Below are 53,788 nucleotides of genomic sequence, written 5' to 3' on the forward strand. Positions count from 1 at the left end.
TTATCTCAACGTCATGGCCGGGCCGATGCGCAAGTGGCGCTTCCAGAACCACCCGGACCACGACTGGATCTACCAGCGCGACAGCAAGTAATTGGGGTGAAGGCGGTCATTGCCTTCACGAATGCGTTTCCTGGAACAATTCCAAATCCGTTCATCAATTGGCGCCGTAGTGGGAGCACAACGCGCCAATGATGGAGACGCACCCATGCCGAAGATCAGCCTCGCCCTTGTCGGGCTTGCCCTGAGTCTGCTGCCGTCCGCCGGACAGGCAGCGGACAAGTTCACCTTCGAAGACTATTTCACCGGCCGCACGGAAGCGGTCGGTTCGTTCAGCGCCATCAATGGCGTCAAGCGGACGTTTACGGTCGATCTGACCGGAAGCTGGGATGGGAAGACCTTGACGCTGCGCGAGGACTTCGTCTTCGATGACGGCACCAAGGATCGCAAGACCTGGCGCTTCACCAAGACCAGCCCCAACACCTATAGCGGCACCCGCGAGGACGTGATCGGCGAGACGAAGGTGACGATCAACGGCGCCGTCGCCCGCTTCAATTACCTCGTCTATCTGACGCCGCAGACGCAGAGCAACAAGGTGCGCTTCTGGGACAAGATGGTACTGCGCGAGGATGGGACGGTGCTGAACACGGCGCTCGTCACCAAATTCGGCATACCGGTCGCCAAGACCACCGTCGAGTTCCGCAAGCCCGGTTCTTCGCACAAGACGGCGAGCCGCTAAGGCTCAAGCCTTTCGTGCCGCGAGCCAGCGGTCGATACCACTGGCTGCGGCAATGCCGGTCGCGAAACAGGCGGTGAGCAGATAGCCGCCTGTCGGCGCCTCCCAGTCGAGCATTTCGCCCGACACAAAGGTGCCAGACCGGTTTTTCAGCATGAAGCCATCGTCGATCGCGTCGAGGGTTACACCGCCTGCCGTGGAGATCGCCTCGGCGATCGGGCGCTGGCGTTTGACAGGGAGCGGCAGAGCCTTGATGAGGCTTGCGAGGCCACTCGCGTCACGCTGGTTGGCTGCGGGATCGACTTCCCGCAGCAGAGCGATCTTCACTCCGTCGAGATTGGCGGCCTTCTTCAATCGTGTCGAAAAGCTCGCCTTGCGATCCTGACGCGCGAGGTCTGCGGCAAGCCTTTCGACCGTTCGTCCCGGTGCGAGGTCGAGGATCAGCGCGGCCTGACCGTCCCGCTCAAGCGCGTCCCTCAGCGCTGCCGAATGGGCATAGATCAGGCTGCCTTCGATGCCGCCCCGGCTGATGACAAATTCGCCCTGGGTGGTGCCGGCTGCCGAAGTGGCCTTGACCGACTTGACCGGCTGGCCGGAGAAACGCGTGTCGAAGCTTTCGGAAAAGTCGCAATCGAAACCGCAATTGGCCGGGCGAAGTGGGGCAATGTCGATGCCTTCGGCTTCGAGCAGCGGCACCCAGGCGGCATCCGAGCCGAGCTTTGGCCAGCTGGCGCCACCAAGTGCCAGAAGCGTCGCGTCCGCCGTCGCGCGCTTTGGACCGTCTGGCGTGTCGAAGAGCAGGGTGTCAGCGTCAAATCCTGTCCATCGGTGACGGGTGAGGATGGTCACGCCCATGCCTTCCAGCCGTTTCAGCCAGGCGCGCAAGAGCGGCGATGCCTTCATCGCCTTGGGAAAGACGCGGCCTGAGGAGCCGATAAAGGTATCCGTACCGAGCCCCGCTGCCCATGCGCGGATCGCCTCCGGTGTCATGAGGTCGAGCACCGGGCGCAGCCGGTCGTTTGCCGCGCCATAGCGGGTGACGAAACGGGCATAGTCTTCGGCATGGGTGATGTTGAGGCCAGACTTTCCGGCGAGCAGGAATTTGCGACCAACCGTCGGCATGGTGTCATAGACGGTGACGGCATGGCCCTTTGCGGCCAAATGTTCCGCCGCCATCAGGCCCGCCGGGCCGCCGCCGATGATCGCCACACTTTTCGTCATTGCGGATCAGTCCAGGGTGAAGGTCGAGAGACGGGAGACCAGGCCTTCGATCGTCGCGCTGTCGGCATTGGCAAAGGCGAAGCGCAGGTAGTCCTGGCAGTCGTCGCCAAAATAGGCACCGGGGATGCAGAGCACTCCAGCTTGCTTCGCCAGCCGTTCTGCGACGTGAGCGGAGTCCTGGCCTGCAAAGGGATGGCGGATGAAGGCGAAATAGGCGCCGAGCGAGTCCATCTTCCAGGCGGGAAGCTCGGCCATCACACCCTTCAGCGTATCGGCGCGCTTGAGGATCTCGATGCGGTTGTCTTCGCGCCAGGCCTTCAGCGCTGGGATCGCCTTCGCCACGGCTGCCTGGGGTGCACGTGGGGCGCAGATCTGCAGGTTGTCCATGACCTTGGCGATTTCCGAGACGGCGCGAGGCCCGGCTGTGATCGCACCGAGGCGATGACCGGGAATGCAGAAGGATTTGGAAAAGGAGTAGAGCAGGATGAGGTTCTCGTCCCAGCCGAGGATCGACAGGAGATCATGCGGACGGTCACCGCCGGGCAGAAAGTCGCGATAGGTCTCGTCGAGGATCAGGAAGGCACCGGCCTTGCGGCAGGCCTCGAATGCCTTGTGAAGCAGATTGGCGGGATAGATCGCACCCGTCGGATTGTTGGGCGAGACCAGGGCCACTGCCTTGACGCCGTTGGCAAGCGCCGTCTCGATGCCCTCGATATCAGGAACGAAGCCGGTCGCCGGATCGAGCGGGATCAGCTCGCGGCGAATGCCCATCATCGCCAGCGTGGTTTCCTGGTTGAAGTAGAATGGATCGGTTAGGGCCACCGCATCGCCGCTTGCGGCAATCGCAGAAATGACAGCCATGAAGGCCTGGTTGCAGCCAGCGGTGATGTGAATGTTCTCTGCGGTAACAGGCGCGCCATAGACTGAGGCCACTTCTGCCGCATAGGCCGCACGCAGCGGGGCCTCACCCTCGATCGGGCCATAGCCGGAATTCGCCCGTGCCGAGGCGGCCTCAGCCAGCCAGGCGAAGAGATCGGGATGCGGCGGATAGCCGGGCACCGCCTGGCTGAGATCGATCATCGGGCCACTCGCGCCGTTATAGGCGCGTGCCCAGGCGAAGACCGAGGGAACGGGCGGGGCCGAGAGATCAGCAACGAGCGGATTGAAGGGGGCGGCGGGCATGGTCTGTCCTTTGTCGGTGCAATGCGTCGCGCGCGCACAGGTTCTGCGCGTTATTGACGCGTTGCGGCGGGAGCCCAGTGCTACACCAAGCCGTGACCCTTTTCCAAGCCTTCGGCGGGCTCGCGGGTCAGCGGTGATCCTCGATGATCATCGCGGCTGCCTTTTCGGCGATCATCAGGGTCGGGGAATTGGTGTTGCCGGAGGTGATGGTCGGCATGACCGAGGCATCGGCGATGCGCAGGCCCTTCAGGGCGCGGAGCCGCAGGCGCGGATCGACGACGCTGTCCGGATCCGCCCCCATGCGGCAGGTACCAACGGGGTGGAAGATCGTGGTGCCGATATCGCCGGCCGCCTTCTCCAGCTCGGCATCGCTTTCAAGGTCAGGCCCAGGCCGATATTCTTCCGGCTGATAGCGGGCAAAGGCGGGCTGAGAGGCGATGCGGCGCGTCAGCCGGATCGAGCGGACGGCGACGTCGCGGTCGCCTGATGTCGAAAGATAGTTCGGCGCGATCTTCGGCTGGGCGGCGAAGTCTGGCGTGGCGATATGCACCGAGCCCCGGCTTTCGGGTCTCAGATTACAGACACTTGCCGTCATCGCCGGGAAGGGGTGTACGGGATCGCCGAACTTGTCGAGCGAGACCGGCTGGACATGATATTCGAGATCGGCGGTTTCCTTGTCCGGGCCGGAGCGGGTGAAGATGCCGAGCTGGCTCGGGGCCATGGACATCGGGCCAGAGCGGCGCCAAGCATATTCCAGCCCGATCATCGCCTTGCCATAGAAGCTGGAGGCGCGCTCGTTGAGCGTCGGCACGCCCTTGACCTTGAAGACGAGGCGGAGCTGAAGGTGGTCCTGCAGGTTTTCGCCGACGGCTGGCACTTCGCGCACCGTTTCTATCCCGGCATTCTGCAGGACGTCACCGCGGCCAATGCCGGAGAGTTCGAGGATCTGCGGCGAGCCGATGGCACCGGCTGACAGCACGACCTCGCGGCGGGCGGCGAAGCGTTTCAACTCACCGTCGTGATGGACGTCGGCGCCGGTTACGCGGTCGCCCTCGATAGCCAGGCGCTTCACATGGGCGCGGGTCAGGATGGTCAGGTTCTTCCGGTGTTTCGCCGGCTTGAGGAAGGCCTTCGCCGTGTTCCAGCGGATGCCGGAGCGCTGGTTGACCTCGAAGAAGCCGGAGCCTTCGTTGTTGCCGCGATTGAAGTCGTCCGTTTCCGGGATGCCTGCCTGTTTGGCCGCCTCGCGAAAGGCTTCCAGCACCTCCCAGCGAAGCCTGGCCTTTTCCACCCGCCATTCGCCGCCTGAACCATGCTTGTCGTCGGCGCCCCGGTGGAAGTCCTCTGTCTTCTTGAAAAGGGGCAGCACGTCATCCCAGCCCCAGCCGTCGCAGCCCATCTGGCGCCACTGGTCGTAGTCGCGGGCCTGGCCGCGCATATAGATCATGCCGTTGATCGAGGAGCAGCCGCCAAGCACCTTGCCTCTGGGATAGCCGATGGCGCGACCGTTCAGGCCCGGCTCGGCCTCTGTCTTGAAACACCAGTCGGTGCGCGGATTGTTGATGCAGTAGAGATAGCCGACCGGGATATGGATCCAGTGATAATTGTCGCTGCCGCCGGCCTCCAGCAGCAGCACGCGGCGCGACGGATCGGCGGAGAGCCGGTTGGCCAGCAGGCAGCCGGCAGTGCCGGCGCCGATGACGATGTAATCGTAGGTCTCCATGCTCCTCCCCGAGCGCTGCCTGCGTCTCAACTGTTTCGCAGGCGACCCTCCAGCAGGTCAAGCACGGAGCGGGCGGCGTCCATGACATTGGTGCCGGGGCCGAAGACGGCGGAGACGCCATGCTCCAGCAGGAAGTCGTAGTCCTGACGCGGAATGACCCCGCCGACGACGACGATCACGTCATTCGCGCCCTTGGCCTTCAGTGCCTCGACGAGCTGCGGAGCGAGCGTCTTGTGGCCGGCGGCAAGCGAGGACATACCGACGACCTGGACCTTGTTGGCCACGGCGAGATCTGCCGCTTCATCCGGTGTCTGGAACAGGGGGCCTGCCACGACATCGAAGCCGATATCGCCGAAGGCCGACGCAATCACCTTGGCGCCGCGATCATGGCCATCCTGGCCGAGCTTGGCGATCAGGATGCGCGGCTTCGAGGCGGCCTTGCCGTAATCCTTCAGGCGGGTCGTGAGCGTCTCCATTTCCGGATCGCCCTCATAGGCCTTGCCGTAGATGTCATGCACGACCTCTGGGACCGCGACGTGATCGCCGAAGACCGCGCGCATGGCATCCGAAATCTCGCCGACTGTGGCACGCGCCCGTGCCGCCTCGACAGCGGCTTCGAGCAGGTTGCCCTCTCCCGTGCGAGCGATTTCGGTCAGGCGCGCGAGGGTGGTTTCTACCCGCTTCGGGTCGCGCTGGCGGCGCGTCTGTTCGATGCGCTTGACCTGCGACAGACGAACGGCGGTGTTGTCGATTTCGAGGATGTCGATGGGTTCTTCGTTTTCCAGCCGGAACTTGTTGACCCCGACGATCACCTCCTCGCCCCGGTCGACGGCGGCCTGGCGGCGGGTGGCGGCTTCTTCGATCAGGCGCTTTGGCAGACCGTCATCGACAGCCTTGGTCATGCCACCCAGGCTTTCGACCTCCTCGATCAACGCCCAGGCTTTTTCCGCCAGTTCGTTGGTCAGGCTCTCGACATAATAGGAGCCGGCGAGCGGATCGACCACCTTGGTGACACCCGTCTCGTTCTGCAGGATCAGCTGGGTGTTGCGGGCGATGCGGGCGGAGAATTCCGTCGGCAGGGCGATTGCCTCGTCGAAGGAATTGGTGTGCAGCGACTGCGTGCCGCCGAGCGCTGCCGACATGGCCTCAAACGCCGTGCGGATGATGTTGTTGTAGGGGTCCTGTTCGGCCAGCGAAACGCCGGATGTCTGGCAATGGGTGCGCAGCATCAGGGAGGACGCCTTCTTCGGCTCGAATTCCTGCATGATGCGAGTCCAGAGCAGGCGGGCGGCGCGCAGCTTGGCTGCCTCCATGAAGAAGTTCATGCCGATGGCGAAGAAGAACGACAGCCGGCCGGCAAACTCGTCAACATCCATGCCCTTGGCGATGGCGGCACGGACATATTCGCGCCCGTCGGCCAGCGTGAAAGCGAGCTCCTGCACCAGCGTCGCACCGGCCTCTTGCATGTGATAGCCGGAGATCGAGATCGAGTTGAATTTCGGCATCTCCTTCGCCGTGTATTCGATGATGTCGGCGATGATCCGCATCGAGGGCTCGGGCGGGTAGATATAGGTGTTGCGGACCATGAATTCCTTGAGAATGTCGTTCTGGATGGTCCCCGACAGTTTTTCGCGCGAGACACCCTGTTCCTCGCCGGTGACGATGAAATTGGCGAGGATCGGAATGACGGCACCATTCATGGTCATCGACACCGAGATGTCCTGCAGCGGAATGCCGTCGAACAGGATCTTCATGTCCTCGACGCTATCGATCGCCACACCCGCCTTGCCGACATCGCCCTCGACGCGCGGATGATCCGAGTCATAGCCGCGATGGGTGGCAAGGTCGAAGGCGACGGAGACGCCCTGCTGCCCGGCGGCCAGCGCCTTGCGGTAGAAGGCATTCGACTCCTCTGCCGTCGAGAAGCCGGCATATTGCCGGATCGTCCAGGGGCGCACGGCATACATGGTGGCGCGCGGCCCGCGCACAAAGGGGGCAAAGCCCGGCAGGCTGTCGAGGTGGCCGATGCCGGCGATGTCGTCTGCCGTATAGAGCGGCTTCACCGGAATGCCCTCCGGCGTGTTCCAGACGAGGCTGTCCGCCGGACGCTTCAATTCCTTCTCGGCAAGCGCCTGCCAGTCGGCGATGGTTTTCTTGGTCATCGATGCGATCCTTATCTGAAGGCTGCGCGGTTCGGCGGTTCGCCGAGGGAGGTCAGTTTGACGGAATTTCGGGGTCGGGCTATTCTTTGAGGCTCAACCGGAGCGCCTTGCCATGACCGTAAAAGCCTCTGTCTCGCTCTCGCCGCAGCAGGAAGAATTCGCCCGCAAGCTGGTCGAGGACGGCCATTTTCCAAGCCTTGCCGCTGTCGTCGAGCGAGGGCTGGATCTGGTGCGGGAAGAGACGGAGATGCGGGAAGAGGATCAGGCGGCGTGGCGGGCGCTAATTGAGCGTCGGCGCAAGGGGCCTTTCCTCTCTGAGGCGGAAAGCCATGAGCGGATCGAGGCGATGATTGCTGCAAAGAAGGCCGAGTATGGTCTTTGAGGTCGAACTTTCGGAAGAAAGCGAGACCGATCTCAAGCAGATCTTCGATCATCTTGTTCAGTCCTACACCCAGTTGGGTGAGCCTCTTGAAGATGCCTTTGATCAAGCATCCGAACGCATTCGCCGGATCCGCAGCGATATCTTTGGCCTCGGGAAAGCGCCCTACCAGGGGACATTGTCGAAGGAGATTGGCGACGGTCTGCGTCACGTCACCAAGAACTGCGCAGTCATCTATTTCGACGTCTACGAGGCGACGCGGACCGTTCAGGTAATTGCCGTCTTCTTCGGTGGACAGGATCATCAGCGGCATATGCTGAAGCGGCCGTCTTAGGCGGCTTTGCTTCGTCTGCTGGTTTGCCACGCGGATACCCCCCTCTGTCCTGCCGGACATCTCCCCCTCAAGGGGGGAGATCACGGTGGGGCTTGCCTTCTGCCGGATTGTTGACGTCGAGTCGTAAAGGTGGGCGAAACGCCATCGGCCAATCTTCCCCCTTGAGGGGGAGATGTCGGCGTAGCCGACAGAGGGTGGTATTCCCGCGACGGACGTCACCCCTCGAACTCCATGATCAACTCATCCACCGCCAGGCTCTGGCCCGGCTTGACGACGATCTTTTTCACCGTACCCCGGCGTTCGGCCTTCAGGATATTTTCCATCTTCATCGCCTCGACGGTGGCGAGCGCCTGGCCGGCCTCGACGGTCTCGCCTTCTTTCACCGCAACCCCGGTGATGACACCCGGCATCGGGCAAAGCAGCATCTTGGACGTATCCGGCGGCAGCTTTTCGGGCATGAGTTTGGCAAGCGCCGCGACACGCGGCGAGCGGACGCGGGCGGTCAAATCCATGCCGCGCCAGCGGAGCCGGATGGCGGGGCCCTTGAGGTCGACCTTGACCGCGAGCGTCTCGCCGCCGATGTCGGCATGGGCGAGTGTCTGACCCGGCTGCCACTCGGTGGCGATCACCAGCTCGTTGCCGGTCTCGAATGCGACGCGCGCGTTGCCGGTGCCTTCGGTAACGGCCAGGGCATGGTCGCTACCGGCGAGATTGACGACCCAGTCCTTGCCGAGTTTGCGGGTATGGTTGCCGATGGTGCCGGAGATCTGGATGGCGCGGGCCTGCAGGCGGTGATTGATCACAGCGGCGATCGCGGCGAGCTTTTCCGCCGAGGCCGCATCCGGCGTGACGCCGGTAAAGCCGTGCCTGAATTCCTCGGCGATATAGGCCGTGGTGATCTTGCCGGAGCGGAAACGATCCTGGTTCATGACTGCTGAAAGGAAGGGCAGGTTGTGGCCGATGCCTTCGACCTCGAAGCTGTCGAGCGCTTCCGACATCGCCTCGATGGCGGTCAGTCGATCAGGAGCCCAGGTGCAGAGCTTGGCGATCATCGGGTCGTAATACATCGAGATCTCGCCGCCTTCGAAGACGCCGGTGTCGTTGCGAACAACGGTGCCTTCGGCCGTCGTGCCCTCTGCCGGCGGGCGATAACGGGTGAGCCGGCCGATCGAGGGCAGGAAGTTGCGATAGGGGTCTTCGGCGTAGAGCCGGCTTTCAATCGCCCAGCCGTTGAGCTTCACGTCATCCTGGCCGAAGCTGAGCTTTTCGCCCGCCGCGACACGGATCATCTGCTCCACGAGATCAAGACCGGTCACCAGCTCGGTGACGGGATGTTCGACCTGCAGGCGGGTGTTCATCTCGAGGAAGTAGAACTTGTTCTCTTTGCCATCGACGATGAATTCCACGGTACCGGCGGAGTGGTAGCCGACGGCTTTTGCCAAGGCGACGGCCTGTTCGCCCATGGCCTTGCGGGTCGCGGCATCGAGGAAGGGCGAGGGGGCCTCTTCGATGACCTTCTGGTTTCGCCGCTGGATCGAACATTCGCGCTCGCCGAGATAGAGCGTGTTGCCGTGCTTGTCGCCGAGGACCTGGATTTCGATATGGCGTGGTTCAGTGACGAATTTTTCGATGAAGATGCGGTCGTCGCCGAACGAATTCTTCGCCTCGTTCTTCGACGACTGGAAGCCTTCGCGGGCCTCTTCTGCATTCCAGGCGATGCGCATGCCCTTGCCGCCGCCGCCGGCCGAGGCCTTGATCATCACGGGATAGCCGATCTGATCGGAGATCTTCACCGCCTCGTCGGCATCGGCAATCAGGCCCATATGGCCGGGCACGGTCGAGACGCCGGCTTCGGCCGCCAGCTTTTTCGAGGTGATCTTGTCACCCATGGCCTGGATGGCACCGACCGGCGGGCCTATGAAGGTCACGCCCGCCTTTTCCAATGCTTCGGCGAAGGCGGCGTTTTCAGAAAGGAAGCCATAGCCTGGATGGACGGCATCGGCGCCGGTCTGCCTTATGGCATCGAGGATCTTGTCGATGACGATATAGGACTGGTTCGACGGCGCCGGGCCAATATGCACCGCCTCATCGGCCATCTCGACATGCAGCGCATTGCGGTCGGCATCGGAATAGACGGCGACCGTCTTGATCCCGAGCTTCTTCGCGGTCTTGATGACCCGGCAGGCAATTTCGCCCCGGTTGGCGATGAGGATTTTCAGGATCACTTATTTTCTCTCCCTGCCGTTTATCATCCGGACACAGCTGCCAGGCGCTCAAGCGCCAGATCTGTTCGCTATTCCCGCGCCTTCTTCTTCAATCCCTTCGCCACGCTCTGTTCGCTCGTGACCTCGCCGAAGGCTTCGGGAAAGTTCTTCCGGGCCAGCGGCTCGTTTATCTTCAGCTTGGCGAAATAGGATTGCGGATCGAAGCCGCGTTCGGCGGCGATCACTTCGCGGCCGAAGAGGCGGCAGAGGCGTTCGCCGTCGAGATTGCCGCGTTCGAAGGGTTCGGTGCCGAAAAACTGCCATAGCGCCTGCATGAAGCCGAGGTCGGCGAGCGCCACCGTCTGGTCCATGGTGCGGTGGCGCGGCCAGTTGGTCACCGGCGTCACCTTCGGATTGGCGCGGCGGATCGTGTATTGCCACTGCGTTCCGGGCAGACCGAGCGGAAAACCCTGATGTTTCGGCATGAGCGGATCTTTTGCCATGGGTTCAGACCTCGAACACGTCTTCGAAGGATTCGGGGAAGTTCTTCCGCGCCACCTTCTCGTCGATGACAAGCATCGCCTCATAGGACAGAGGATCGAATTCCTTGGTGGCCGAGATCACTTCGCGGCCGAAAAGCAGGCTCAGGCGCGCAGCATCGAGATTGCCACGCTCGAAGGGCTCTGCGCCGAAATGATGCCAGAGCGCATGCAGGAAGGCCGCGTCGATCCGGTGTTCCTTGGTGCCGGGCCGTGCCTTGCGGGGCAGGGCCTTGATCGGGGTGACGCCGCGCGGATTGGCGCGGCGGATGGTGAATTGCACACCGGTCCCCGGCATGCCGCCGGGGAAACCGCGATGTTTGGTCATGTCGGGGAGGCTTGGCATGGTCTCTCCTTACGCCGCAGCGATCTTGTCCTGCGTCTTCGTTCCGAAGTCGGAGGCATCGTGGCGTTCATGCAGCTGTTCGGAAAGCGGGCCGGAGGTCTTGTTGACGATCGCGCCGCGCTGCACGGCGGGGCGGGCGGCGAGCTGCTTGGCCCAGCGCAGGACGTGGGTGTATTCATGGGTCGACAGGAAGGTGCCGGCATCCGGATAGGACTGGTCGAGTGCGAGCCTGCCGTACCAGGGCCAGATCGCCATGTCGGCAATGGTGTAGTCGCTGCCGGAGACGAATTCGTTTTCGGCGAGCTGACGGTCGAGAACGTCCATCTGACGCTTGGTTTCCATCGCGTAGCGGTCGATCGCATACTGGATCTTGACCGGCGCATAGGTGAAGAAGTGGCCGAAGCCGCCGCCGACGAAGGGGGCGGAGCCCATCTGCCAGAAGAGCCAGTTGAAGGCTTCGGCGCGGCTGCGCGGATCATTCGGCAGGAAGGCACCGAACTTTTCCGCAAGATAGGTCATGATCGAGGCACTCTCGAACAGCCGGATCGGCTTGCCGCCATCGACCGGCGCATGGTCGGCGAGGGCCGGGATCTTGGAATTGGGGTTGATACCGACAAAGCCCGAGCCGAACTGCTCACCCTTGCCGATATTGATCAGCCAGGCATCGTATTCGGCGCCCTTGTGACCGGCCGCCAGCAGCTCTTCGAGCAGGATCGTCACCTTCTGGCCGTTCGGCGTTGCCAGCGAATAGAGCTGCAGCGGATGTTTGCCGACCTTGAGCTCGACCTCTGTCTGCGCGCCTGCCGTCGGGCGGTTGATGCTGGCGAACTGGCCGCCATTGCCTTGCTCCCAGGTCCAGACCTTGGGCGGCTGATAGCCGGTAGGCAGGTTCTTCTCGGGCGGGAATTTTTCGTCGGTCATGAAATCGGGTCCTTTTGCGGTGGGCGCGCGAACGGCGCGATCGGGTTCTATATAGGCGATGATGGCGCTTCGCCTCAGCCCCTATTCTGTCGTTCGTCGTCCGTCCACCTTACTCTGCAGCTTCTGCGGGCGGTTTCGCACCCGGATATTTTTGGCCTTTCAGCATCCCGTCGATGCTGAGATCTTCATCGAGTTCAGGCCAATGAACGCCTGAGGGTGAAAGCTCGATGCGGTTTCGCGCTTCCGGGTTTGCTGCGAGCAGCGGCGGATACCACCAGAGCGGGGTCGACAGCTTCAGGCCATTCGCCAGCACCACGATCAGCTCGCCGTCGCTGCATTTGGCTTCAACCGGTTCGAACTCTTCCCAGTTCTCATCCGAAATAACGGTTACAGGCATCAATGAACTCCTTCCGATGTTCATTCACGACATCAATGATGGCGTTGACCTCGTGATCCGCCACCCGTCGATTATACGCCACACGCACGGGATCGAGCCACAGTTTCAGTTCCTTGCGATCCTTGCGATCCTTGCGGACATGGACGTGCGGCGGTTCGCCTCTGTCCAGGCTGAAAAACAGAAATTTCCAGCCCTTCCATTCAAAGATCGTCGGCATCTCGCCTTCCTCTTGCAGCGGACCTCTTACAGTGTGCCTCTCACAGCGGGATCGTATCGTGCTTCTTCCAATGCGTGCCGACCTGCTTGTTGCGGAGGCTCGCGAAAGCCTTGGCAATGCGGCGGCGCGAGGAATGCGGCATGATCACTTCGTCGATGAAGCCGCGTTCGGCGGCCTTGAAGGGGTTGGCGAAGTTTACTTCGTACTCCTTCGTCCGCGCCGCGATCTTCTCGGCATCGCCAAGTTCGGAGCGGTAGAGGATTTCGGTGGCACCCTTGGCGCCCATCACGGCGATTTCGGCGGTTGGCCAGGCATAGTTGATATCGGCGCCGATATGCTTGGAGGCCATGACGTCATAGGCGCCGCCATAGGCCTTGCGGGTGATGAGGGTCACCATCGGTACGGTCGCCTGGCTATAGGCGAAGAGGAGCTTGGCGCCATGCTTGATGACGCCGCCATATTCCTGGGCGGTGCCGGGCAGGAAGCCGGGCACATCGACCAGCGTCAGGATCGGGATGGAGAAGGCATCACAGAAGCGGACGAAACGGGCGGCCTTGCGCGATGAATCGATATCCAGGCAGCCTGCCAGCACCATTGGCTGGTTAGCGACGACGCCGACCGTCTGGCCCTCCATGCGGATAAAGCCGGTGATGATGTTCTTCGCAAAGGCTTCCTGGATCTCGAAGAAATCGCCCTCGTCGGCCAGCGCGTAGATCAGCTCCTTCATGTCATAGGGCTTGTTGGAACTGTCCGGGATCAGCGTGTCCAGCCGCATGTCGATGCGGGCGGGATCGTCGTGGAAGGGGCGGACCGGCGGCTTTTCGCGGTTGTTGAGCGGCAGGAAGTCGAAGAGCAGGCGGACCTGCTCCAGGGCTTCGATGTCGTTCTCATAGGCGCCATCGGCGACGGAGGATTTTTTCGTGTGCGTCGAGGCGCCGCCCAGTTCTTCTGCCGTGACGATCTCGTTGGTCACGGTCTTCACCACGTCGGGGCCAGTCACAAACATGTAGGAGCTATCGCGCACCATGAAGATGAAGTCGGTCATCGCAGGCGAATAGACGGCACCGCCGGCGCAGGGGCCCATAATCACGGAGATCTGCGGGATGACGCCCGAGGCATCGACATTGCGCTTGAAGACATCGGCATAGCCGGCCAGCGATGCCACGCCTTCCTGGATGCGGGCACCGCCGGAATCGTTGAGGCCGATCACGGGGGCGCCGACCTTCATCGCCATGTCCATGATCTTGCAGATCTTCTGGGCATGGGTTTCAGACAGCGAGCCGCCGAGCACGGTGAAATCCTGGGAGAAGACATAGACCTGACGGCCATTGATCGTGCCCCAGCCGGTGACGACGCCGTCGCCCGGCACCTTCTGCTCGGCCATGCCGAAATCCACGCAGCGGTGCGTGACATACATGTCGTATTCTTCGAACGAGCCTTCGTCGAGCAGGACCTCGATGCGCTCGCGGGCGGTCAGCTTGCCCTTGCCGTGCTGGGCGGCAATGCGCTTTTCGCCGCCGCCGAGGCGGGCCTCGTCGCGGCGGGCTTCGAGCTGGTCCAGGATCGTCGACATGCTTCCTCCGGAATGATCTTGATGGCTTCAGGCCTTGATGTGACACCTATTCCACTGTGCCGCAGAAGAAAACGGTTGAACAGGTGCATCTGTGGATTTATGAATTTGCAAAGTGAAAATTGCGAATTTGCGAAATGGCCATCGGGAAACTCTTCATCGGCCGCAAGGTCCGCGACATCCGCCAGGCGAACGGCGCCACCCAGGCGCAGTTTGCCGACATGGTCGGCATTTCCACCAGCTATCTCAACCAGATCGAAAACAATCAGCGCCCGGTCTCGGCCTCGGTGCTTTTGTCGCTGGCGGAAAAGTTCGGCATCGATATCACCGAGCTGTCCTCCGGCCAGAACGACCGGCTGATGTCGGCGCTGACGGAGGCGCTCTCCGATCCGCTGTTCGAGACCTATTCGCCGAGCCTGCAGGAGCTGAAGCTCGTTACCCAGAATGCTCCGGGTTTCGCCCATGCGCTGATTGCCGCCCACCAGGCCTACAGGCGCGGCAACGAACAGCTGGCGAGCCTCGACGACCGGCTGGGGGCTGCCCCCAGCCAGGAGGTGACGCCCTATGACGAGGTGCGCGACTTCTTCCATTTCGTCGACAATTACATCCACGATCTCGACCTCGCCGCCGAGCAGCTGGCGACGGAACTGAAGCTCGGGGAGGGCGAGAACTACGCGGCCCTGTCAGGCCATCTTGAAGCGCGGCACGGCGTGCGCGTGGTGCGCGGCGAGGCGGGCGACGAGGCGATCCGCCGCTTCGATCCGGTGGGGCGGATCCTGACCGTCAGCCGCTATGCCTCTGCCCCCACCCGCGATTTCCAGATCGCCATCCAGATCGCCCAGCTCGCGGCTGCCACGAAGATCGACCAGGTGCTGAAACAGGCGAATTTCCGCAGCGAAGAGGCGGTCGAGATCTGTCGCATGGGTCTCTACAACTACTTCGCCGGCGCGCTGATCCTGCCCTATCGCATCTTCCTCACGGCCGCGCGGGATCTGCGCCACGATATCGAGCTGCTCGCCGCCCGCTTCGAGGCCTCGCTCGAACAGGTCTGCCACCGCCTCTCGACGCTGCAGCGGCCGGGGCTCAAGGGCGTGCCGATCTTCTTTGCCCGCATCGACCGGGCCGGCAATATCACCAAGCGGCATAGCGCGGCCCGCCTGCAATTTGCCCGCTTCGGGGCGGCCTGTCCGCTGTGGAATGCCCATCAGGCCTTCGAGACGCCGGGCCGGATCATCCGCCAGACGGCGGAGACGCCCGATGGCGTGCGCTATCTCTGCATCGCGACGCAAGTCTCAAAAGGCTCCGCTGGCTTCCGCGCCGCCAATCCGCGTTATGCTTTGGCGCTCGGCTGCGAGATCTCCTATGCTGGCGCCTTCGTCTATGCCGACGACCTCGACCTCTCCAACCGCGGCGCCTTCGACCCGATCGGCATTTCCTGCCGCATCTGCGAGCGCGTCAAATGCACCAGCCGCGCGGTGCCGCCGCTGAAACGGAAGCTCGTGGTGGATCATCGGGTGCGGAACCCGATGCCGTATGAGATTGAGTGAGGGTGTTTGTCTTGTTGGGGCGTTTTGTGCCATTTGGATTGGCACTTCGTCGGCTCAATTTGGATCTATCCGGGCAGGCAGCTACCGGATGTATAGAACAGCAGCGGCTCAATAGCACATCTGCCAAGCTGCAATCGACCCAATAGCCGCCCTCCAAGGTGGCCGTACCCCCCCCCCGGAAGGAAGCAGTTACTCAGCCGATATGGGTAAGATTGCTGATTCCTTGCCGCAGTGCATCCACTGTTATCTCATCATCGACGAGTTTTGCCTCTGGAAGTTCTGCACGAGAGCATTCGAAGCCAATTCTCGATGTCACGTCGTCTTGACGTTTGCCAGGAGCAGTCGGGTCGAATTTGGTTGGAATCAGGCCTGAGAGGCGAAGTCCGCATCGACAGCCCTCAAGTAACATCCAGGCCAGCGAAAAATTGTTGAGCGCCATGTTTTCATCGCCCCCGACATCGAAATGGTAGCCCGGAAACCAACGTTGCTCGAAGCGTTCCTGTTCATCCCGGACGAAAATGAGTGGTTTAAACAAGGCGCGGTGCTCGTCTCGCGAAACGGCGTGCGCGACATTTCGAATTTTGCGCTCGATTCTGGGATCATTCAACTCCACAGGTCCGTTTCCCAACATATAGTATTGGTTGCCGGGCACGCAGTCGAACATTCCGAGGAACTGAATATCTACTCCGGCAGTGGAGCCCGACGCCTTGCCTCGCAAGATGGCCCGATATTCTTCATAGGTTGACTCAGGGTGCCATCTCAGGCCACATCGGGCGATCAATCCAGCAAGATGGCGTGCCGCATAAGCTCCTCTGCTGAAGCCGATTACATAGATCCGGTCACCCTCCATGTAATTGGCCTTGACGAATGTGTAAGCCGCGCGGACAGTCCTAAAAACACCTCGCCCGGTGGCACCGTCGAGTTTTTCCTCCAGCCGACGGCTGCCTACTCCGACGCCAGAGTAGTAGTTGGAGATACACTGCTGCTTGTCCAGCAACCCGAGAATCCGGTGAACATTCGTGTCTTGGAGATCGTTTCCGTTCCACGTGCCATCTAGGCATACGACGATATTCATGGCTGCCGCCCAAGGCGGCTACCGTCGTTCGATTTTGAATGGCCATCTACCTTTGCAACCAGCTCGATATACTCCTGACTGAATAACTGCGTGAATGTGTCCGTATGGTCGCCGTTTCGAGCAAGTTTAAGTTGATAGTCGTCTGGCAGATACGCAGGATCATTTGGTCCGGCGCCATGGTTCAGAGGCCAAATTTGATTATTTGCGATGAGAAGCGCGACAATATCTGGTTTCGAGCTATGAGGCTCGTAGCAAATTCTGATCCAATCGCCGCTCTTCAAAAGCTTTGGATTAGGCCGCTCGTCTAACACGTGGAATTTTACGCCAAGATGCTCGAAGTAGCTATTGTTATCCATGTCGAAATTCCGATCTGGGGCTTTTCATTATGGACTGCACCAGTAAGTGTAGCAGTCGTCCAAGAATTTCCAAGCCCTTATCTCCATAAGCGAGTTATGGGCGAGCGCCCCAAGGCGTAATTTTGGCAACACCACTGGGCCTATTCTCCATGCAACAGAAATATTTAGCTACGTGGCTGATTGATATCAGTCTGTCCCCACTCTCCAGTTCTAGACGTGAATGGGCGTCCAGGCTCAATGTCTGATCTAAAGCGTGTCGCATTTATTCAGCCTCATATCCTGCGGCTTTGAAGAAGTTTCGGCATTCAGTGACAGAGAAGAGGGCGATGATGTCGCCGAGGGCTTGGGCAATCGTGTCGAAGCTCCTGGCTGCTCGCTTTCGCAAGAGCGCCTTGAGCTTTGAGAACGCCATTTCGATGGGGTTCAGGTCCGGCGAATAGGGCGGCAGGAAGAGAAGCCAGGCCCCCTTCGCCTTGACCAGTTGTTCGGCTTTCTCGCTTTTGTGGAAGCCGACATTGTCGAGGATGACAACATCGCCGGGCGACAGTGTCGGCGCAAGCTGTGTCTCGATCCATGTTTCAAAGATGCGGCTGTTCATGGGTGCATCGACAATCCATGGCGCGGTCAGGCCATGGCAGCGCAGTCCGGCGATGAATGTCTGCGTCTTCCAGTGGCCGAAGGGAGCGTAAGCCGCAAAGCGACTGCCTTTGGCAGACCATCCGGTGCGCTTCGTCAGACGGGTATTCGTGGACGTCTCATCGATAAAGATGAGCCGTGACAACGCCTTGTTGAAGAACCGCTTTCGCCGGCTAATCCAAAGATCACGCGCCTTGGCGATCTCCGGTCTGAGCTGCTCGCTTGCCTTGAGGCTTTTTTTTATTGCTGAGCCCAAGCCGATGTAGAAACCGCCCGACGGTTGCGCGGTGGACTTCGATGCCGCGCTCGGCCAGTTCGAGACACAGTTCGTCCAGCGTCACTTCGCCATTGAGGGCTACGCGCTCGCTGATCCATTCCCCATGCGGCGAAAGTTTACTGCCAGGCGGGTGGCCCTGTCTGGCAGGCCGAAGAGAACCAGAGGAACGATGCAGGATCATCATGTTGTTGACGAACCGGGGCGAAACCCGGAAATGCCGGGCGGCTTCCCGATTGCTGTTGCCTTCATTCACAAACGCAACGACACGCTCACGCAACTCCATCGGATGCGGCTTGCCCATGGCGCTTCTCCTTCCACGGGCACAGTCAATCACAGATCAAGAAAAACCGGAATCCTGAATCCCGTTTGCCGCGACACGCTTTAGGCATCTCCGATCCTACCCAAACAACCGCTCATCCCTCGCCGCAAAGAACGCCTCGAAACTCTCCGGCGCCACATCCTCCAGCGTCGCCGGCGCCCAGCTCGGATTTCCTATCCTTGTCGATGATCGCCGCGCGGATGCCTTATCTATTTGTTTTTTCGCAGTCCGGACGCAAAACCGCTGACGCACTTTTTTGGACCCGCTCTGGTTCCAGCTGAATTCAGGGTGGGATTTATGCATCAGGGATGCGATCTGGGCTATATGTCTACAGGGACGATATATTCAGAGAGATGGGCCTCGAAATCGGCGGTCGTTATGGTGCGCTCGATCAGTTCGATGAATGAGGTGGCCATCAGCTCGGTGTCTGCCTCCGGATGGATCGTGAGTCCGTTCGCGCCCAGGAATGCAAAGCCGGCGTCAAAGCCAGTCCGCTTGTTTCCTTGCTCGAATGCGTGGGCTGAGGCGATGCCATGCATGTAGCATACCGCCAAGCTGACGGCGTCTGGCTCTTCATAGTCCCAGAGGTTTCGAGGGCGCATCATGGCGCCGGCCAGCTTTTCTGGAAAAAGCAGCGCATGATTTTCACCAAGCGCTGCTGTATGGATGAGGTTGATCTTTACAACGACTTCAATCGGCAGCCACAGCGGCTCACTTTGCAAGGATTGCATGAACCTTGGGGAAGCGCTCAATAGCCTGAGAAATCAGGGCGTCGTAGTTCACAGGAGCCTGCGACGGGCGCACGTCGAAGGTTTTCCGTGGGGGAGTCGTAGGGGTTTCTTTCAAAACACTCACAGCTTACCTCCTTTCGGTCCAGCCTGCGATCGAATTTGATTAGTCTAAATCCATAGCGCGAATTGACGGGTTCGTCAAATAAACGTCGCCACTTGTGACATGTTCTAGCATAGCGGTAAACGGACCGTGTCTCCCGGTATCTATGTCAGCTCCCAGGCATTCAGATTCATAAGGCGCTACAGCGAACCTTTGTGCGCCATGTTTGGCGCACGGCGCTGTAGACCTCTCCGACCCTACCCAAACAACCGCTCATCCCGCTCCACAAAAAACGCCTCGACACTCTCCGGCGCCACATCCTCCAGCGTCGTCGGTGACCATGTCGGGTTCCGGTCCTTGTCGATGATCGCCGCGCGGATGCCTTCGTAGAAATCGGGGACTTTCACCACCTGGAGGGTGCCGGCGAATTCGCGTTCGAGGCAGGTTTCGAGGTCCCGGGAGCGGCGGGCCTCGCGCAGCATCCTGAGCGTCACTTTCAGGCTGGTCGGCGATTTCGCGCGCATGGCGGTTAGCGTTCTTGCGGCCAGGTCGCCCTGTTCCTGTTCCAGTGCTGCGATGATCTCCTCCACCGTGTCGAAGGCGAAGCAGCGGTCGATCATGGCGCGGCCTTCGGAAAAGATGCCGGTCGGGCCGTCCACCGTATAGTCGCGGATGATCGAGGCGATGGTTGCCCCGAGGGCGGGGGCGGGCAGGGCGGCGATCCGCTGCAGAAGTTCGGCCACCCGGTCCTGCGGAACATACCAGTCGGCAAAGCCTGCGGTGATGGCGTCGGCGCCGTTCACCGCCTCGCCTGTTAGCCCCATCCAGGTGCCGAGTTCGCCGGCTGCGCGGGAGAGGAGCCAGGTCGCGCCGATATCGGGGAAGAAGCCGATGCCGGTTTCGGGCATGGCGAGCTTCGTCGTTTCGGTGACGATGCGGTGGCTGCCATGGCTGGAGACACCGACGCCGCCGCCCATGGTGATGCCATCCATCACGACGATGTAAGGTTTCTTGAAGCCGGCGATGCGGGCATTCAGGCGGTATTCGGCCTTGAGGAAGTGGGAGGCCTTGCCATCGCCGGCCTTGCCGCTTTCATAGAACATCCTGATATCGCCGCCGGCGCAAAGCCCACGTTCGCCTTCGCCAGTGACGAGGACGGCGGCGACTTGCGGGTCGGCCTCGAAGGCATCGAGCGCCTTGCCTAAGGCGAGGACCATGTCGTGGGAGAGGCTGTTGAGCACACGCGGACGGTTAAGGGCGATCAGGCCAAGCGCGCCCTTTTTCGCCGTCAGGATTTCCTCGCCCTGATAGTCCGCCTCCAGATACCGCATGCCGTCCTCCCCTTTTGTCTTTTGAGAGAGTTAGACATGCGTCGCGGGGAAAGGGCAAGGGCTGGGTTGGCGTATATGGATACCCCCCTCTGTCACTGCGTGACATCTCCCCCACAAGGGGGGAGAACGGAGCGCCGCGTTTGCCGATCCCTTTCCGGCGCCAACGGAATGTGAGCGGGCCGGCGGTTCAGCCAGTCTCCCCCCGTGTGGGGGAGATGTCAGCGAAGCTGACAGAGGGGGGTACCCCAACGCGATAGCCCTGGGCTGCCTAAGCAGGATCAGCCAACAAGATTGCGAGGCTTGCCGGCGAAAAACAGCTCGATATTCTCGATCAGCTGGTCGGCCAGGGCCTGGACTGCCTCGCGGCTGGCCCAGGCGACATGCGGGGTGAGGATGACGTTTTCGCGGGACGCGATCCGCATCATCGGGCTGTTGGCGGCGGGTGGTTCGCCATCGGTGACATCAAAGCCGGCGCCGGAGATCTGGCCGGCATCGAGCGCCTTTTCAAGGGCGAGTTCATCGACGAGACCGCCGCGACCGGTGTTGATCAGCAGCGGCTTGCGTTCCATCAGGGCGAATTCCCTGATGCCGATCACGCCGCGCGTTTCCGGCGTCAGCGGGCAGTGCAGGGTGATCACGTCGGAACGTTTCAACACCTCGTCAAAGGCGGTCTGGCCGGGTTTGAGCTCGGTTGCGCCGCGACGACTGGCGGCGAGCACCGTCATGCCGAAGGCTTCGGCGATCTTGCCCACCGACTGGCCCAGCGTGCCATGGCCGATGATCCCCAGCGTCGAGCCGCCGAGATCGGCGATGGGATAATCGAAATAGCAGAATTGCGCCGCCTGCTGCCAGCGACCCTCGATGACCGACTGGCGATAGGGCAGGATCGAGCGGCGCAGCGCCAGCATCAGCGCGAAGGTATGTTCGGGCACCGTGTGTTTGGCGTAGTTCCTGATATTGCAAACGGCGATGCCACGCGCCTTGGCCTCCGCGAGATCGACGATATCGGTGCCGGTGGCGGAGACGGCGATCAGCTTGAGCTTGGCGGCGCCGGCGAGTGCTTCGGCGCGGACAGGGGCCTTGTTGGTGATCACGACATCGGCGTCGCGGATGCGCTCAGCCACTTCGTTCGGGGCGCTGCGGGCATGGACCACCATCTCATGCGGCACGGAGGGCGCGCGGACCACGGTTTCCGGCGACAGCGTGTCCCGGTCGAGAAAGACGATGCGGATCATGGCGGACCTCCCTGCGTTGTATTTGACCTAGCCGAGCGGCTTTCGGTCAGCAAGGCAGGTCAATGGTAATCCGGTACGCCGGGCATGGTGATGAAGCCCGGAAGCGCGCGGAAACGGCGCAGCCAGCGCCGAAGGGCCGGGTATTCGTCGTGATCGATGCCGCAGTCGCGCGAAAGCGCAAAGCTCGGCAGGAGGGCGAGATCGGCCAGCGTCGGGGTGTTGCCAACGAACCACTCCGAGCCTTCGATCTGCCTGAGCGTCATATGGTCGTTCATGATGCGGAAGGCTTTGCGGGCGGCCTTGAGGTCGGCCTCACTTGCCCCCTCGGAGGTGAAGAGCGCCGCCTCGCGCGCGTCGACGGCGGGTTTCAGCTCGCGGGTGGCGAAGCCCAGCCATTGCTGGACGCTGCCGAAGTCTGCGGCATCGGCAGGCAGCCAGGGACTGTCAGGCGCGTGGGCGCGGACGAGATAAGCGAGGATGGCGGCGGTGCCGAACAGCTTTACGTCGCCGTCTTCGAGGATCGGCAGCGTGCCGGTCGGGTTGAGCGCCAGCATGTGCGGCTTTTCCTGCTCGCGGCCCGGCGCCTTGTCGACGGCAACCGTTTCGAAGGGGAGGCCGAGCATGGAAAGGAGGAGACGAACGCGAAAACCGTTTTCGTCGAGATGGTAATCGTAGAGTTTGATCATCACGCGGCCTCCATCGAGCGGGCTTCGATGCGGTTGCGGAGGTCTGTGGCCCAGAGCGCGAGGGAGCGGCGGTTGGCTGCGGCGGTGTGTCCGGTCACCGTGATGTGCAAGGCGGTCCGGCCGGCGTCGCGGGGTTGGGCTGCGATCAGGACGGTCACGTCGTTACCTTGGAAGGTAACCAAGCCAGTCCCACTCTCGACCGGACGATAGCCCTCGGGTGGGGCTGCCGTCACCGCGAGCAGAGCCGCTTCCGCCGTCATGTCGAGGAACAGGCTGCGAACTGGTTCGGCCGTCTCATGAAGCGTCGAGAGGTCCTCCGCATCCGACCCCTCCGGTGCCATCCAGATTATCCCGGCGCGTTCGATCGCGGCGAAGGTCGGGACCTTGATCGTCTGGGGCACCTCGAGATCCGGGTGTGCCGGGATGTAGCGACACTGGCCGCCGGTGTCGTAGCGCCAGCCGTGATAGAGGCAGGCGATGTGGTCGCCGCGCACGAAGCCGAAGCTCATGCGCATGCCGCGATGCGGACAGCGGTCCTCCCAGACATGGACCGCGCCCTTGTTGTCGCGCCAGACGACGCGCTCCTCGCCGTTAACGAGCGTGCCGGCGGAGGTGCCGGCTTCGATGTCGGCGGAAATGGCAACGGGGATCCAAGAGGAATTGGGGTTCATGATGCGGCCTTTTCGGGCAGGTCTTCGTCTGTTTGAAATCTCGATACGTCGAGCACGATGCTGTCATAGGGGCCGAGACTAACAGCCATTTCAAAGGCGTCGATCAGGGCTTCCGGGCCCGACAGCGTCAGGCGACAGCGGTCCCTGTCACAGGAGGCAATGTTCAGGCCGAGCGACAGGCGGGCGGCCCGATGTTCGGCAAACGCGACAAAACCCTGCGGCTCCAGCCTTCCGGAAAAGGTGAAGCCGACGGTCATCTGGTCGGCCTTCGCCGTCATCGGATGGGGATCACTGTTGCCTTGCAATTGTGCGCGCTCTAATTTTTGGGCAATCTAGCGGCGGGCGCGATCGGGTTTCAAGCGGTTTCTCCCGTGCTCCAGAGGAAAGACGGACTATGCAGAACGGTATCGACAAGGCTTCGCTTAACCAGTGGTATGTGCTCGATACCGAGGCTGTCATCCCGGTTGGAAGATCGCAAAACCGGTTGCTTGGGACGGATCTCACCGTCGTTAAACAGGCCGATGGGTCGATCGAGGTCTTTGCCGAGGGGCGGGCCGAGCCGCTGCCGCTGCGCCATCGCTTCGGCTTTCTTTGGGCGACGCTGGGTCAGCCCGAGCGCGAGATTTTTCCGCTGCCGGAGGCCGACGAGCCCGATCGGCGCTACGTACCCTGCGGTGTCGTCACCGTGAAGGCGTCAGGGCTTCGCATCGTCGAGAATTTTCTCGACATGGCGCATTTCCCCTTCGTGCATACCGATGTTCTGGGTGCGGAGCCGCATACCGAAGTGCAGAGCTACGATGTCGAGATACGGCGCGAAGAGGACGAGGTCTGGGCGACAAACTGCACCTTCTTCCAGCCGCAAGCGGCTCTGTCGGCGCAGGATGGCATCACCACGCAATACACGTACCGCGTGATGACGCCGTTCACGACGATCCTCTACAAGACCTGTCCGAATGCGGCCAATCGCTGGGATGTCATCGGGCTCTTCGTCCAGCCGCTCGATCCCGGTCGCTGCCGGGCGCATCCGATCATGTATCTGATCGACGATGTCTCGACGACGACGGAGCTCATCCATTTCCAGCAGATGATCTTCCTGCAAGATCGCATCATTCTGGAAAACCAGCGGCCGGTGCTTCTGCCGCTTGAGCCGCGCAAGGAAATCCCGACGCGGGCGGATGCCTCGTCCATCGCCTATCGGCGCTGGCTGAAGGAAAAGGGTGTGACCTACGGCGCGACGACGGTGGCGGCGTAAGGGCAACAAAAAACCCGGAGCCGTGAGGGTCCGGGTTTCGTGCGCCATAAGACCGTCAGGTCTTAGTTGCGGCTCATCCAGTCGTCGATCTCGCGATCGGCTTCTTCCTGGGTCTTGCCATAGGCAGCCTGGATCTTGCCGGAGAGTTCCTTGCGCTTGCCGGCGATGACGTCGAGATCGTCACCGGTCAGCTTGCCCCACTGGGTCTGGGCCTTGCCCTTGAACTGCTCCCAATTGCCTTCGATCTGGTTCCAATTCATCGGTTTTTCTCCCGTGTTGGTGAATGGTCGAGGCTTGATGTCCTCGGGGCAAACAACGCCTTGGGTAGCGGACTGGTTCCAACTCATTCTTGCGCAACGCTCGCTTCGACCTCCCGTCTGCTGCGTGGAAGAAACATGCCCCATTACGGAACCCTCCTTCGCCTGTGACGTTGTGAAAGCGAGTGCGACATCCGTTCCACAGACGAAGGAGACCAATCATGGCGCAAGTACCGAATGCCTCGAAGAACAAGGCCGAGACCGTTGCAAACGACACCACGAGCGGTCTGGGGGCCGGCAGCACTGTGGGCAGTGCCAGCTCTGTCGGCAACGCGACCACCGGTGACGTGCAGGCGGATCTTGAAGCGCTGCGGCGCGACCTCGCTTCGCTGACGCAAACCGTCGCCTCCTTCGGCAGCGGCAAAATCCGCCAGGCGGGCGAGACGTCGCAGCAGTATATGGACACGGCCCGCGAGCGCTTCATGGATGCCGAAGAAGACATCGAGGCCTATGTGCGGGCCAAGCCGCTTCAGTCGCTCGCCATGGCGGCGGGGGTCGGTTACGTGCTCGCGCTGCTCAGCCGGCGTTGATCATGCTGCCACTTTTCAGACAATTGGGCATCGTTGCCTTCGGTCGGGTCCGACCGACGGCCCGCAGGGTCGGGCGTTCGGTCGTCGCCGGCGCCATTGCGGGGGTGCTGGGCCTGACGGCCTATGTCGCCCTCTTGTTGGCGCTCGGGTTCTATCTGACCAGCGTGATTGGACCCATTCTCGCTGCTCTCGCCATCGCGGTCGGCACCGCCCTCGTCGCGGTGGTGGTGATCGCCGTGGTTCAATCGATGAACCGGGCTACGGAGCGGCGCGCGAAGGCCCGCCAACGGGCCGCAAGGTCGAGGTTGCCGGACCCAATGACGCTGCAGCTTCTTGCCGGCGTTCCAGCGCTGATGAAGGGCCGGTCTTTGCTCACGGCAGCCGCAATCGCCGCCGTGGTTTACGGTCTGGCCAAATCGCAAGGTGTGGGGAATGATCGAGACGACATCTGATGACAGCTGCACGGCCGGGTCTTGAAGATCCGGCCTTTTACCGAGTCAGGCACTATTTCTTCGATTTACTTTCGTCTTCCGCGTTTTGCAGTTGTTCAAGCAGATCGAGCAAGTGTGGTGGAGTGCCTTCCTGGATGATGCTATCATAATAGCGACGCAGCTTTGAAGCGATGAGCGCATTCGTGTTTTGCCGCTGTGCCTCCGAGGCCTTTTTCGACTTTGATTTTTCCGGAGGGCCTTCAGCCATATGCATCCAAATCCGTGAGTTTGCCAAGCAGGACGACAATTAACCTGATAAGCCCTTTGAGGCAAAAAAGTTCCCCAAGCGCTGGAACATTTTTTCTTGAGCCGCGTTTTCTGCCGAGTCCGCACTAAGTTCCATTCCGATTGGAGAACTGCATGTCCCTTACTGCCCGCGTCGCCGTCCATCTTCCTTACCTGCGGCGCTACGCACGCGCTGTCACCGGTTCACAGACCTCCGGAGATGCCTATGTCGCAGCGGTCCTGGAGGCGCTGATCGCCGATATCTCGATCTTCCCCGATACCGGAGATGACCGCGTCGCCCTCTACAAGCTGTTCGTGACGATTTACGATTCCACCAAGGTGGAGCTCCCACAGATCACCTCGCCGTTTGCCTGGGAGAAGCGTGCAGCGGCCAATCTGGCGGCCGTGCCGACACGTGCGCGTCATGCCTTCCTGCTCATCACGGTCGAAGGCTTCAGCACCAGCGAGGCGGCCAATGTCCTCGGTGTGGGCGAAGCGGAATTCAACTCGCTGTTCAACGAGGCGTCTATGGAGATCTCGCGTCAGGTGGCGACCGACATCATGATCATCGAAGACGAGCCACTTATTGCACTGGATATCGAGCAGATGGTTGAGGACCTCGGCCATCGTGTGACCGGCATCGCCCGGACCCATGCCGAGGCGGTTGATCTCTACAAACGTACGAACCCGAAGATGGTTTTGGCCGACATCCAGCTTGCCGATGGCAGCTCGGGCATTGATGCCGTCAACGATATCCTCAAGGTTGATACAATTCCGGTGATCTTCATCACGGCTTTCCCGGAGCGCCTGCTCACCGGTGAGCGTCCGGAACCCGCATTCCTGGTCACCAAGCCGTTCAATCCCGACATGGTCAAGGCGCTGATCAGTCAAGCGCTCTTCTTCAACGAGCGCGTGTCCGAGCAGGCTTGATATAGTCCATTGAGGGCATAGGTTGATGCGAGGGGTGGACCGGGCGGAGCCGGTCCTTGATGCCGAGAACGGCGGAGCAGGCAATTGGTACATCGGTTGACATGGTTTGAACCTCAACGCGGCGACGAACAGCTGCGGGAGTTTTTCATAACCGCGCTCATCGACATGGGCGCCAGCCTGATCCTACAGGATATCGATGGCACCTATGTCTGCATCACCTCGCTGCCGGCCCGGTGGAGCCTACCGGTGGGTGCTGTCCCCAGTGACGACACAATCTTCGGGCCGGAAATCGGACAGAAGCTGACCGAGCTAAAATCCGGCCTCGTCAAGGCCGGTGACCGTGCCGAATTGGAGATCGAGGCCGGCGATGACACGTTTTTTGAATTCCGCTGCCGGATGGTCGAGATGGCCGATCACGATCTGCATCTGATCACCGTCGTCATCGACCGCACCGAGGACCGGCGACGCGAGCGGCTGCTTAGGGCGCTGCTGCGCGAGGTCAGCCACCGCTCCAAGAACCTGCTGGCGATTATCCAGAGTATTGCCTCCCAGACCGCGCGTTATTCCGGTACGCTCGACATGTTCCTCGGGAAATTCCGGGGCAGGCTGCATGCGCTGTCGCAGTCCCAGGATCTGATAACGGATTCGAGCTGGCGGGGTGCCTATTTCCGGGATCTCTTGAAGCAGCAGGTCGATCGCTACGTGCAGGAGAATGTCGATCTGGTTCGGGTAACCGGAGATGATGTGCTTCTGACGCCGAACGCGTCTCTGCATATCGGTCTTGCGCTTCACGAACTGGTGGTCAACGCCGTGAGCCACGGCGATTTCCTGCAGCGTCGCCTGCCGATCGACGTCTCTTGCCGGAAGCTTGAAACGCCAGCCGGTCCGGTGGTCGAGATCATCTGGGCCGAGCCCTTCACGGCGCGCGAGAACGAGGAAACGAAGGCTGCACGTTTCGGCTCGACCGTGCTTGAGCGGGTGGTTCCCTCTTCGGTCAACGGGGAAGCACGCCACGAGTTGAGCAATGGGCAGGTCAGATACCAGTTGCGCTTCCCGCTCGAGATCTTTGACTGACCGTTTGCGCTGCCCGGCGCTTCCCAACGAGAGATGCGATCATGCGCCTGTTCAGTTGCAGCAACTGTTCGAATGTCGTGCATTTCGAGAATGACGGCTGCGTGACCTGTGGGGCGCGTCTCGCTTTCCGGTCGGGAACGCTCGACATGGTCGCATTGGATGCTTCCACAACACATGTTCTTGACCATGGTGTCACGTTGGCGGCGAACGTTCGCCCTTGCGCCAATGCTGCTCTGGGCGGGTGCAACTGGCTGGTCGAAGATGAGGACGACAGTGGATTCTGCCTCGCCTGCCGCCATAATGTGACGATCCCTGATCTCTCCGTGCCGGAAAACCTGCAGAACTGGCAGAGGATCGAACTCGCCAAGCGGGGTCTTTTCTATTCGCTTCTACGCTTCAGATTGCCGCTTGTGACGCGGACGGCAGATCAGGAGGGCGGGCTGGGCTTCGCGTTTCTTGCGGATGATCCGATGGATGGCAGCGAGGGGCCGGTGTTGACTGGTCATGCCGAAGGCCTGATTACCCTCAACATTGCCGAGGGGTCGGATGCCGAACGGGAAGCGCGTCGCGTCGCGCTGGGTGAACCTTTCCGCACCCTGCTTGGACATTTTCGCCACGAGGTCGCGCATTACTACTGGAACGTCCTTGTGCGGGATCGCGACGCCTTCGACCGCTGTCGCGCGGTCTTCGGAGACGAGCGGGCTGACTACTCCGACGCCCTGAAGCGCCATTATGCGGAGGGACCGCCGCAAGGCTGGGAGACCAAGTATATTTCAGCCTATGCCGCGAGCCACCCCTGGGAGGATTTCGCGGAAACCTTCGCGCACTACTTCCACATCGTTGATGCCCTGGATACGGCGGATGCCTTCGGGTTGCGCACCAATCCCGATGTCGACGCTGATCTGCCGGCGATCGAACTGAAGCGCACCTTTGATAGCTACAGCATGGGCAGTGCCGAGGCGCTCATTCGGGCCTGGGTGCCGCTGACCTTGGCGATCAACAGCATCAACCGCAGCATGGGACAGCCGGATCTCTATCCCTTCGTGTTGTCAGAGCCGGTGATTGCCAAGCTTCACTATATTCACGACCTGATCCGTTCCTGAGCGGAGCTGGGGGACTTCAAGCTCATCACGCCCTTGTTCCCGGAACCGTCCGGCAGTCTTCGCGTTAACCTTCAGGTAACACGGAGAACGATCATGAACAGTATGGCTGCACTGCTTGTTATTGTGGCCTGCCATCCACAAGACACGACCTGTCTGCAGGATCCGGTGGCTGTGATATCCTATGATACGGACGAGGCTTGCTACAGCGCACTTCCAACAGAACTTAAACGCGCCAGAGCCATTGCCGAGATCATCTATGGTGACTGTTTTCCCGTGAGTCCTGAACTCGTGGCCGGTCGTGACATCCGCCAGACGATCGACCCCGCCAAGCTGGCGGCGCTGGATGTCGCCCCGATACAGGCCGGCCCTGCCACTGCCCAGGCGCTGGTGCCGCCCGTGCCGGCCGAACGTTACGGAGCAAGCCGATGACTTTAGAAGCCGCCAAGGGTCAAACTTCGCCCCAGATTGATGTCCGAAACCGTCACCTGGCGCAGCAGGCGGGACTGGACCAGGACCTGGAATCGCAGGTGCCGCCCCGGTACGGGTCGTTTACGGTAACGGTATTGGGCGTGATCCTGGCCCTTCTGGTCGCCGTGGCCATCTGGGTCCTTAGCTGATTTTCCTTCTGATTTGTCAAAGAGAAAGGCCACGCCGTACTCCGGCGTGGCCTCTATCTCGCTTCTTGTCTTCCGCAGGTCGATTTTCCCTCACGCCTGGCGGAAAAGTCGCATGGCCAGCGAAACCAGGAAGAGAATGATGAAGATTCCAAAGAGGATCTTGGCGATTCCGGCAGATGCGCCGGCAATGCCGCCAAAGCCGAGAACGCCTGCAATCAGCGCGACAACGAGAAAGACGAGGGCATAGTAGAGCATGGTGATTTCTCCCTGTTTCGATGCCGGGAGAACGCCGTCTATAGGGCTTTGTTCCAATTGGATCACGGTTTCGCCAGCGTTATAAAAGCTGGATAAAAATATCGTCTCTCCAGGAACTTTATCCCTTCTTCGGCGTTGTCAGGCGACACTGATTCAAACCCGTTGGACCCAATGACAGAACATTCGAAGAAAGCGCCGGTTACGAACGGGCTGCCTGGAATGGCCGCCTTTCATCCCGGTGTGTCGGCGCAATTGCGCGAATACTACCAGTCTGTGCAGGAGGAAGGCATTCCGGAGCGCTTTCTGCAGCTTCTGGAGCAGCTGGACATGGCCGAACGTCAGGCCGGTGAAGCCAATCGCATCAAGGACAATGCTCGATGACCGGTGGTGAGACGTCGATCGATCATTCCTTTAAGCGTGACCTTCTGGCAGCGCTGCCGAACCTGCGTGCCTTTGCTGTCTCGCTCACTGGCCGGCACCATGTCGCTGACGATCTCGTGCAGGACACGATCATGAAGGCATGGGCGAAGCAGGATCATTTCGAGCCCGGCACCAATATGAAGGCCTGGCTCTTCACCATCCTGCGCAACGAGTTCTATTCGCAGATGCGCAAGCGCGGTCGTGAAGTGTCCGATACGGACGGGATCTTCACCTCCCAGCTCTCGACCCATCCGCAACAGTATGGCTCCCTCGACCTGCAGGACTTCAAGCGGGCGCTCGACCAGTTGCCGAGTGATCAGCGCGAAGCCATCATTCTCGTGGGCGCATCCGGCTTTGCTTATGAAGAAGCTGCCGAGATCTGCGGCTGTGCAGTCGGCACCATCAAAAGCCGGATCAACCGGGCGCGCAACAAGCTTCAAGAGATCCTGGGCGTGAGCGGAGAGGGTGACTATGGCCCCGATGCCCACAGTTCAGCGGTCATCAAGAAGGCCTTTGCCGTCTGAGGTCTGACGATCATGGGCCGCTTTCACCACCGCCGCAGCCAGTTCATGTGCCTGCGGCGGCTTTGTGACTACGGGGTGATCGGTGACAATGGTCACCATCTCCGTGAAGTGTCCGTAGGACGACAGAAAAACGGGTCTCGCCCCCGCTTCCTGGATCAGTCTGGCTCTTTCGACATTCGTCGGCTCATTCAGTTCCGCATCGATAATGACAACGTCGAAAGCGGTCGCTTCGACCGCTTCGGCGAGCCGGCCCAGCGTGGAGATGGTGACATCGCACACCAGGGCCTCGAGCAGGATGCGTTCGACCTCCATGGCGATCAGATACTGGTTCTCGGCAACGAGAACGCGGAGCGGCGCTGTGGTCATAGAATTTCCTTTTGTCAGGGGCGCGTTATCGGACGTCCCCCGACGAGCGTCATTTAAAAAAGACATGTGCAGCCGCCATTGTTCCAATTGGGAACAGTGTGGCGGACAAACGAGGTCATCCCGTGGCAATCGAACCGCGTCAGTCTCCCATCCGTGTCAGCTGCTTCGAATGTCCCTTGCGGCACATGAAGCGGTTCCGTCCCTTCACCGAAGGGGAACTGGAGTTCGTCTCCACCTTCAAGCGCGGAGAACTGATCGCCGATCCCGGCACGACCGTGCTCGTCGAGGGCGCCCGCAGTGCCCATCTCTACACAGTGCTGTCTGGCTGGGGGTTCCGCTACAAGATCCTGGAGGACGGTCGGCGACAGATCCTCAATTACATCGTTCCGGGTGACATGATCGGCCTGCAGGGGGCGGTCATGGCGGAGATGCAGCATTCGGTGGAGGCGCTGACGCCGATGACCCTCTGCGTCTTTGAGAGGAGCCGTTTATTTTCCCTGTTCGAACTGCATCCAGGGCTGAGTTTCGATCTGACCTGGCTTGCGGCGCGCGAGGAAAGCATTCTCGATGAGCATCTGCTCAGCATCGGTCGCCGATCCGCGCTGGAGCGAGCCTCCTATTTGCTCGCCTTCCTTTTCGATCGCGGCGTGAGCGCCGGCATTCTGGGGGATAACCTGCGGCATATCCCGGTCACGCAGATGCATTTTGCCGATACGCTCGGGCTTTCCATCGTGCATACGAACAAGACGCTGAAGAAGCTCGCAGACCGGGGGCTTATCCGCTGGCGCGAACGCGGTTGCGATATCCTCGATCCCCTTGGCCTGCAGGACATTGCGGGCTGGACGCCGACGGAGCCGAGGGTGAGGCCCTTCGTTTAAGGCACGGCAAGAAAAGGCCCGCATCGCTTCCCAGCGTGCGGGCCTTTGCCACGATAGCAGACGTCATCAGGCAACAATGATGACGCCGGTAAAGAGCGCAATGATCATCACGATCAGCACGATGAAAATCAGGATCTTGGCGACACCCGCCGAGGCGCCTGCCACGCCCCGGAAGCCGAGCAGACTGGCGACGGCGGCGATCAGAAGGAGGATGAGGATCCATTGCAGCATGTTGGTCTCCCTTGCGTTGTTCCACAGGGGAAACAGGGGGTGAGCGCAATTGTTCCACCGGATGCTGGCGAGGGTTGCAGCAGTGCGCTGCAATAAAATCGTTTTAAGCGTAAAGCCTGTGGGGCAAAACTGTCATTTGTTCCCGATGCTGGACTAGACAGGGGGCCTCACTTCTGTTCGTGTCCGCGATTGGAGTGTCATTCGACTTTGGGCGAAGGACAGAAGGTAGGACCCGTTAAAACGGAGTTTGGGAGATGGGATTGAAGATCGGATCGCCAAGGGAGATTTATGCCGGCGAGGCCCGCGTCGCGATGACGCCGGACAGCGCCACGCAGTTGCAAAAGCTCGGCTATGAATGCGTCATCGAAAGCGGCGCCGGCAAGGCTGCCGGTCTTTCGGACGATGCCTATCGCGCCGCCGGTGTCACGGTGGTCGAAACGGCCGCCGCGCTTTATGAAACGGCCGATATCATCGCCAAGGTGCGTCCGCCCGAGACGACCGAAGTCGATCGTCTCGGTCCCGGCAAGACGCTGATCTCCTTCTTCTATCCGGCCCAGAATACCGCTCTGCTGGAGCAGGCCAAGGCCAAGGGCGCGACGGTCGTTGCCATGGACATGGTGCCGCGCATCAGCCGCGCCCAGAAGATGGACGCGCTTTCTTCGATGGCCAATATCGCCGGCTACCGCGCGGTGATCGAGGCTGGCAACAATTTCGGCCGCTTCTTCACCGGTCAGGTGACCGCCGCCGGCAAGATCCCGCCGGCCAAGGTGCTGGTCATCGGCGCCGGCGTTGCCGGTCTTGCCGCGATCGGCACGAGTGTTTCGCTTGGCGCCATCACCTATGCCTTCGACGTTCGCCCTGAGGTCGCCGAACAGATCGAGAGCATGGGGGCTGAATTCGTCTTCCTCGAATTCGAGGCGACCCAGGATGGCGCCGCGACCGGCGGATATGCCGCTCCGTCCTCGCCGGAGTTCCGCGAGAAGCAGCTTGCCAAGTTCCGCGAACTGGCGCCCGAGATCGACATCGTCATCACCACGGCGCTGATCCCCGGTCGTGATGCACCGAAGCTCTGGCTTGCCGACATGGTGGCCGTGATGAAGCCGGGCTCCGTGGTCGTTGACCTCGCGGCAGAACGCGGCGGCAACTGCGACCTGACCGTTCCGGATCAGAAGATCGTCTCCGACAATGGCGTGACCATCGTCGGCTATACGGACTTCCCAAGCCGCATGGCCGCGCAGTCCTCGACGCTCTACTCGACCAATATCCGCCACATGATGACGGACCTGACGCCGGCAAAAGACGGCGTCGTCGTGCACAATATGGAAGACGATGTCATCCGTGGCGCGACCGTCACCAAGGACGGTGAGATCACCTTCCCGCCGCCGCCGCCGAAGATCCAGGCGATTGCGGCTGCAAAGCCCAAGGAGAAGGTGAAGGAGCTGACGCCCGAGGAAAAGCGGGCGCAGGAAATCGCCGCCTTCAAGACGCAGACCCGCAACCAGGTGGCCTTGCTTGCCGGGGGCGGTGCGCTAATCCTGCTTGCCGGCCTTTACGCACCCGCCAGCTTCATGAGCCATTTCATCGTCTTCGTGCTCGCCTGCTTCGTCGGCTTCCAGGTCATCTGGAATGTCAGCCATTCGCTGCACACGCCGCTGATGGCGATCACCAACGCCATCTCCTCGATCATCATTCTGGGTGCCCTGATGCAGATCGGATCAGGCAACTTCCTGGTGATCATCCTCGCTGCGCTGTCGGTCCTAATGGCCGGCATCAACATCTTCGGTGGCTTCATGGTCACCCGGCGCATGCTCGCCATGTTCCAGAAGTCTTGAGTTAGGGGAGGGGACACACACATGGAATACGGATTTACCACAGCGGCCTATGTCGTCGCAGCCGTTCTCTTCATCCTGTCGCTCGGCGGCCTCTCCGGCCAGGAAAGCGCCAAGCGCGCCGTCTGGTACGGCATTGTCGGCATGGGGCTTGCCGTCGTCGCAACGCTTTACGGCCCCGGTGCGGGCAACTGGTTCGTCTCGGTCGTGATGATCGCCATCGGCGGTGCCATCGGCTGGGTCGTTGCCCAGCGCGTTCAGATGACCGAAATGCCGCAGCTCGTCGCCGCCATGCATTCGCTGGTCGGTCTCGCCGCCGTCTTCATCGGCTTCAATGCCGAGATCGAGATGTGGCGGATTTCAAGTACTCTCGTGGCTGCCGGCCTCACCTCCTGTGATGCGGCGCTCAGTGCCGTTGCCTGCGCCACCCAGGCCGGGCAGACGACGCTGTTTGGCGATTTCGCCGGCTTTGCTCTCAAGATTGCCGAAAAGACTGGCGCTGAAATCGCTGTCCTGAAGATCGAAGTCTTCCTCGGCGTGTTCATCGGTGCGGTCACCTTCACGGGTTCGGTCGTCGCCTATGGCAAGCTCGCGGGCAAGGTCGATGGCAAGGCGAAGAAACTGCCCGGCGGTCATATGCTGAATGCCGGTGCCGCTCTCGGTTCGCTGATCCTGCTGGTGCTCTACTTCAACGGCGCGGGCAGCTGGACGCTGATCCTGATGACGCTGCTTGCACTCTTCATCGGCTATCACCTGATCATGGGCATCGGCGGCGCCGACATGCCGGTCGTCGTGTCGATGCTCAACAGCTATTCCGGCTGGGCGGCAGCGGCCATCGGCTTCTCGCTGTCGAACGATCTCCTGATCGTCGTCGGCGCGCTGGTCGGCTCGTCGGGTGCGATCCTCTCCTACATCATGTGCAAGGCGATGAACCGCAGCTTCGTCTCGGTCATCCTCGGCGGCTTCGGCGGCACGACCGGCCCGCAGATGGAAGTGACCGGCGAACAGATCGCCATCGACGGCGACGGCGTTGCCAATGCACTCAACGATGCCGACAGCGTCATCATCGTTCCCGGCTACGGCATGGCGGTTGCGCAGGCGCAGCAGTCTGTGTCGGAGCTGACCCGCAAGCTGCGTGCTGCCGGCAAGACGGTGCGCTTTGCGATCCATCCGGTCGCCGGTCGTCTGCCGGGGCACATGAACGTGCTGCTGGCCGAGGCCAAGGTTCCCTACGACATCGTGCTCGAAATGGACGAGATCAACGAGGACTTCCCGGAAACGGACGTTGTCATCGTCATCGGCTCGAACGACATCGTCAACCCGGCCGCCCAGGAGGACCCGAACTCGCCCATCGCCGGCATGCCGGTTCTGGAGGTCTGGAAGGCCAAGCAGGTCTTCGTCTCCAAGCGCGGCCAGGGCACGGGATATTCCGGCATCGAGAACCCGCTGTTCTACAAGGAGAATACGCGGATGTTCTACGGTGACGCGAAGAAGTCGATCGACAGCATCCTGCCGTTGATCAAGTAAGCTTCGGATCAGATCTGAGCTTTAAAGCCGGGTGGTGACGCCCGGCTTTTCTGCTTCTTGGGGTTGTCGACGAGAACTGGTCGTTAACCAAAAGCCGGGTAGATCATGATGAGTGTGACCGCAGGAGTTTTCGTGAGCACCAAGATTTTTCTCGTCAGCCTGTCGGCTGGTTTCATTGCAACGGCAGCCGTATCGGCCGATCTCGGCTCTGCGGATATTCCCCAGCCGCTACCGACAGAAGGGGGCGTTGCCGATATTATTCACGACTGGGGCGGCGGCTATGTCGGTGTTGTTGGCGGTGGTGCCGTCGGCGAGGTGAAAACGCAGACGGGTTCCGGTACGTTGTTCTCCGAGACGCCCTTGCGCGGTGGTCTGGCCGGAGTGACGGCCGGTTACAACATCCAGAATGGCAACATGGTCTACGGCGTCGAGGCGGATGTCTCGTGGGCGAAGGTCAAGGGCGACAAGGCCTGCGCTGGCTTCCCTTCCCAGACCTGCTACTATGAGCTGGGTTGGCAGGGTACGGCGCGGGCGCGCGTCGGTGTGGCCATGGACCGTACGCTTTTGTATGTGACCGGCGGTCTTGCCGTTGCCGGTGGCAAGGGTGGCGTGGACCCGATCCTCGGGGCGATCGACGGGCAAGACCAGCAGACCTATTTCGGCTACGTCGCCGGCGTGGGTGCCGAATATGCCATGACCGACGCGCTGAGCTTCAAGGCCGAGTACCTCTACACCGATTACCGCCAGCGCACCTCGCCGCGCGGTACGGTTAGCCCGACAGATAGCTACAAGTCCGACCCTTCGAGCCACCTGTTCCGGGTTGGTGTGAATTACAGGTTTTGATTTGCACATCCGCTGAAGACAGAAAAAACCCCGCCACGTTAGCGGGGTCTTTCACTTAGATGCCGATCAAACATCCGCCTTGAACGTCTGCTTCTGCGTACCCAGCCCCTCGATGCCGAGCTCGACCACATCGCCGGCCTTTAGGAACTGCGGCGGCTTCATGCCGAGGCCGACGCCCGGGGGCGTGCCGGTTGAGATGACGTCGCCGGGATGCAGGCTCATGAACTGGCTGAGATAGGAAACGAGATGCGCGACGCCATAGACCATGGTCTTCGACGAGCCGTCCTGCATCATCTTGCCATTGACCGAAAGCCACATCTTGAGGTTCTGCGGATCAGAAATCTCGTCCTTGGTGACGAGCCAGGGGCCGATCGGGCCGAAGGTGTCGCAGGATTTTCCCTTGGTCCACTGTCCCGCGCGCTCGGTCTGGAAGGCGCGTTCGGACACGTCGTGGGAGACGCAGTAGCCGGCGACATAGTCCATGGCGTCGGCTTCCGAGACGTATTTCGCGGTCTTGCCGATGACGACGCCGAGTTCGACTTCCCAGTCGGTCTTTTCCGAGGTGCGCGGGATCAGAACGTCGTCGTTCGGGCCGCAGATGGCCGAGGTCGCCTTCATGAAGATGACCGGCTCCGGCGGTACGGCAGCACCCGTTTCGGCGGCGTGGTCGGAATAGTTCAGGCCAATGCAGATGAACTTGCCGGTGCCGGCAACGCAGGCGCCGATGCGGTCGACGGCGATCTCCGGCAGCGAGGCCGGATCCAGGGCTGCAATCTTGGCCAGACCTTCCGGCGAAATGGCGGCACCGCCGATATCGGTCACATGGGCCGAGAGGTCACGGATCTTGCCGTCCTTGTCGAGGATCGCCGGCTTTTCCTGACCCAGCGGGCCAACGCGCATCAGTTTCATGGTCGTATTCCTTCCTGACTATTAGATCGTCCAGCCGCCGTCGATGGCATAGGCCTGGCCCGAGGTATAGGTGGCGCCGGCGAGATAGACGGCAAGATCGGCGATTTCTTCCGGCGTGCCCAAGCGGCCCATGGGCTGGCGGGCGATGAAGGCGGCGCGGGCGGCATCGTAGTCCCCTTGAGCCCGCATACGGTCCTGCAGCGAGGGGCTTTCGACCGTGCCCGGGCATATGGCATTGCAGCGGATGCCTTGCGTCACATAATCGGCGGCGACGGATTTGGTCAGGCCGATGACGGCCGCCTTGGTGACCGTATAGGCGAAGCGGTTCGGCACGCCTTTGATCGAGCTTGCGACCGAGGCCATGTTGATGATCGAGCCGTCGCCGCGTTCCAGCATGGCCGGCAGGACCGCGCGGATGGTGCGGATCATCGCACGGACATTGAGGTCGAGCGCGAAGTCGAGATCCTTGTCCGGCATGTCGAGGATCGTGCCGGCATGGACGAAGCCGGCGCAATTGAAGAGCACGTCGAAGGGGCCGGTCTCGGCGACCACGGCCTTCACCGCTTCGTCGTTCAGAACGTCGAGTTTGCGCGTCGTAATCCCGGCCTCACCGTTCAGGCTCGCTAGGGCATCCGTGTTGATATCGGTCGCAACGACCGTTGCTCCGGCGCGGGCAAAGGCCAGCGCACTGGCGCGACCGATGCCCTGGCCTGCGGCCGTCACCAGCACATGCTTCTTTTCAAGGTTCATGCTCTTGGCTCCTCCAGCCGATCCCTCGTCACTCGACCCTTGCATATTCTCACCGTCGATGCGAGCATCATTCATATGCAAAACATTTATTCATGAACGTCAAGGCCAGACCTCGGACTTCAAGGAGAGAAATGACGTGAATGACCTCGACCAGGACCGCTACCGGGCGCCGGCGCTCGACAAGGGGCTCGACATCATCGAGCTTCTGGCGGGTGTCGATGGCGGCTTGAGCCAGGCCGAGATCGCCAAGAAGCTCGACCGCAGTCCCAATGAATTCTACAGGATGCTCGACCGGCTGGTGAAGCGCGGCTATGTCGCGCGGCTCGATGGTGATCGATACGTGCTGACGCTGAAGCTTTTTGGCCTCGCGCAGCTGCATGCGCCGACCCGGCGGCTTGCCTCGCTTGCCATGCCGCTCATGCGGGAACTCGCGGAAATCACCCGGCAGGAAAACCATATCGTCGTCTATGACCGGGGCCATCCGGTGGTCATCGCGCAGCTGGAGGCGCCGGGTTATTGGGGCATTTCGATCCGGGTCGGCTCGCGCATGGGGCTGTTCGATACCGGCTCCGGCCATGTCTTGCTCGCCTTTCGAAGCCCGGAGGTGCGCGCCATGATGGTTGCCGAGCATGTGGCGAGCGGTGGGCCGGATGGGCGGATGACGGAGGCCTTCATCGCCAGGCTCGACCAGATCCGGGCGCGTGGCTATGAGATGATGCCGAGCGCGCAGACCGCCGGTGTCATCAATCTCTCGGCCCCGATCGTCAGTGCCGATGGCGAGGCCATCGGGGCGCTCACCATCCCCTACATCACCATCATCAATGCGCCCGAGGCGCCCGACATCGACAGAACGATCGAAGCGTTGACCGCAACGGCGCGGCGGATCTCGGAACTTGCCGGTGCCGGTCTGGGGACGGACGTTTCTGATACGAATTGAGTTTCAACGGCCTTGGGAGGGGCCTTGCATGATCATCGATACCCATCTGCATCTCATCTATCGCGACCGTCTCACCTATCCCTGGCTGAAGGATGTCCCGGCGCTCGATGCCGATTTCACCTGGGAGACCTATGCGCGGGAGGCGCGTCGTCTCGGGATCTCCTCGGTGCTGCATATGGAGGTGGATGTGGCGCCCGCGCATATCCCTGCGGAAACCGAGATGGTGCAGGCGTTATCCCGCGCCCCCGAGAGCTTGCTGCGAGGGGTAATCGCCTCCTGCCGGCCGGAAGATTTAGGCTTTGCCGCCTATCTCGACGCCCAGCGGGCCAATCCCTTCGTCAAGGGCTTCCGCCGCGTCCTGCATGTCGTGCCCGACGATGTGTCCGAGGGGGCGCTGTTCCGCGAGAATGTGAAGCGGCTCTCCGGTACAGGCCTCACCTTCGATCTCTGCATGCTGCCGCATCAGATCGACAAGGCCAAGGCGCTGGTCGATCTCGCGCCCGATGTTACCTTCATCCTCGACCATTGCGGGGTGCCAGATATCAAGGGGCATGGCTATGAAACGTGGAAGACCGGGATCACCGACATCGCCACACGCGACAATGTCCGCGTGAAAATCTCCGGCATCCCGGCCTATGGCGATCTGGAGAACTGGACGCTCGAAGACCTCAAACCCTATTTCGATCATACGATCGCATCCTTCGGCTTCGACCGTGCGATCTGGGGTTCGGACTGGCCGGTCTGCACGCTGGGCGGGGGGCTCTCGACCTGGGTCGCGACGACGCAGGCGCTGCTGCATGGCTGCACGAAAGACGAAAAGGATAAGCTTTTCTCGGGCAATGCCCGGGGGATCTGGCAGCTCGGCTAACGCGTCTTGCCGCGTTCGGCCATGAGGCGGCGGAGATAGCCGCGCATGGCGATGATGAGGGCCTCGATGTCCTCATTGGAGGCGGAGAGATCGTCCAGGGCGTAGCTCTGCAGGATGATGCCGTCGATGCCGATCAGCATCTGCCGGCCGACTGCCCGGCCGATCTGGCGAAGCTCTTCATCGCTGTCATCTTCGAAAACGAGATGGCCGTAGAAATCGATATAGGCGTTGTACTGTTTTGCCGCGAGCCATTCGGAACCCTTGGTGCGCAGGGCGTAGAGGGTCAATTCCGTCTGGGCGATCTGCTTGTTTCTTGTCCGCTGGATGTAGCGCCAGCTGGCCCGGATCAGCGCCTCGACCCGATCCTCGGGTTCTGGCGGTAGGGCGACATCGGCGCGATAGGCAGTGTCCATCTCAGCGATCAGATCTTCGAGCACGGCGAGCAGCAGGCTCTCCTTGCTGTCGAAGTAATAATGCAGCGTCGCGAGCTTCACGCCTGCGGATGCGGCAATCCGGCGTGTCGTCAGCGCCTCCATGCCACCTTCCTCAAGCGCCTCGCGCGCACCCTTTATGATGCGGACACGAGTTTCCAGTCCCTTGCGGGTGGCGCCCGGCGGGCGGCCACGAGGGCTGCCGCTTGTCGGCTGCCGGGGATTGGCGTCTGCTGCTTCCCTCATCGAGCGCCTCCGGCGTCGAAAGTAATGCGACCGTCGCAGATGGTGACGGCGGGTCGGACGGTGTCCATGATGTCATCGGGCGCGACGGTTTCGATGTCCCTAGTGAGGATCACGACGTCGGCAAGGTAGCCCGGCTTCAGCATGCCCTTGCGGTCTTCCATGAATTCCACCCAGGCACCGATCGCGGTATAGGCTTCGAGCGCTTCCATCAACGAGAAGCGCTGGTCCTTCAGGCCCTCCTTCCAGGGCTTGCGGGTCAGCGCATCCTGGATGCATTGGAAAGGCGAGACGGGCGAGACCGGCCAGTCGGAGGCGAACACGACGGGGGCTCCGGATTCCTTCATGGTCCGCCATGCATAGGCACAATCCCAGCGGTCCTCGCCGATCTTGGCTGTGGTCGGCTCTGCCGGGAAGCAGGTGCCGCCGGGGTAGTGGACGGGCTGCATGGAGGCGACGATGCCGAGTTCTGCAAAGCGCGGGATGTCGTCCGGATGGATGATTTCGATATGCTCGATGCGGTGCCGATTGCCGCGCTTGCCGTTCGCCTTGACCGCCGCCTCATAGCCGTCGAGCGTCTGGCGGATGGCGGCACTGCCGATCGCGTGGACTGCGACCTGCAGGTCGAGCGCATCGGCCTTGGTGGCGATCGCATTGAAGGCTTGCGGGGTGAACAGCGGCTCATAGGTGTAGCCCGGCCGGTCGCCGTAGCCGTCGAGCATATAGGCCGTCTGGCTGTCCAGCACGCCGTCCATGAAGACCTTGACGAAATCGCCGCGCAGCATGTCGGTGGCGAATTCCTTCTTCCATGCGGCTGCCTTGTCGAGATCCTCCAGCGCCATGAAGTTCTTCATGTGATAGGGAATGCGGATGCGGCAGGAGAGTTCGCCCGAAAGCTCCAGATCGCGCATCAGCCGCAGCTGGTAGTGATTGCCGTCGAAATTCTGGATCGAGGTGACGCCCCAGGAGGCGCAGTAGTCGAGGCCGGCCTTCAGGATGGCGCGGTCGAGGGCGAATTGCTCCGGCGTGACATTCTCGGGGTCCATGCCGGTGACCATGCCGAGCTCTTCGCGTCCACCGGTGGAGGCGAGCGCCGAGACCGGGCCGAAAGCATTGCCTTCGCGCAGCTCGCCATTGGCGAGGCCATCCGGCCCCATGACAATCTCATTGCCGACGCCGACATCCTTGCCCTGCAGAATGCCTGCCTTCTCCAGCGCTGCCGTGTTGGCCCAGGCGGTGTGATGGTCGGGCGCGAACATCATGAAGGGACGGTCAGGCAGGATGGCGTCCAGGTGATGGCGGGTGCAGGGCTCGGTGAGCGAGATGATCGAATAGTCGGCGGAAAAGCCCATCAGCAGCGGCTCATCCGGGTTCTTCTCCGCATAATCGAGAATGGCGGATTTCAGTGCCTCGAAGCCTTGAATGCCATGCAGGTTCAGCTGGCGCAGCGAGACCGAGCCCGGGAAAATGTGCATATGGGCTTCGTTGAAGCCGGGCATGACGGTGGCACCCTTGGCGTCGATCCGTTGAGTGTTCGGACCGGCCATAGCCTCGATTTCGGATCGTGTGCCAACGGCGAGAATGCGGTTGCCGGCAAGAGCAACCGCTTCGGCCCGGGGAGCCGCCGCGTCCATGGTGAGGACCGGGCCGTTGATGATGATGATGTCAGCAGTCGTTGCCATGACGGAGTCCTTTGATCTCATACGGTCCACGTGCTGAGCGCGCGGAAGAAGGCGAAATTGTCGTGTTTCAGCTCGTCGTCCAGCGGATTGGGCTGGGAGGAGAGCTTGACGATGACGGTCTCGGTCGATGGGTCGACATAGAGCCACTGGCCGTGGATGCCGATGGCGCAGAAGGCTCCATCCTGTTCACCGGACTGGTACCACTGGCTGCGGTAGCGACCCTTGGGGAAGAAATTGGACTTGCCGTCAACCCAGGCCTGGTGGTCGCCTGCCGTCAGCATGTCGGTCAGCCAGGCTTCGGGGATGAGGCGTTTTCCGTCGACGCTGCCACCGTTGCGCAGCATTTCGCCGACGCGGGCGAGGTCGCGGGCAGTCACCGAGATGCCGCCTGCCGCCCGCGCCGTGCCTTCGGCATCGACGGTGACGCTGGCATGGTTCTTCGCGCCGAGCGGCTTCCAGAGGCGGTCGGAAAGGACATCTGCGTAGCGCTCGCCGGTGGCGCGTTCGATCAGGATGCCGAGAAGGTCAGAATTCGGTGAAGCGTAAAAGTGGGCGCCGCCATGGGGATGGGCGTCCTTCTTCAAAGTTGTCAGAAAGGCGAGCAGCGTCTCGTTCGGTTGGCTCTTGTCTGCCGGGTTCCAGAGCGTGGCGCGGCGGTAGCGGGCGTAGGCGCCATCGGTGTTGAGATAGGCCTCGTCGAAGGCGAGGCTGACGCGCATGTCGAGCACGTCGCGGATGGTGCAGTCGCCATAGGCGGAGCCGGCGGCTTCCGGCAGGAGATCGGTCACCGGCGCATTCGGATCGATCAGGCCGTCGGCCTCAAGCGTGGCGATGACCAGGGCGGTCAGCGACTTGCTGATCGAGAAGACGATGTGGCGCTGGTCGATGCCGGCATGTGGGGCATAGCGTTCGGCGACGATTTTTCCCGCCTTCATCAGCACGAAGGCGTCGGTATGGGCATAGTCCAGATAGGCGCCGATATCGGACTGTCCGGCGAGACCGTCTGTCAGCGCCTGACCAAGAAGGTCGGATTGGACGGGCATTCCCTCCGGGTACTCAGCCGTAGCAGCAATCCTGGCGCTCGGCACGACTTCCTCGACATGGCCGAAGCTGAAGCGGCTGTACGGCGCCGTCCGCCAGTTTTCGAGCGTCACGGCGCTCCTTTCGAACCCATAGGCCTTGGCAAACTGCGTCGTCATCAGGATATGCTCCACCTGCGGGAGGGCCATTGGCCCTCCCGTTCCTGCTTTCTGGTTTGGATCGGCGTTACTTCTGAACTTCGGTCCAGATGCGTGTGTAGAGCTGCTGCACATCGGGTTCGCAGCTCAGCAGGAATTCGCCGGCACTTTCCAGCTCCGCCGGGATCACCAGTTCCGGAGCGCCCTGCATGGCGGGATCCATGAACTGCTCGGAACCCTTGATGCCATTGGCATATTTGGCGAAGTTCGAGATCATCGCGGCGTTTTCCGGCGCCATGATGAAGTTCATGAAAGCCTTGGCGTTATCGACGTTCTTGGCGTCCTTCAGGATGACGACGCTATCCATGAAGATGGGGAAGCCTTCCTTGGGATAACCGAACTTGATGTCGGGGTTCTGCAGGCGCGAGCGCATGATGGCGCCGTTCCAGTAGTAGACGCCCGAATAGTCGCCGTTCGGCAGCTTGTCGGTGACGCTGTAGTCCATGGCGAGCCACTTCGCCTTGGCCTCGACCAGCTTGTCGCGCACCTTCATCAACACTTCCTTGTCCGTCGTGCACCAGTCGCCACCGAAATACTTGATCGTGGCGAAGAGCACGTCGTTCATTTCGGGCGTGACGTTCAGCTTGCCGACCAGTTCTGCCGGCGGATCGAGGAAGATCGCCGACGTGTTGATGTCGCCGCCATAGACCTTGGTGTTGACGCCGATGCCGGTCACGCCCCACTGCCACGGAACGGAATAGCGGCGGCCCGGATCCCATTCGACATCGGCCCAGCGCGGGTCAACATGCTTGAAATTCTCCATCTGGTCAGGGCGGGCTTCAAGCAGCAGGCCCTCGTTGATCCAGATCGGCATGTAGTTGGCGGAGGGCACGACGATGTCGAAGCCGTGGCCGCCGGCCCGGACCTTGGCAAGTGCCGTGTCGTTGGAGTCATAGTCGGTGATCGTCACTTTGACGCCGAACTGTTCCTCGAACTTCTTGATCAGCTCGGGGCTGGTATAGTCGCCCCAGTTGTAGATGTTGAGCTCGCCCGCGGCGGAAGCCGCACCCGCGAAGCTCAGCGCCGTGATGGCAGCGATGGCCGTGGTTGTCATCCATTTCATGGTCATGTCCGTTCCTCTCTGTTGGTTGCTTTTATGCTTGCGGCTTGCGCCGGTTGATGAAGAAGAAGATCACGATCAGCAGCGTGGAGGCGGCCAGGAAGATCGTGGCGATGGCATTGATTTCGGGCGTCGTCTCCCGGCGGATCTGGCCGAGCATGTAGGTCGGCAGGGTGTCCTGCCCGCCGGATTTGACGAATTCGGTGATGACGACATCATCCAGCGAAATCACGAAGGCGAGCATGAAGCCGGCGATGATGGCCGGCCGGAGCAGGGGAAATGTCACGAAGCGGAAGGCCTGCCAGGGTGTCGCGTAGAGATCGGCGGCTGCCCGTTCGAGCGTCAGATCCATGCTTTCCAGCCTGGCCCGGATGGGCAGATAGGCGAAGGGTATGCAGAAGGCCGTGTGCGCCAGGATCAGGTAGCCGAGGCCGGAATAGCCGGTCGAGACCTTGATGCGGGAGAAGACGATCAGAAGCGCCACGGCCGTGACGATTTCCGGGATCATCAGCGGCTGGTTGATCACAGCGTATTTCGCCGTCAGGCCGCGATAGGGCTCGGTGCGCGTGGTGGCCAGCGCCGCCATGGTGGCGGCAATCGTCGCCAGCCCGGCTGCCCAGAGCGCGATCACGACCGAGCGTGCGGCTGCTTCCTGGGCCGCACTGTTCTCCAGCGCGGAAGCAAACCACCGTAGCGAGAAACCACCCCAGCTCGACAGCGAGTCATTCGCATTGAACGAATAGGCGACCAGCGTCGCGATCGGCAGATAGAGCGAGAAGAAGGTGAAGAGCGCGATCAGGCCGAAGCCGGGTTGCGAGCGGATGTCGAAGCGACGTTCAGCCATGACGCACCCCCGACTTTGCGGCGTTGCGCACATAGAAGAGCAGGGCGATCATGACGAGCGCCATCAGCGTGATCGACATGGCGGCACCCAGCGGCCAGTTGCGCCCGGCGCCGAATTGCAGCTCGATCAGGTTGCCCAGCATCAGGTTCTTGCCGCCGCCGAGCACGCGCGGAATAACGTAAGCGCCGAGCGAGGGAATGAAGACCAGGATGGAGCCGGCGATCAGGCCGGGCTTCACCAGCGGAATGACGATGCGCCAGAGCACCTGCAGACGGTTTGCGTAAAGGTCATATCCTGCCTCGACCAGCCGGAAATCGAGCTTTTCGATCGAGGCATAAAGCGGCAGTACCATCAGCGGAAGGTAGACATAGGTCATGCCGAGCAGGGTGGCCGTGTCGGTATAGATGATCTGCAGGGGGGTATCGATGATGCCGAGCCAGATCAGCAGATTGTTCAGAATGCCTTCGTTGCGGATGACCTGCTGCATGGCAAAGGTGCGGATCAGGAGGTTGGTCCAGAAGGGAATGGTGATCAGGAAGACCCAGATCTCGCGGGTGCGGGGAGGGCGGGTTGCGATGAAATAGGCGGTCGGAAAGCCCAGGATCAGGGTGAAGAGCGTCGTCTGGAGCGACAGCGATATGGAGCGCCAGAAGATCGCGAGATGGGCGTCGGCGATGCCCAGCGTGTCGTCGAAGATATCGCGCTGGAAGAAGACCGAGGTCCAGCCTTCGAGCGAGAAGGTGCCGAACTTCACGTCGCCATAGTCGCCCTTCTCCAGAAAGGAATAGAGCAGCATGACGAAGAGCGGACCGAGTGCTGCGACGAAGATGATCGCAAGTGCCGGGAGGCTCAGGAACCAGCGGTTTCGGATATCGCGCGATTTGGCATTTTCGGGGGCCGTCTTGATCGCGCTCATGGTCAGTCCCTCAGGATCTGCGCGACATCGTCGCTGACGAGGATGCCGACATTCTGGCCTTCGATCACCCCGCAGCTGCCGCTTCGACTGTTCTGCTGGCGGACGCTGAACAGCGAACCTCCCTCAAGGCGCACGTTGATGGTGGTGTCGGTGCCGAGATAGACGACGCTTTCGACCGTGCCCCTCAATGTCGCCGCATCGGTCGGCTCGACGATGGCCGCATGCTCCGGACGGATGACGATGGTGACCTTGCCGGATGGCGTGGTTTTGTCCGGGAAGGTGGCGGGGATCTCGCGGCCCGAGCGCAGCCGCACCGTGGCGCGATCGCTCTGGACCGAGGCGACTTCGACTTCGAGGAAGTTGGTTTCGCCGATGAAGTCTGCGACGAAGCGTTCGGCCGGACGGTCGTAGATGTCCCAAGGCGACCCGACCTGGAGCAGGCTTCCCGTCGACATGACCGCGATGCGGTCCGACATGGTGAGCGCCTCTTCCTGGTCGTGGGTGACGAAGATGAAGGTGATGCCGGTTTCCGCCTGCACGCGCTTGAGCTCGATCTGCATTTCCTTGCGCAGCTTGTAGTCGAGGGCCGACAGTGGTTCGTCGAGCAGCAGGACCTTCGGCTTGGGGGCAAGCGCGCGGGCAAGCGCCACGCGCTGCTGCTGGCCGCCGGAGATCTGGCTCACCTGCCGGTCGCGCATCTTGGTCATGTGCACGAGTTCCAGCATCTCGGCGACACGCGCCTCGATCTCGGCCTTCGGCTTGCCGAGCATTTTCAGGCCAAAGCCGATGTTGTCGGCAACCGTCATATGCGGGAAAAGCGCGTAGGACTGGAAGACCGTGTTGACCGGTCGCTTGAAGGGCGGCAAGGGCGCGATGTCCTCGCCATGCAGAAGGATCTCCCCCGTGGTGGGGAAATCGAAGCCGGCGATCAGGCGCAGGAGCGTAGTCTTGCCGCAGCCGGAAGGCCCCAGCAGCGTGAAGAACTCGTTTTCCCTGATCTTGAGAAAGATCCCGTAGAGTGCTGTGACCTTGTCTGGTCCGGTTCCGTAGACGCGGCTGACGCCGCGGATTTCGATGGCTGCCTTGTCAGATGCGGAACTCAAGCCGTGCCCCCTGGCGTTCGGGTTATGCGCGATGTGCTTCGTTCGTCCCCTTGTGCGGCAGAACCTGCCGTATCAGGGGTGGCGCAAGTGGTGTCACGCAAGTCACGTGCCAGCTTTCGGGCATGCTGATCTCTCCCCTATGGCAAGGTCCGGATTTCTGCCCAACAGGCGGCAAAAGTCCGTTTTTGCCTTGGTTCGCCGAAGTTCCCGTGTATCGGACGTGCGGTTCGACGAGGCCCGCATCATCCTCTTTTGTGTCATGTTGCCTCTAATTTGGTCGTTTGACCATTTTAATTTTTGGCGCTTTCAAAGATTTCCGGATCTGCATGGCAGGGCTGCACTGAGCGCTCGACCGGGTGCTTGACAGCCTCGTGTTGCGAGGCCCATCGTCGCCATCCGCCCGACCTCTACGTCCATCGTAACGGAGCCCCGCGTGTCCGATCCGACTTCCCTGTCCCTGACCCATCTTCTGAAGGCATTCGATGACGGTGCCTTTTCCGTCGAGGAGGTCATGGTGTCCTTTCTCGACAGGATCGACCGCTTCAATCCAAAGATCAATGCCCTCGTCAGTCTGCGAACCCGCGACGTCCTGATCGCCGAGGCTCGGGCGAAAGATACGGAGCGGCAGCAAGGGACCGCGCGCGGTGCCCTGCATGGCGTGCCGGTTGCCATCAAGGATCTGAGCGAGGCCAAGGGCATGCTCTGCACCTATGGCTCGCCGCTCTTCCACGACTATGTGCCGGATTTCGATGACATCCAGGTCGAACGTATCAGGGCCGCTGGCGCCATCATCATCGGCAAGACCAATACGCCGGAATGGGGTTTCGGCTCGCACAGCTACAATCCCGTCTTCGGGGTGACACGCAATCCCTGGGACCTGACCCGTTCCGCCGGCGGATCGAGCGGCGGGGCAGGGGCGGCGCTCGCGGCGCGTCTCGTCCCGGTCGCCGATGGCAGCGACATGATGGGCTCGTTGCGCAATCCTGCGGCCTTCAACAATGTCGTCGGCTTCCGCCCGAGCTTCGGGCGCATACCGACGCTTCCCGGCAGAGATGCCTATCTCAACCAGCTCGCGACGCTGGGGCCGATGGGGCGATCCGTCGAGGACGTGGTGACGCTTCTCAACGTGCAGTCCGGTTTCGATCCTCGCGATCCCTCATCCTTTGAAAGTGCTGCGATTGCTCTTGATCCACCTATCGTCGCCAGGGGCGGTCGCATCGGCTGGCTCGGCGACTTCGGCGGCCATCTGCCCTTCGAGCGCGGCGTGCTCGAATTGAACGAGAAGGCGCTCGGTGTCTTCCAAAAGCTCGGCTTTGCCGTCGAGCCCGTGCGCATCGACTTCGACATGGAACGCCTCTGGTGGGCGTGGACGACGCTGCGCAGCTATTTCACCGCCGGCAGCATGCGGGACTTCTACGAAGATCCCGGCCGACGCGGTTCGCTCAAGCCTGAGATCCTCTACGAGGTCCGCTCCGGACTTCGTGTCCAGGCTGCCGATGTGTACGAGGCCTCGGCTGTGCGCACGGCCTGGTATCAGGCGCTCGCCAAGGTCTTCGAGACCTATGATTATCTCGTTGCACCCGCAGCGCAGGTCTTCCCCTTCGATGCCGACATTCCCTGGCCGCGCGAAATCGCGGGCAGACATATGGACACCTACCACCGATGGATGGAGGTGGTGATTGGCCCGAGCATGGCGGGTCTGCCGGTGGCCGCACTGCCGGCCGGCTTTTCGCCCCAGGGTCTTCCGAGCGGTTTCCAGCTGATCGGCAAGCCGCGGGCCGATCAGGCGGTGCTGTCGATTGCGGCTGCCTATGAGGCGGCGACCGACTGGCTCGACCGGCTTCCTCCGCTTGACTAGCCTGATTGCTGGATAATTGGTCGCACGACTTGAAGCGCGAAATGATTTGGTCCAACGATTCCGAAACAGTCGCGGTGTTCCGCCTTTCTTCTCGTCCGGGCTTTGGCCCGGGTCTCTCGCTTGGATCTTCTCCATGAACCTAGTCTTCGACGGCCATAATGACGTCCTCCTGCGCCTCTGGCGCAGCCGCAACGAGGGCCGCAATCCCGTGGCCGAATTCCGCAACGGCACCAGCGCCGGGCATATCGATGCGCCGCGCGCCAAGCGTGGCGGGCTCGCGGGCGGGCTCTGCGCGATCTATATTCCCTCGCCACATGACTTCAATCTGCGCGAGCCTGACGCGAACGGGCATTACTCCACGCCGCTCGATCCGCCGCTGGAGCGCATGTCCTCGCTTGATATCGCGCTGCAGATGGCGGCAATCGCCCATCGCCTGGATCAGGACGGGAGCTGGAGGCTCTGCCGGACGACGTCTGAGATCCGTCATGCCATGGCTGACGGCGTCTTTGCTGCCGTGATGCACATGGAAGGCTGCGAGGCGATCGATGCCGACCTCGAAACGCTGGAGGTCTTCTATGCTGCAGGTCTGCGCTCGCTCGGGCCGGTCTGGAGCCGCAACAACATCTTCGGCCATGGTGTGCCCTTTGCCTATCCGAGCTCGCCCGATACCGGGCCCGGCCTGACAAAGGCCGGCGAGGACCTGATCCGGGCCTGCAACCGGCTCGGCATCCTGATCGATCTCGCCCATATCACCGAGAAGGGTTTCTGGGATGTCGAGCGTCTGAGCGACCAGCCGCTGATCGCCAGCCATTCCAATGTGCATGCGCTGACGCCCGTCGCCCGCAATCTGACCGACCGGCAGATGGACGCGATCAAGGCGAGCCATGGTCTCGTCGGCCTCAACTATGCCGTCACCATGCTGAGGCCGGATGGGCGCGACGATGCCGAAACCTCGATTTCGACGATGATTAGCCATATCGATTATCTCGTCGATCGGATGGGCATCGATTGCGTGGCGCTGGGTTCGGATTTCGACGGTGCGACGATCCCGAATGTCATCGGTGATGCCGTCGGCAACCAGCGCCTGATCACCGGGCTCAAGGAACGCGGTTATGGTCCTGATGACCTCGACAAGATCTGCCGCGAAAACTGGCTGCGGGTGCTGGCCTCTGCCTGGCACGAGTGAGCCAGGCTGTCTTGAGCGTCAGGCGACGCGGTGGCCGGAGCGCCAGGCGGATTTGACGAAGGGATGGCCGTCCTGCAGGTCGACACGGATCAGGTCGGCCTTGAGGCCGGTCTTGATGGCACCGCGGTCTGGCAGATTGCCGGCGAGTGCCGGTGTGCGGGTGACCATGGCGACCGCGCTTGGCAGGTCGAAGTCGAGGCCCGGATCGGCCGCGATCATGAAGGCGGCGTCCAGCATCGAGCGCGGCACATAGTCAGAAGCCAGGATATCGACAAGCCGTGCGGCGAGCAGGTCACGCACGGCGATGTTGCCGGATTGTGAGCCGCCGCGCACGAGGTTCGGTGCGCCGGCGACGATGTGCATGCCAGCCGCGCGAGCGGCTTCCGCCGCCTCCATCGAACAGGGGAACTCCGAGATCGACACGCCCTCCGCCACGCCTTCCTCGATATGGGCGATATCGGTGTCGTCGTGGCTCATCAGCGGCATGGAGCGCGCGCGGGCTAGCGCCACGATATCAGGCCGGGTCGTCGCGGCGATATGGCTCTTTTCGGCCACCAGCACCTTGATCTTTTCGCGCACCAGTTCGGGGCTCTCGCCCGTCGACTTGCAGGCTCTTGCGACATAGGCGTCGATGTCGCGGCTCTGGCGGATGCCGGGCAGGTGCTCCATGACCGAGATGACGCGGACGATTTCACGGTCGATGTTGTCGGCCGTCAGTTGCGGGGTTACCGGGTCGGTCAGTTCGCAGCGCAGGTGGACGAGATGTTCTGCCCGCAGCATACCCGACTTTTGAGCCTGCTCCAGCGCTTCGATCATGGGTTTCAGGATCTCGGCACGCTCCGGATTGTCGGTGGTTGCACCGACGCAAAGGCTGTCAAAGACGGTCGTCACGCCGCCGCCGATGATCTGGGCATCGTGGGCCAAGGCGGCGCGCATGAAATCCCAGCGCACATGGGCACGGGGATAGAGGTGCTTTTCGAAATGGTCGGTATGGATGTCGACAAGGCCAGGCAGGAGATAGTCGCCGGCGAAGTCTAGCGCTTCTGCATGGCGTGACGGGCCTTCGTGTATTTCGACGATCTTACCGTCCTCGACCACGACAGAGCCATGCAGCACATGACCCGTTGTCACGACCCGGGCATTGGAGAGGATCATGATCTCACCGCGCGCTGCTTCATGGGCTTCACCCGTCGCATCCGTCTGTCGCAGCATGTCCGAGCCTCCGTCCGCTTCCGTCGAAGCGTCTCTAGGCGCGTTTCATGACGCTTTGGTGTCAGTTCCCGCGAATGATGGGATCAGGACAGCAGTTTCAGGCAGTCGTCGACGATCACCTGTTCCTCGTCGGTGGCGATGACCCGGATCTTTACCCGGCTCTCCTCGCGGGAGATCACCCCTTCGTTGCGGTCGTTCGCTTCAGCGTCGAGGAGAAGGCCGAGGAAGCGCAGGCGCTCGATGACCGAGCGGCGGATTGCCGGCTGGTTCTCGCCGATGCCGGCGGTGAAGACCAGCGTGTCCAAGCCGCCAAGCGAGGCGGCAAGGCGGGCCACTTCGCCCGCGATCCTGAGTGTGAAGACATCGAGCGCCTCGCAGGCCTCTTTCGACGGCGTTTCCAACAGCACCCGGCTGTCGGCGCTGATGCCCGATAGACCGAGCAGGCCGGACTGTTTGTAGATCATATCCTCGACCTGTTTGACGCTCATCCTGTGCGCGTCGATCAGGTGGAAGAGCACGCCGGGATCGATCGCGCCGGAGCGGGTCGCCATGGGCACGCCGTCGATGGTGGAAAAACCCATGGAGGTGTCACGGCTCACTCCGTGTTCGAGCGCACAGAGGCTGGCGCCGGAGCCGAGATGTGCGACGACGGCGCGACCGCCGGCCGTCTCCGGTTCAAGCGTCTTCAGGGCGCCGGCGATATAGGCATAGGAGAGGCCGTGAAAGCCGTAGCGCTTGACGCCCTTGTCGAACCATTCGCGCGGGATGGCGAAGCGCCTCACCGTATCGGACTGGGTCCGGTGAAAGGCGGTGTCGAAGGAGGCAGTCTGGGCAAGGCCCGGTTTCAGCGCGGCGATGGCCCTGATCAGGCGCAGGTTCTGCGGCTGGTGCAGGGGCGCCAGGGTCACCAGGCTCTCGATGCCGGCCAGACTCGTCTCGTCGACCTTGACGGCATCGGAAAAGAGATCGCCGCCATGCACGACGCGATGGCCGATGGCCGAAACGGCGTCGAGATCGTAGTGTTCGGATAGCCAGTCGAAGACCTCTTCCAGCACGTCATGCAGAAGGTCGTCGGTTCTGGCGACCAAGGGCACGTCGAAAACCTGGGGTCCCTCGACCAGATGGAAGGTCAAGGGTTCGGCGCGGAAATCGATGACCCCCTTGCCGATGCGTCTGGCGTTTGATTGTTCGCGGGCGAAAATGCCGATCTTCACCGTTGAAGAGCCGGCATTGAAGGTCAGCAGCAGCTTCTGACTCATGCCTTGCCACCAAGGGCTGCCGCGCGCTTGGCAGCGACCAGCTTTGCCAGGGCCGCCGAGGCGATGCGGACGCGCAAACTGTCGGAGCGGCTCGTCAGGATGATCGGCACGCGGGCACCGAGCACCAGGCCGGCTGCATCGGCATTGGCGAAATAGAGGAGCTGTTTGGCGAGCATGTTGCCGGCTTCGAGATCCGGCACCAGCAGGATATCGGCGTCGCCGGCAACCGGTGAGACGATGCCCTTGGTGCGGGCGGCTTCCATGCTGATCGCATTGTCGAAGGCAAGCGGGCCGTCGACCTTGGCACCCTTGATCTGGCCGCGCGCGGCCATGACGGTCAAGGCTGCTGCCTCCAGTGTGGCCGGCATCTTGTCGTTGACGGTCTCGACGGCGGCGAGCACGGCGACCTTCGGCTCTGCCACGCCCAGCATATGCATGAGATCCACCGCGTTCTGGCAGATGTCGCGCTTGTGTTCGAGTGTCGGCGCGATGTTGATCGCCGCATCCGTGACGATCAGCAGTTTGGAATAGGCGGGCACATCCATGACATAGACATGGCTGACGCGGCGTTCGGTCTTGAGGCCCAAGCCGCTGCCGACGACGGCGCCGAGCAGTTCGTCGGAATGCAGGCTGCCCTTCATGACAGAGCCGACCTTGCCGGCGACTGCCAGCTCGACGGCAAGCGCCGCTGCCGCATGGCTGTGTTCGGTATTCAAGATCTCGAAGCCGTCGATCGATATGCCGGCCTTTTCGGCGGCAGCGCGGATCTTCGCCTCCGGGCCGATCAGGATCGGCTCCAGCAGGCCTTCGTCGCGGATCTCCACGGCCGCTTCGATCGCTTCTGGCGAGCAGGGATGGACAAGGGCGGTCTTGACCATCGGCAGGCTGCGGGCCTCGGCAACGATGGTGTCGAAGCGGTCGTGACGCTGCAGGGAGACATCGGGGGGAAGGTTCTCCGACCAGCTGATGCGCTCGACCGGCGCGCGGA

General features: G+C 61.6%; 61 protein-coding genes (2 of these 61 running past the window's edge). 22 read left to right on the top strand and 39 right to left on the bottom strand.

Translation table 11 applies throughout. From position 1 onward, the window contains the following. Positions 1-91, top strand: partial view of a 5-deoxy-glucuronate isomerase gene (iolB, locus tag AC1PUL_RS01325; protein ID WP_480466252.1) — the 3' end only. 719 nt of this gene lie to the left of the window's left edge; only the last 91 of its 810 coding nucleotides appear in the window; the start codon falls outside the window, past its left edge; the stop codon is at positions 89-91. Between the two features lie 114 nt (positions 92-205). After that, on the top strand, positions 206-736 hold the full coding sequence (locus tag AC1PUL_RS01330; RefSeq protein ID WP_480466253.1) for a DUF3833 family protein: 531 nt from the start codon (positions 206-208) through the stop codon (positions 734-736). Positions 737-739: 3 nt separating this feature from the next. On the opposite strand, the gene AC1PUL_RS01335 is transcribed toward AC1PUL_RS01330, so the two are convergent. The 4 genes from AC1PUL_RS01335 to scpA all read right to left on the bottom strand — a co-directional run bounded on the left by AC1PUL_RS01335 (position 740) and on the right by scpA (position 7,021). After that, positions 740-1,954, bottom strand: coding sequence for a TIGR03862 family flavoprotein (locus AC1PUL_RS01335; protein WP_480466254.1), 1,215 nt, complete (start codon positions 1,952-1,954; stop codon positions 740-742). A gap of 6 nt (positions 1,955-1,960) precedes the next feature. Then, positions 1,961-3,136: an aminotransferase gene (locus tag AC1PUL_RS01340; protein WP_480466255.1), complete on the bottom strand. Its 1,176-nt coding sequence runs from the start codon at positions 3,134-3,136 to the stop codon at positions 1,961-1,963. A 127-nt stretch (positions 3,137-3,263) separates the two neighbouring features. After that, on the bottom strand, positions 3,264-4,859 hold the full coding sequence (locus AC1PUL_RS01345; RefSeq protein WP_480466256.1) for a GMC family oxidoreductase: 1,596 nt from the start codon (positions 4,857-4,859) through the stop codon (positions 3,264-3,266). A 26-nt stretch (positions 4,860-4,885) separates the two neighbouring features. Beyond that, a complete protein-coding gene (scpA, locus tag AC1PUL_RS01350) occupies positions 4,886-7,021 on the bottom strand; it encodes a methylmalonyl-CoA mutase (protein ID WP_480466257.1) in 2,136 nt (711 codons plus the stop codon). A 112-nt stretch (positions 7,022-7,133) separates the two neighbouring features. On the opposite strand from scpA, the gene AC1PUL_RS01355 reads away from it, so the two are divergent. Continuing rightward, positions 7,134-7,403 (top strand): type II toxin-antitoxin system ParD family antitoxin, encoded by a 270-nt coding sequence (locus AC1PUL_RS01355; RefSeq protein WP_480466258.1) that lies wholly within the window; start codon positions 7,134-7,136, stop codon positions 7,401-7,403. After that, entirely contained in the window at positions 7,393-7,734 is a 342-nt protein-coding gene (locus tag AC1PUL_RS01360) for a type II toxin-antitoxin system RelE/ParE family toxin (protein ID WP_480466259.1), read from the top strand. Before AC1PUL_RS01355 ends, AC1PUL_RS01360 begins: the two co-directional genes overlap by 11 nt. 215 nt (positions 7,735-7,949) lie before the next feature. On the opposite strand, the gene AC1PUL_RS01365 is transcribed toward AC1PUL_RS01360, so the two are convergent. The 7 genes from AC1PUL_RS01365 to AC1PUL_RS01395 all read right to left on the bottom strand — a co-directional run bounded on the left by AC1PUL_RS01365 (position 7,950) and on the right by AC1PUL_RS01395 (position 13,931). Further along, a complete protein-coding gene (locus AC1PUL_RS01365; protein WP_480466260.1) occupies positions 7,950-9,959 on the bottom strand; it encodes an acetyl-CoA carboxylase biotin carboxylase subunit in 2,010 nt (669 codons plus the stop codon). 68 nt (positions 9,960-10,027) lie between these two features. After that, complete coding sequence (locus AC1PUL_RS01370) at positions 10,028-10,441, bottom strand: hypothetical protein (RefSeq protein WP_480466261.1); 414 nt, start codon at positions 10,439-10,441, stop codon at positions 10,028-10,030. Positions 10,442-10,445: 4 nt separating this feature from the next. Further along, positions 10,446-10,823, bottom strand: a complete 378-nt coding sequence (locus tag AC1PUL_RS01375; protein WP_136600121.1) for a hypothetical protein — start codon at positions 10,821-10,823, stop codon at positions 10,446-10,448. Positions 10,824-10,832: 9 nt separating this feature from the next. Further along, positions 10,833-11,744 carry a glutathione-dependent disulfide-bond oxidoreductase gene (yghU, locus tag AC1PUL_RS01380; protein WP_480466262.1) on the bottom strand — a complete coding sequence of 304 codons (912 nt, stop codon included), beginning with the start codon at positions 11,742-11,744 and terminating at the stop codon, positions 10,833-10,835. A gap of 109 nt (positions 11,745-11,853) precedes the next feature. After that, on the bottom strand, positions 11,854-12,141 hold the full coding sequence (locus AC1PUL_RS01385; RefSeq protein WP_480466263.1) for a DUF2442 domain-containing protein: 288 nt from the start codon (positions 12,139-12,141) through the stop codon (positions 11,854-11,856). Beyond that, positions 12,116-12,358: a DUF4160 domain-containing protein gene (locus tag AC1PUL_RS01390; RefSeq protein WP_480466264.1), complete on the bottom strand. Its 243-nt coding sequence runs from the start codon at positions 12,356-12,358 to the stop codon at positions 12,116-12,118. The genes AC1PUL_RS01385 and AC1PUL_RS01390 overlap by 26 nt, the downstream gene beginning before the upstream one ends. A gap of 40 nt (positions 12,359-12,398) precedes the next feature. Beyond that, positions 12,399-13,931: an acyl-CoA carboxylase subunit beta gene (locus tag AC1PUL_RS01395; RefSeq protein WP_480466265.1), complete on the bottom strand. Its 1,533-nt coding sequence runs from the start codon at positions 13,929-13,931 to the stop codon at positions 12,399-12,401. A gap of 134 nt (positions 13,932-14,065) precedes the next feature. Here AC1PUL_RS01395 and AC1PUL_RS01400 point away from each other — a divergent pair, with 134 nt between their 5' ends. Then, a complete protein-coding gene (locus AC1PUL_RS01400) occupies positions 14,066-15,475 on the top strand; it encodes a helix-turn-helix domain-containing protein (RefSeq protein WP_480466266.1) in 1,410 nt (469 codons plus the stop codon). 193 nt (positions 15,476-15,668) lie between these two features. On the opposite strand, the gene AC1PUL_RS01405 is transcribed toward AC1PUL_RS01400, so the two are convergent. The 10 genes from AC1PUL_RS01405 to AC1PUL_RS01450 form a co-directional block, all read right to left on the bottom strand. Continuing rightward, a complete protein-coding gene (locus AC1PUL_RS01405; protein ID WP_480466267.1) occupies positions 15,669-16,550 on the bottom strand; it encodes a phospholipase effector Tle1 domain-containing protein in 882 nt (293 codons plus the stop codon). Then, on the bottom strand, positions 16,547-16,906 hold the full coding sequence (locus tag AC1PUL_RS01410; RefSeq protein WP_480466268.1) for a hypothetical protein: 360 nt from the start codon (positions 16,904-16,906) through the stop codon (positions 16,547-16,549). The genes AC1PUL_RS01405 and AC1PUL_RS01410 overlap by 4 nt, the downstream gene beginning before the upstream one ends. 262 nt (positions 16,907-17,168) lie before the next feature. Continuing rightward, positions 17,169-17,687: an IS630 family transposase gene (locus AC1PUL_RS01415; protein WP_480464775.1), complete on the bottom strand. Its 519-nt coding sequence runs from the start codon at positions 17,685-17,687 to the stop codon at positions 17,169-17,171. Between the two features lie 40 nt (positions 17,688-17,727). Further along, a complete protein-coding gene (locus AC1PUL_RS01420) occupies positions 17,728-18,120 on the bottom strand; it encodes a helix-turn-helix domain-containing protein (protein ID WP_480464776.1) in 393 nt (130 codons plus the stop codon). 338 nt (positions 18,121-18,458) lie between these two features. Beyond that, positions 18,459-18,869 (bottom strand): type II toxin-antitoxin system death-on-curing family toxin, encoded by a 411-nt coding sequence (locus AC1PUL_RS01425; protein WP_480466269.1) that lies wholly within the window; start codon positions 18,867-18,869, stop codon positions 18,459-18,461. A gap of 357 nt (positions 18,870-19,226) precedes the next feature. Continuing rightward, on the bottom strand, positions 19,227-20,300 hold the full coding sequence (locus AC1PUL_RS01430) for an enoyl-CoA hydratase/isomerase family protein (protein ID WP_480466270.1): 1,074 nt from the start codon (positions 20,298-20,300) through the stop codon (positions 19,227-19,229). A gap of 278 nt (positions 20,301-20,578) precedes the next feature. Then, positions 20,579-21,535 (bottom strand): D-2-hydroxyacid dehydrogenase, encoded by a 957-nt coding sequence (locus AC1PUL_RS01435; protein WP_480466271.1) that lies wholly within the window; start codon positions 21,533-21,535, stop codon positions 20,579-20,581. Between the two features lie 59 nt (positions 21,536-21,594). After that, the gene (locus AC1PUL_RS01440) at positions 21,595-22,221 is read right to left on the bottom strand and encodes a glutathione S-transferase family protein (protein WP_480466272.1); all 627 of its coding nucleotides are present in this window, start codon (positions 22,219-22,221) and stop codon (positions 21,595-21,597) included. Next, positions 22,221-22,892: a Rieske 2Fe-2S domain-containing protein gene (locus tag AC1PUL_RS01445; protein ID WP_480466273.1), complete on the bottom strand. Its 672-nt coding sequence runs from the start codon at positions 22,890-22,892 to the stop codon at positions 22,221-22,223. Before AC1PUL_RS01445 ends, AC1PUL_RS01440 begins: the two co-directional genes overlap by 1 nt. After that, entirely contained in the window at positions 22,889-23,170 is a 282-nt protein-coding gene (locus AC1PUL_RS01450) for a hypothetical protein (RefSeq protein ID WP_480466274.1), read from the bottom strand. The genes AC1PUL_RS01445 and AC1PUL_RS01450 overlap by 4 nt, the downstream gene beginning before the upstream one ends. 116 nt (positions 23,171-23,286) lie before the next feature. On the opposite strand from AC1PUL_RS01450, the gene AC1PUL_RS01455 reads away from it, so the two are divergent. Continuing rightward, the gene (locus AC1PUL_RS01455; protein WP_480466275.1) at positions 23,287-24,144 is read left to right on the top strand and encodes an aromatic ring-hydroxylating dioxygenase subunit alpha; all 858 of its coding nucleotides are present in this window, start codon (positions 23,287-23,289) and stop codon (positions 24,142-24,144) included. 62 nt (positions 24,145-24,206) lie between these two features. On the opposite strand, the gene AC1PUL_RS01460 is transcribed toward AC1PUL_RS01455, so the two are convergent. Beyond that, positions 24,207-24,404, bottom strand: coding sequence for a CsbD family protein (locus AC1PUL_RS01460; RefSeq protein ID WP_480466276.1), 198 nt, complete (start codon positions 24,402-24,404; stop codon positions 24,207-24,209). 218 nt (positions 24,405-24,622) lie between these two features. On the opposite strand from AC1PUL_RS01460, the gene AC1PUL_RS01465 reads away from it, so the two are divergent. Together AC1PUL_RS01465 and AC1PUL_RS01470 are read left to right on the top strand one after the other, a co-directional pair. Then, positions 24,623-24,991 (top strand): ElaB/YgaM/YqjD family protein, encoded by a 369-nt coding sequence (locus tag AC1PUL_RS01465; protein WP_480466277.1) that lies wholly within the window; start codon positions 24,623-24,625, stop codon positions 24,989-24,991. Between the two features lie 2 nt (positions 24,992-24,993). After that, complete coding sequence (locus AC1PUL_RS01470; RefSeq protein WP_480466278.1) at positions 24,994-25,443, top strand: hypothetical protein; 450 nt, start codon at positions 24,994-24,996, stop codon at positions 25,441-25,443. A gap of 52 nt (positions 25,444-25,495) precedes the next feature. Here the strand turns inward: AC1PUL_RS01470 and AC1PUL_RS01475 are convergent, their stop codons facing one another. Continuing rightward, a complete protein-coding gene (locus tag AC1PUL_RS01475) occupies positions 25,496-25,690 on the bottom strand; it encodes a NepR family anti-sigma factor (RefSeq protein ID WP_480466279.1) in 195 nt (64 codons plus the stop codon). Between the two features lie 152 nt (positions 25,691-25,842). Here AC1PUL_RS01475 and AC1PUL_RS01480 point away from each other — a divergent pair, with 152 nt between their 5' ends. From AC1PUL_RS01480 to AC1PUL_RS01495, 4 genes are all read left to right on the top strand, one after another. Then, the gene (locus tag AC1PUL_RS01480) at positions 25,843-26,637 is read left to right on the top strand and encodes a response regulator (protein WP_480466280.1); all 795 of its coding nucleotides are present in this window, start codon (positions 25,843-25,845) and stop codon (positions 26,635-26,637) included. A 96-nt stretch (positions 26,638-26,733) separates the two neighbouring features. After that, positions 26,734-27,711 carry a sensor histidine kinase gene (locus AC1PUL_RS01485; RefSeq protein WP_480466281.1) on the top strand — a complete coding sequence of 326 codons (978 nt, stop codon included), beginning with the start codon at positions 26,734-26,736 and terminating at the stop codon, positions 27,709-27,711. Between the two features lie 41 nt (positions 27,712-27,752). Beyond that, positions 27,753-28,814, top strand: a complete 1,062-nt coding sequence (locus tag AC1PUL_RS01490) for a zinc-binding metallopeptidase family protein (RefSeq protein WP_480466282.1) — start codon at positions 27,753-27,755, stop codon at positions 28,812-28,814. Between the two features lie 93 nt (positions 28,815-28,907). Next, positions 28,908-29,243, top strand: a complete 336-nt coding sequence (locus AC1PUL_RS01495) for a hypothetical protein (RefSeq protein WP_480466283.1) — start codon at positions 28,908-28,910, stop codon at positions 29,241-29,243. A 2-nt stretch (positions 29,244-29,245) separates the two neighbouring features. Here AC1PUL_RS01495 and AC1PUL_RS01500 read toward each other — a convergent pair whose 3' ends face one another. Together AC1PUL_RS01500 and AC1PUL_RS01505 are read right to left on the bottom strand one after the other, a co-directional pair. Then, positions 29,246-29,464 carry a hypothetical protein gene (locus AC1PUL_RS01500; protein WP_480466284.1) on the bottom strand — a complete coding sequence of 73 codons (219 nt, stop codon included), beginning with the start codon at positions 29,462-29,464 and terminating at the stop codon, positions 29,246-29,248. Between the two features lie 57 nt (positions 29,465-29,521). After that, positions 29,522-29,686: a DUF1328 domain-containing protein gene (locus AC1PUL_RS01505; protein WP_006724652.1), complete on the bottom strand. Its 165-nt coding sequence runs from the start codon at positions 29,684-29,686 to the stop codon at positions 29,522-29,524. Between the two features lie 219 nt (positions 29,687-29,905). On the opposite strand from AC1PUL_RS01505, the gene AC1PUL_RS01510 reads away from it, so the two are divergent. Both AC1PUL_RS01510 and AC1PUL_RS01515 read left to right on the top strand, forming a co-directional pair. Next, the gene (locus AC1PUL_RS01510) at positions 29,906-30,067 is read left to right on the top strand and encodes a NepR family anti-sigma factor (RefSeq protein WP_480466285.1); all 162 of its coding nucleotides are present in this window, start codon (positions 29,906-29,908) and stop codon (positions 30,065-30,067) included. Further along, positions 30,064-30,630, top strand: coding sequence for an RNA polymerase sigma factor (locus AC1PUL_RS01515; RefSeq protein ID WP_480466286.1), 567 nt, complete (start codon positions 30,064-30,066; stop codon positions 30,628-30,630). Before AC1PUL_RS01510 ends, AC1PUL_RS01515 begins: the two co-directional genes overlap by 4 nt. Here AC1PUL_RS01515 and AC1PUL_RS01520 read toward each other — a convergent pair. Beyond that, positions 30,598-30,996 carry a response regulator gene (locus AC1PUL_RS01520; RefSeq protein WP_480466287.1) on the bottom strand — a complete coding sequence of 133 codons (399 nt, stop codon included), beginning with the start codon at positions 30,994-30,996 and terminating at the stop codon, positions 30,598-30,600. The two genes, AC1PUL_RS01515 and AC1PUL_RS01520, sit on opposite strands and share 33 nt — an antisense overlap. Before the next feature lie 122 nt (positions 30,997-31,118). On the opposite strand from AC1PUL_RS01520, the gene AC1PUL_RS01525 reads away from it, so the two are divergent. Then, entirely contained in the window at positions 31,119-31,874 is a 756-nt protein-coding gene (locus AC1PUL_RS01525) for a Crp/Fnr family transcriptional regulator (protein WP_480466288.1), read from the top strand. A gap of 66 nt (positions 31,875-31,940) precedes the next feature. Here the strand turns inward: AC1PUL_RS01525 and AC1PUL_RS01530 are convergent, their stop codons facing one another. Then, positions 31,941-32,105, bottom strand: a complete 165-nt coding sequence (locus AC1PUL_RS01530) for a DUF1328 domain-containing protein (protein ID WP_480466289.1) — start codon at positions 32,103-32,105, stop codon at positions 31,941-31,943. 254 nt (positions 32,106-32,359) lie between these two features. Here AC1PUL_RS01530 and AC1PUL_RS01535 point away from each other — a divergent pair, with 254 nt between their 5' ends. The 3 genes from AC1PUL_RS01535 to AC1PUL_RS01545 all read left to right on the top strand — a co-directional run bounded on the left by AC1PUL_RS01535 (position 32,360) and on the right by AC1PUL_RS01545 (position 36,304). After that, positions 32,360-33,937, top strand: coding sequence for a Re/Si-specific NAD(P)(+) transhydrogenase subunit alpha (locus AC1PUL_RS01535; protein WP_480466290.1), 1,578 nt, complete (start codon positions 32,360-32,362; stop codon positions 33,935-33,937). 21 nt (positions 33,938-33,958) lie between these two features. Continuing rightward, a complete protein-coding gene (locus AC1PUL_RS01540) occupies positions 33,959-35,461 on the top strand; it encodes an NAD(P)(+) transhydrogenase (Re/Si-specific) subunit beta (RefSeq protein ID WP_480466291.1) in 1,503 nt (500 codons plus the stop codon). Positions 35,462-35,593: 132 nt separating this feature from the next. Continuing rightward, a complete protein-coding gene (locus AC1PUL_RS01545; protein ID WP_480466292.1) occupies positions 35,594-36,304 on the top strand; it encodes an outer membrane protein in 711 nt (236 codons plus the stop codon). Positions 36,305-36,370: 66 nt separating this feature from the next. Here the strand turns inward: AC1PUL_RS01545 and AC1PUL_RS01550 are convergent, their stop codons facing one another. Together AC1PUL_RS01550 and AC1PUL_RS01555 are read right to left on the bottom strand one after the other, a co-directional pair. After that, positions 36,371-37,213, bottom strand: coding sequence for a fumarylacetoacetate hydrolase family protein (locus tag AC1PUL_RS01550; RefSeq protein WP_480466293.1), 843 nt, complete (start codon positions 37,211-37,213; stop codon positions 36,371-36,373). Between the two features lie 21 nt (positions 37,214-37,234). Next, positions 37,235-37,963, bottom strand: coding sequence for an SDR family oxidoreductase (locus tag AC1PUL_RS01555; protein WP_298463690.1), 729 nt, complete (start codon positions 37,961-37,963; stop codon positions 37,235-37,237). 136 nt (positions 37,964-38,099) lie between these two features. On the opposite strand from AC1PUL_RS01555, the gene AC1PUL_RS01560 reads away from it, so the two are divergent. Beyond that, the gene (locus AC1PUL_RS01560) at positions 38,100-38,900 is read left to right on the top strand and encodes an IclR family transcriptional regulator (protein WP_480466294.1); all 801 of its coding nucleotides are present in this window, start codon (positions 38,100-38,102) and stop codon (positions 38,898-38,900) included. A gap of 28 nt (positions 38,901-38,928) precedes the next feature. Next, positions 38,929-39,768: an amidohydrolase family protein gene (locus AC1PUL_RS01565; RefSeq protein WP_480466295.1), complete on the top strand. Its 840-nt coding sequence runs from the start codon at positions 38,929-38,931 to the stop codon at positions 39,766-39,768. Here AC1PUL_RS01565 and AC1PUL_RS01570 read toward each other — a convergent pair. The 7 genes from AC1PUL_RS01570 to AC1PUL_RS01600 form a co-directional block, all read right to left on the bottom strand. Next, on the bottom strand, positions 39,765-40,445 hold the full coding sequence (locus AC1PUL_RS01570; RefSeq protein WP_480466296.1) for a TetR/AcrR family transcriptional regulator: 681 nt from the start codon (positions 40,443-40,445) through the stop codon (positions 39,765-39,767). The two genes, AC1PUL_RS01565 and AC1PUL_RS01570, sit on opposite strands and share 4 nt — an antisense overlap. Beyond that, the gene (locus tag AC1PUL_RS01575) at positions 40,442-42,124 is read right to left on the bottom strand and encodes an amidohydrolase (protein ID WP_480466297.1); all 1,683 of its coding nucleotides are present in this window, start codon (positions 42,122-42,124) and stop codon (positions 40,442-40,444) included. The genes AC1PUL_RS01570 and AC1PUL_RS01575 overlap by 4 nt, the downstream gene beginning before the upstream one ends. A gap of 17 nt (positions 42,125-42,141) precedes the next feature. Then, a complete protein-coding gene (locus tag AC1PUL_RS01580) occupies positions 42,142-43,323 on the bottom strand; it encodes a serine hydrolase domain-containing protein (RefSeq protein ID WP_480468454.1) in 1,182 nt (393 codons plus the stop codon). 67 nt (positions 43,324-43,390) lie between these two features. Then, complete coding sequence (locus AC1PUL_RS01585) at positions 43,391-44,425, bottom strand: ABC transporter substrate-binding protein (RefSeq protein WP_480468456.1); 1,035 nt, start codon at positions 44,423-44,425, stop codon at positions 43,391-43,393. A gap of 31 nt (positions 44,426-44,456) precedes the next feature. Then, entirely contained in the window at positions 44,457-45,266 is an 810-nt protein-coding gene (locus AC1PUL_RS01590; RefSeq protein ID WP_480466298.1) for an ABC transporter permease, read from the bottom strand. Then, entirely contained in the window at positions 45,259-46,182 is a 924-nt protein-coding gene (locus tag AC1PUL_RS01595) for an ABC transporter permease (protein ID WP_480466299.1), read from the bottom strand. Before AC1PUL_RS01595 ends, AC1PUL_RS01590 begins: the two co-directional genes overlap by 8 nt. A 2-nt stretch (positions 46,183-46,184) precedes the next feature. After that, entirely contained in the window at positions 46,185-47,285 is a 1,101-nt protein-coding gene (locus tag AC1PUL_RS01600) for an ABC transporter ATP-binding protein (protein WP_480466300.1), read from the bottom strand. Positions 47,286-47,718: 433 nt separating this feature from the next. Between AC1PUL_RS01600 and AC1PUL_RS01605 the strand changes: the two genes are divergently transcribed. Continuing rightward, complete coding sequence (locus AC1PUL_RS01605; protein WP_480466301.1) at positions 47,719-49,143, top strand: amidase; 1,425 nt, start codon at positions 47,719-47,721, stop codon at positions 49,141-49,143. 133 nt (positions 49,144-49,276) lie between these two features. Continuing rightward, on the top strand, positions 49,277-50,329 hold the full coding sequence (locus AC1PUL_RS01610; RefSeq protein WP_480466302.1) for a dipeptidase: 1,053 nt from the start codon (positions 49,277-49,279) through the stop codon (positions 50,327-50,329). Between the two features lie 18 nt (positions 50,330-50,347). On the opposite strand, the gene AC1PUL_RS01615 is transcribed toward AC1PUL_RS01610, so the two are convergent. The 3 genes from AC1PUL_RS01615 to AC1PUL_RS01625 form a co-directional block, all read right to left on the bottom strand. Further along, positions 50,348-51,541 (bottom strand): alpha-D-ribose 1-methylphosphonate 5-triphosphate diphosphatase, encoded by a 1,194-nt coding sequence (locus AC1PUL_RS01615; RefSeq protein ID WP_480466303.1) that lies wholly within the window; start codon positions 51,539-51,541, stop codon positions 50,348-50,350. 83 nt (positions 51,542-51,624) lie between these two features. Continuing rightward, positions 51,625-52,800: an acetate/propionate family kinase gene (locus AC1PUL_RS01620; RefSeq protein ID WP_480466305.1), complete on the bottom strand. Its 1,176-nt coding sequence runs from the start codon at positions 52,798-52,800 to the stop codon at positions 51,625-51,627. Next, on the bottom strand, positions 52,797-53,788 hold the 3' portion of the coding sequence (locus AC1PUL_RS01625; protein WP_480466306.1) for a bifunctional enoyl-CoA hydratase/phosphate acetyltransferase. The gene runs 373 nt beyond the window's last position; only the last 992 of its 1,365 coding nucleotides appear in the window; its start codon lies beyond the right edge, outside the window; the stop codon is at positions 52,797-52,799. The genes AC1PUL_RS01620 and AC1PUL_RS01625 overlap by 4 nt, the downstream gene beginning before the upstream one ends.

This window comes from Rhizobium sp. P43 (assembly GCF_056730705.1).

Bases quoted from the DNA above. Each gene is read 5' to 3' on its own strand.
- AC1PUL_RS01330 (WP_480466253.1), top strand. From the start codon at position 206: ATGCCGAAGATCAGCCTCGCCCTTGTCGGGCTTGCCCTGAGTCTGCTG.
- AC1PUL_RS01335 (WP_480466254.1), bottom strand. From the start codon at position 1,954: ATGACGAAAAGTGTGGCGATCATCGGCGGCGGCCCGGCGGGCCTGATG.
- AC1PUL_RS01340 (WP_480466255.1), bottom strand. From the start codon at position 3,136: ATGCCCGCCGCCCCCTTCAATCCGCTCGTTGCTGATCTCTCGGCCCCG.
- AC1PUL_RS01345 (WP_480466256.1), bottom strand. From the start codon at position 4,859: ATGGAGACCTACGATTACATCGTCATCGGCGCCGGCACTGCCGGCTGC.
- scpA (WP_480466257.1), bottom strand. From the start codon at position 7,021: ATGACCAAGAAAACCATCGCCGACTGGCAGGCGCTTGCCGAGAAGGAA.
- AC1PUL_RS01355 (WP_480466258.1), top strand. From the start codon at position 7,134: ATGACCGTAAAAGCCTCTGTCTCGCTCTCGCCGCAGCAGGAAGAATTC.
- AC1PUL_RS01360 (WP_480466259.1), top strand. From the start codon at position 7,393: ATGGTCTTTGAGGTCGAACTTTCGGAAGAAAGCGAGACCGATCTCAAG.
- AC1PUL_RS01370 (WP_480466261.1), bottom strand. From the start codon at position 10,441: ATGGCAAAAGATCCGCTCATGCCGAAACATCAGGGTTTTCCGCTCGGT.
- AC1PUL_RS01375 (WP_136600121.1), bottom strand. From the start codon at position 10,823: ATGCCAAGCCTCCCCGACATGACCAAACATCGCGGTTTCCCCGGCGGC.
- yghU (WP_480466262.1), bottom strand. From the start codon at position 11,744: ATGACCGACGAAAAATTCCCGCCCGAGAAGAACCTGCCTACCGGCTAT.
- AC1PUL_RS01385 (WP_480466263.1), bottom strand. From the start codon at position 12,141: ATGCCTGTAACCGTTATTTCGGATGAGAACTGGGAAGAGTTCGAACCG.
- AC1PUL_RS01390 (WP_480466264.1), bottom strand. From the start codon at position 12,358: ATGCCGACGATCTTTGAATGGAAGGGCTGGAAATTTCTGTTTTTCAGC.
- AC1PUL_RS01395 (WP_480466265.1), bottom strand. From the start codon at position 13,931: ATGTCGACGATCCTGGACCAGCTCGAAGCCCGCCGCGACGAGGCCCGC.
- AC1PUL_RS01400 (WP_480466266.1), top strand. From the start codon at position 14,066: ATGGCCATCGGGAAACTCTTCATCGGCCGCAAGGTCCGCGACATCCGC.
- AC1PUL_RS01405 (WP_480466267.1), bottom strand. From the start codon at position 16,550: ATGAATATCGTCGTATGCCTAGATGGCACGTGGAACGGAAACGATCTC.
- AC1PUL_RS01410 (WP_480466268.1), bottom strand. From the start codon at position 16,906: ATGGATAACAATAGCTACTTCGAGCATCTTGGCGTAAAATTCCACGTG.
- AC1PUL_RS01420 (WP_480464776.1), bottom strand. From the start codon at position 18,120: ATGGGCAAGCCGCATCCGATGGAGTTGCGTGAGCGTGTCGTTGCGTTT.
- AC1PUL_RS01425 (WP_480466269.1), bottom strand. From the start codon at position 18,869: ATGCAATCCTTGCAAAGTGAGCCGCTGTGGCTGCCGATTGAAGTCGTT.
- AC1PUL_RS01430 (WP_480466270.1), bottom strand. From the start codon at position 20,300: ATGCGGTATCTGGAGGCGGACTATCAGGGCGAGGAAATCCTGACGGCG.
- AC1PUL_RS01435 (WP_480466271.1), bottom strand. From the start codon at position 21,535: ATGATCCGCATCGTCTTTCTCGACCGGGACACGCTGTCGCCGGAAACC.
- AC1PUL_RS01440 (WP_480466272.1), bottom strand. From the start codon at position 22,221: ATGATCAAACTCTACGATTACCATCTCGACGAAAACGGTTTTCGCGTT.
- AC1PUL_RS01445 (WP_480466273.1), bottom strand. From the start codon at position 22,892: ATGAACCCCAATTCCTCTTGGATCCCCGTTGCCATTTCCGCCGACATC.
- AC1PUL_RS01450 (WP_480466274.1), bottom strand. From the start codon at position 23,170: ATGACGGCGAAGGCCGACCAGATGACCGTCGGCTTCACCTTTTCCGGA.
- AC1PUL_RS01455 (WP_480466275.1), top strand. From the start codon at position 23,287: ATGCAGAACGGTATCGACAAGGCTTCGCTTAACCAGTGGTATGTGCTC.
- AC1PUL_RS01460 (WP_480466276.1), bottom strand. From the start codon at position 24,404: ATGAATTGGAACCAGATCGAAGGCAATTGGGAGCAGTTCAAGGGCAAG.
- AC1PUL_RS01465 (WP_480466277.1), top strand. From the start codon at position 24,623: ATGGCGCAAGTACCGAATGCCTCGAAGAACAAGGCCGAGACCGTTGCA.
- AC1PUL_RS01470 (WP_480466278.1), top strand. From the start codon at position 24,994: ATGCTGCCACTTTTCAGACAATTGGGCATCGTTGCCTTCGGTCGGGTC.
- AC1PUL_RS01475 (WP_480466279.1), bottom strand. From the start codon at position 25,690: ATGGCTGAAGGCCCTCCGGAAAAATCAAAGTCGAAAAAGGCCTCGGAG.
- AC1PUL_RS01480 (WP_480466280.1), top strand. From the start codon at position 25,843: ATGTCCCTTACTGCCCGCGTCGCCGTCCATCTTCCTTACCTGCGGCGC.
- AC1PUL_RS01490 (WP_480466282.1), top strand. From the start codon at position 27,753: ATGCGCCTGTTCAGTTGCAGCAACTGTTCGAATGTCGTGCATTTCGAG.
- AC1PUL_RS01495 (WP_480466283.1), top strand. From the start codon at position 28,908: ATGAACAGTATGGCTGCACTGCTTGTTATTGTGGCCTGCCATCCACAA.
- AC1PUL_RS01505 (WP_006724652.1), bottom strand. From the start codon at position 29,686: ATGCTCTACTATGCCCTCGTCTTTCTCGTTGTCGCGCTGATTGCAGGC.
- AC1PUL_RS01510 (WP_480466285.1), top strand. From the start codon at position 29,906: ATGGCCGCCTTTCATCCCGGTGTGTCGGCGCAATTGCGCGAATACTAC.
- AC1PUL_RS01515 (WP_480466286.1), top strand. From the start codon at position 30,064: ATGACCGGTGGTGAGACGTCGATCGATCATTCCTTTAAGCGTGACCTT.
- AC1PUL_RS01520 (WP_480466287.1), bottom strand. From the start codon at position 30,996: ATGACCACAGCGCCGCTCCGCGTTCTCGTTGCCGAGAACCAGTATCTG.
- AC1PUL_RS01530 (WP_480466289.1), bottom strand. From the start codon at position 32,105: ATGCTGCAATGGATCCTCATCCTCCTTCTGATCGCCGCCGTCGCCAGT.
- AC1PUL_RS01535 (WP_480466290.1), top strand. From the start codon at position 32,360: ATGGGATTGAAGATCGGATCGCCAAGGGAGATTTATGCCGGCGAGGCC.
- AC1PUL_RS01540 (WP_480466291.1), top strand. From the start codon at position 33,959: ATGGAATACGGATTTACCACAGCGGCCTATGTCGTCGCAGCCGTTCTC.
- AC1PUL_RS01550 (WP_480466293.1), bottom strand. From the start codon at position 37,213: ATGAAACTGATGCGCGTTGGCCCGCTGGGTCAGGAAAAGCCGGCGATC.
- AC1PUL_RS01555 (WP_298463690.1), bottom strand. From the start codon at position 37,963: ATGAACCTTGAAAAGAAGCATGTGCTGGTGACGGCCGCAGGCCAGGGC.
- AC1PUL_RS01565 (WP_480466295.1), top strand. From the start codon at position 38,929: ATGATCATCGATACCCATCTGCATCTCATCTATCGCGACCGTCTCACC.
- AC1PUL_RS01570 (WP_480466296.1), bottom strand. From the start codon at position 40,445: ATGAGGGAAGCAGCAGACGCCAATCCCCGGCAGCCGACAAGCGGCAGC.
- AC1PUL_RS01575 (WP_480466297.1), bottom strand. From the start codon at position 42,124: ATGGCAACGACTGCTGACATCATCATCATCAACGGCCCGGTCCTCACC.
- AC1PUL_RS01580 (WP_480468454.1), bottom strand. From the start codon at position 43,323: ATGACGACGCAGTTTGCCAAGGCCTATGGGTTCGAAAGGAGCGCCGTG.
- AC1PUL_RS01585 (WP_480468456.1), bottom strand. From the start codon at position 44,425: ATGAAATGGATGACAACCACGGCCATCGCTGCCATCACGGCGCTGAGC.
- AC1PUL_RS01590 (WP_480466298.1), bottom strand. From the start codon at position 45,266: ATGGCTGAACGTCGCTTCGACATCCGCTCGCAACCCGGCTTCGGCCTG.
- AC1PUL_RS01595 (WP_480466299.1), bottom strand. From the start codon at position 46,182: ATGAGCGCGATCAAGACGGCCCCCGAAAATGCCAAATCGCGCGATATC.
- AC1PUL_RS01610 (WP_480466302.1), top strand. From the start codon at position 49,277: ATGAACCTAGTCTTCGACGGCCATAATGACGTCCTCCTGCGCCTCTGG.
- AC1PUL_RS01615 (WP_480466303.1), bottom strand. From the start codon at position 51,541: ATGCTGCGACAGACGGATGCGACGGGTGAAGCCCATGAAGCAGCGCGC.
- AC1PUL_RS01620 (WP_480466305.1), bottom strand. From the start codon at position 52,800: ATGAGTCAGAAGCTGCTGCTGACCTTCAATGCCGGCTCTTCAACGGTG.